The sequence below is a fragment of the Paraburkholderia panacisoli genome (assembly GCF_008369935.1).
GTDB classification, from domain to species: Bacteria; Pseudomonadota; Gammaproteobacteria; order Burkholderiales; family Burkholderiaceae; genus Paraburkholderia; species Paraburkholderia panacisoli.
On the sequence record NZ_VTUZ01000011.1, the window covers coordinates 1 to 57,671 of the forward strand.

51 protein-coding genes and 1 pseudogene (1 of these 52 running past the window's edge) are annotated in these 57,671 nt (G+C 64.3%); 26 read left to right on the forward strand and 26 right to left on the reverse strand.

What is annotated here, in order from left to right; translation table 11 throughout:
• From FVF58_RS17695 to FVF58_RS17710, 4 genes are all read right to left on the reverse strand, one after another.
• The coding region (locus FVF58_RS17695; protein ID WP_149671177.1) for an acetaldehyde dehydrogenase (acetylating) at window positions 1–696 on the reverse strand (696 nt) is incomplete at its 3' end.
• A gap of 24 nt (window positions 697–720) precedes the next feature.
• Window positions 721–1,530, reverse strand: a complete 810-nt coding sequence (locus FVF58_RS17700) for a fumarylacetoacetate hydrolase family protein (RefSeq protein ID WP_149671178.1) — start codon at window positions 1,528–1,530, stop codon at window positions 721–723.
• An 18-nt stretch (window positions 1,531–1,548) separates the two neighbouring features.
• Complete coding sequence (locus FVF58_RS17705) at window positions 1,549–2,499, reverse strand: 3-carboxyethylcatechol 2,3-dioxygenase (protein ID WP_149671179.1); 951 nt, start codon at window positions 2,497–2,499, stop codon at window positions 1,549–1,551.
• A 1-nt stretch (window position 2,500) separates the two neighbouring features.
• Window positions 2,501–4,360 carry a bifunctional 3-(3-hydroxy-phenyl)propionate/3-hydroxycinnamic acid hydroxylase gene (locus FVF58_RS17710; RefSeq protein ID WP_149671180.1) on the reverse strand — a complete coding sequence of 620 codons (1,860 nt, stop codon included), beginning with the start codon at window positions 4,358–4,360 and terminating at the stop codon, window positions 2,501–2,503.
• 248 nt (window positions 4,361–4,608) lie between these two features.
• Between FVF58_RS17710 and FVF58_RS17715 the strand changes: the two genes are divergently transcribed.
• Window positions 4,609–5,451, forward strand: a complete 843-nt coding sequence (locus FVF58_RS17715) for a DNA-binding transcriptional regulator (RefSeq protein WP_149671181.1) — start codon at window positions 4,609–4,611, stop codon at window positions 5,449–5,451.
• A gap of 30 nt (window positions 5,452–5,481) precedes the next feature.
• Here FVF58_RS17715 and FVF58_RS17720 read toward each other — a convergent pair whose 3' ends face one another.
• Together FVF58_RS17720 and FVF58_RS17725 are read right to left on the reverse strand one after the other, a co-directional pair.
• Complete coding sequence (locus FVF58_RS17720) at window positions 5,482–6,876, reverse strand: sensor histidine kinase (protein WP_149671182.1); 1,395 nt, start codon at window positions 6,874–6,876, stop codon at window positions 5,482–5,484.
• Entirely contained in the window at window positions 6,866–7,543 is a 678-nt protein-coding gene (locus tag FVF58_RS17725) for a response regulator (protein WP_149671183.1), read from the reverse strand. The genes FVF58_RS17720 and FVF58_RS17725 overlap by 11 nt, the downstream gene beginning before the upstream one ends.
• A 247-nt stretch (window positions 7,544–7,790) precedes the next feature.
• On the opposite strand from FVF58_RS17725, the gene FVF58_RS17730 reads away from it, so the two are divergent.
• From FVF58_RS17730 to FVF58_RS17765, 8 genes are all read left to right on the forward strand, one after another.
• Complete coding sequence (locus FVF58_RS17730; RefSeq protein ID WP_149671184.1) at window positions 7,791–8,810, forward strand: ABC transporter substrate-binding protein; 1,020 nt, start codon at window positions 7,791–7,793, stop codon at window positions 8,808–8,810.
• A 39-nt stretch (window positions 8,811–8,849) separates the two neighbouring features.
• Window positions 8,850–9,644: an ABC transporter ATP-binding protein gene (locus FVF58_RS17735; protein ID WP_064265228.1), complete on the forward strand. Its 795-nt coding sequence runs from the start codon at window positions 8,850–8,852 to the stop codon at window positions 9,642–9,644.
• Between the two features lie 16 nt (window positions 9,645–9,660).
• Entirely contained in the window at window positions 9,661–10,524 is an 864-nt protein-coding gene (locus FVF58_RS17740) for an ABC transporter permease (RefSeq protein WP_149671185.1), read from the forward strand.
• Between the two features lie 397 nt (window positions 10,525–10,921).
• On the forward strand, window positions 10,922–12,382 hold the full coding sequence (locus FVF58_RS17745) for a tetratricopeptide repeat protein (RefSeq protein WP_149671186.1): 1,461 nt from the start codon (window positions 10,922–10,924) through the stop codon (window positions 12,380–12,382).
• Between the two features lie 55 nt (window positions 12,383–12,437).
• Window positions 12,438–12,920, forward strand: a complete 483-nt coding sequence (locus FVF58_RS17750) for a glycoside hydrolase family 108 protein (protein ID WP_149671187.1) — start codon at window positions 12,438–12,440, stop codon at window positions 12,918–12,920.
• Window positions 12,920–13,612: a hypothetical protein gene (locus FVF58_RS17755; RefSeq protein WP_149671188.1), complete on the forward strand. Its 693-nt coding sequence runs from the start codon at window positions 12,920–12,922 to the stop codon at window positions 13,610–13,612. The genes FVF58_RS17750 and FVF58_RS17755 overlap by 1 nt, the downstream gene beginning before the upstream one ends.
• Before the next feature lie 213 nt (window positions 13,613–13,825).
• The gene (locus FVF58_RS17760) at window positions 13,826–15,349 is read left to right on the forward strand and encodes an alkaline phosphatase family protein (RefSeq protein ID WP_149671189.1); all 1,524 of its coding nucleotides are present in this window, start codon (window positions 13,826–13,828) and stop codon (window positions 15,347–15,349) included.
• Window positions 15,350–15,558: 209 nt separating this feature from the next.
• Window positions 15,559–15,876, forward strand: a complete 318-nt coding sequence (locus FVF58_RS17765; RefSeq protein ID WP_149671190.1) for a DUF4148 domain-containing protein — start codon at window positions 15,559–15,561, stop codon at window positions 15,874–15,876.
• A 301-nt stretch (window positions 15,877–16,177) separates the two neighbouring features.
• Here the strand turns inward: FVF58_RS17765 and FVF58_RS17770 are convergent, their stop codons facing one another.
• From FVF58_RS17770 to FVF58_RS17795, 6 genes are all read right to left on the reverse strand, one after another.
• Window positions 16,178–16,426 carry a hypothetical protein gene (locus FVF58_RS17770; RefSeq protein WP_149671191.1) on the reverse strand — a complete coding sequence of 83 codons (249 nt, stop codon included), beginning with the start codon at window positions 16,424–16,426 and terminating at the stop codon, window positions 16,178–16,180.
• Between the two features lie 180 nt (window positions 16,427–16,606).
• Entirely contained in the window at window positions 16,607–17,653 is a 1,047-nt protein-coding gene (locus FVF58_RS17775; protein WP_149671192.1) for a phytoene/squalene synthase family protein, read from the reverse strand.
• Window positions 17,654–17,815: 162 nt separating this feature from the next.
• Window positions 17,816–18,700, reverse strand: coding sequence for an amidohydrolase family protein (locus tag FVF58_RS17780; protein ID WP_149671193.1), 885 nt, complete (start codon window positions 18,698–18,700; stop codon window positions 17,816–17,818).
• 63 nt (window positions 18,701–18,763) lie between these two features.
• Window positions 18,764–20,665: a feruloyl-CoA synthase gene (locus tag FVF58_RS17785; RefSeq protein WP_246217100.1), complete on the reverse strand. Its 1,902-nt coding sequence runs from the start codon at window positions 20,663–20,665 to the stop codon at window positions 18,764–18,766.
• 132 nt (window positions 20,666–20,797) lie between these two features.
• On the reverse strand, window positions 20,798–22,249 hold the full coding sequence (locus FVF58_RS17790) for an aldehyde dehydrogenase (protein ID WP_149671194.1): 1,452 nt from the start codon (window positions 22,247–22,249) through the stop codon (window positions 20,798–20,800).
• A 52-nt stretch (window positions 22,250–22,301) separates the two neighbouring features.
• Window positions 22,302–23,129, reverse strand: a complete 828-nt coding sequence (locus FVF58_RS17795; RefSeq protein ID WP_149671195.1) for a p-hydroxycinnamoyl CoA hydratase/lyase — start codon at window positions 23,127–23,129, stop codon at window positions 22,302–22,304.
• A 137-nt stretch (window positions 23,130–23,266) separates the two neighbouring features.
• On the opposite strand from FVF58_RS17795, the gene FVF58_RS17800 reads away from it, so the two are divergent.
• From FVF58_RS17800 to FVF58_RS17830, 7 genes and pseudogenes are all read left to right on the forward strand, one after another.
• Entirely contained in the window at window positions 23,267–23,767 is a 501-nt protein-coding gene (locus FVF58_RS17800; protein WP_149671196.1) for a MarR family winged helix-turn-helix transcriptional regulator, read from the forward strand.
• A gap of 358 nt (window positions 23,768–24,125) precedes the next feature.
• On the forward strand, window positions 24,126–25,352 hold the full coding sequence (gene mhpT / locus FVF58_RS17805) for a 3-(3-hydroxy-phenyl)propionate transporter MhpT (RefSeq protein WP_149671413.1): 1,227 nt from the start codon (window positions 24,126–24,128) through the stop codon (window positions 25,350–25,352).
• 84 nt (window positions 25,353–25,436) lie between these two features.
• Window positions 25,437–26,576 (forward strand): porin, encoded by a 1,140-nt coding sequence (locus tag FVF58_RS17810; RefSeq protein WP_149671197.1) that lies wholly within the window; start codon window positions 25,437–25,439, stop codon window positions 26,574–26,576.
• A 16-nt stretch (window positions 26,577–26,592) separates the two neighbouring features.
• Window positions 26,593–28,320: a tannase/feruloyl esterase family alpha/beta hydrolase gene (locus FVF58_RS17815; protein WP_188130858.1), complete on the forward strand. Its 1,728-nt coding sequence runs from the start codon at window positions 26,593–26,595 to the stop codon at window positions 28,318–28,320.
• A gap of 403 nt (window positions 28,321–28,723) precedes the next feature.
• Window positions 28,724–30,214 carry an ATPase domain-containing protein gene (locus FVF58_RS17820; protein ID WP_149671199.1) on the forward strand — a complete coding sequence of 497 codons (1,491 nt, stop codon included), beginning with the start codon at window positions 28,724–28,726 and terminating at the stop codon, window positions 30,212–30,214.
• A 6-nt stretch (window positions 30,215–30,220) separates the two neighbouring features.
• Window positions 30,221–30,577, forward strand: a complete 357-nt coding sequence (locus FVF58_RS17825) for a response regulator (protein ID WP_149671200.1) — start codon at window positions 30,221–30,223, stop codon at window positions 30,575–30,577.
• Window positions 30,578–30,679: 102 nt separating this feature from the next.
• Window positions 30,680–30,841: pseudogene (locus FVF58_RS17830) on the forward strand (SLAC1 family transporter); the annotation flags it as partial.
• Window positions 30,842–30,850: 9 nt separating this feature from the next.
• Here FVF58_RS17830 and FVF58_RS17835 read toward each other — a convergent pair.
• Both FVF58_RS17835 and bla read right to left on the reverse strand, forming a co-directional pair.
• Window positions 30,851–31,342: a DUF4126 family protein gene (locus FVF58_RS17835; RefSeq protein WP_149671201.1), complete on the reverse strand. Its 492-nt coding sequence runs from the start codon at window positions 31,340–31,342 to the stop codon at window positions 30,851–30,853.
• Window positions 31,343–31,617: 275 nt separating this feature from the next.
• On the reverse strand, window positions 31,618–32,565 hold the full coding sequence (bla, locus tag FVF58_RS17840; protein WP_149671202.1) for a class A beta-lactamase: 948 nt from the start codon (window positions 32,563–32,565) through the stop codon (window positions 31,618–31,620).
• A 99-nt stretch (window positions 32,566–32,664) separates the two neighbouring features.
• Here bla and FVF58_RS17845 point away from each other — a divergent pair, with 99 nt between their 5' ends.
• Complete coding sequence (locus FVF58_RS17845; RefSeq protein ID WP_149671203.1) at window positions 32,665–33,543, forward strand: LysR family transcriptional regulator; 879 nt, start codon at window positions 32,665–32,667, stop codon at window positions 33,541–33,543.
• On the opposite strand, the gene FVF58_RS17850 is transcribed toward FVF58_RS17845, so the two are convergent.
• Both FVF58_RS17850 and FVF58_RS17855 read right to left on the reverse strand, forming a co-directional pair.
• On the reverse strand, window positions 33,540–33,791 hold the full coding sequence (locus FVF58_RS17850) for a hypothetical protein (protein ID WP_149671204.1): 252 nt from the start codon (window positions 33,789–33,791) through the stop codon (window positions 33,540–33,542). The two genes, FVF58_RS17845 and FVF58_RS17850, sit on opposite strands and share 4 nt — an antisense overlap.
• A gap of 68 nt (window positions 33,792–33,859) precedes the next feature.
• On the reverse strand, window positions 33,860–34,363 hold the full coding sequence (locus FVF58_RS17855; RefSeq protein WP_149671205.1) for a lecithin retinol acyltransferase family protein: 504 nt from the start codon (window positions 34,361–34,363) through the stop codon (window positions 33,860–33,862).
• A 474-nt stretch (window positions 34,364–34,837) separates the two neighbouring features.
• Here FVF58_RS17855 and FVF58_RS17860 point away from each other — a divergent pair, with 474 nt between their 5' ends.
• Together FVF58_RS17860 and FVF58_RS17865 are read left to right on the forward strand one after the other, a co-directional pair.
• Complete coding sequence (locus FVF58_RS17860; protein WP_149671206.1) at window positions 34,838–35,125, forward strand: hypothetical protein; 288 nt, start codon at window positions 34,838–34,840, stop codon at window positions 35,123–35,125.
• A gap of 5 nt (window positions 35,126–35,130) precedes the next feature.
• The gene (locus FVF58_RS17865) at window positions 35,131–35,901 is read left to right on the forward strand and encodes a PP2C family protein-serine/threonine phosphatase (RefSeq protein WP_149671207.1); all 771 of its coding nucleotides are present in this window, start codon (window positions 35,131–35,133) and stop codon (window positions 35,899–35,901) included.
• A gap of 50 nt (window positions 35,902–35,951) precedes the next feature.
• Here the strand turns inward: FVF58_RS17865 and FVF58_RS17870 are convergent, their stop codons facing one another.
• From FVF58_RS17870 to FVF58_RS17910, 9 genes are all read right to left on the reverse strand, one after another.
• A complete protein-coding gene (locus tag FVF58_RS17870; RefSeq protein ID WP_149671208.1) occupies window positions 35,952–37,307 on the reverse strand; it encodes a sigma-54 interaction domain-containing protein in 1,356 nt (451 codons plus the stop codon).
• A 2-nt stretch (window positions 37,308–37,309) separates the two neighbouring features.
• Complete coding sequence (locus tag FVF58_RS17875; protein WP_149671209.1) at window positions 37,310–40,366, reverse strand: peptidase domain-containing ABC transporter; 3,057 nt, start codon at window positions 40,364–40,366, stop codon at window positions 37,310–37,312.
• A gap of 84 nt (window positions 40,367–40,450) precedes the next feature.
• Complete coding sequence (locus FVF58_RS17880) at window positions 40,451–41,203, reverse strand: peptidylprolyl isomerase (RefSeq protein WP_149671210.1); 753 nt, start codon at window positions 41,201–41,203, stop codon at window positions 40,451–40,453.
• A 37-nt stretch (window positions 41,204–41,240) separates the two neighbouring features.
• Window positions 41,241–42,614 carry a beta-barrel domain-containing protein gene (locus FVF58_RS17885; RefSeq protein ID WP_149671211.1) on the reverse strand — a complete coding sequence of 458 codons (1,374 nt, stop codon included), beginning with the start codon at window positions 42,612–42,614 and terminating at the stop codon, window positions 41,241–41,243.
• Window positions 42,592–45,219: an FHA domain-containing protein gene (locus tag FVF58_RS17890; protein ID WP_149671212.1), complete on the reverse strand. Its 2,628-nt coding sequence runs from the start codon at window positions 45,217–45,219 to the stop codon at window positions 42,592–42,594. Before FVF58_RS17890 ends, FVF58_RS17885 begins: the two co-directional genes overlap by 23 nt.
• A gap of 251 nt (window positions 45,220–45,470) precedes the next feature.
• Window positions 45,471–46,991 (reverse strand): efflux transporter outer membrane subunit, encoded by a 1,521-nt coding sequence (locus FVF58_RS17895; protein WP_425468951.1) that lies wholly within the window; start codon window positions 46,989–46,991, stop codon window positions 45,471–45,473.
• 226 nt (window positions 46,992–47,217) lie between these two features.
• The gene (locus FVF58_RS17900) at window positions 47,218–47,502 is read right to left on the reverse strand and encodes a hypothetical protein (protein ID WP_149671213.1); all 285 of its coding nucleotides are present in this window, start codon (window positions 47,500–47,502) and stop codon (window positions 47,218–47,220) included.
• A 279-nt stretch (window positions 47,503–47,781) separates the two neighbouring features.
• Window positions 47,782–48,216 (reverse strand): DUF4399 domain-containing protein, encoded by a 435-nt coding sequence (locus FVF58_RS17905; protein ID WP_149671214.1) that lies wholly within the window; start codon window positions 48,214–48,216, stop codon window positions 47,782–47,784.
• A 46-nt stretch (window positions 48,217–48,262) separates the two neighbouring features.
• Window positions 48,263–48,733 (reverse strand): DUF4399 domain-containing protein, encoded by a 471-nt coding sequence (locus tag FVF58_RS17910; protein WP_425468953.1) that lies wholly within the window; start codon window positions 48,731–48,733, stop codon window positions 48,263–48,265.
• A gap of 397 nt (window positions 48,734–49,130) precedes the next feature.
• Here FVF58_RS17910 and FVF58_RS17915 point away from each other — a divergent pair, with 397 nt between their 5' ends.
• A complete protein-coding gene (locus tag FVF58_RS17915) occupies window positions 49,131–51,143 on the forward strand; it encodes an SUMF1/EgtB/PvdO family nonheme iron enzyme (RefSeq protein WP_149671216.1) in 2,013 nt (670 codons plus the stop codon).
• An 84-nt stretch (window positions 51,144–51,227) separates the two neighbouring features.
• Here the strand turns inward: FVF58_RS17915 and FVF58_RS17920 are convergent, their stop codons facing one another.
• Entirely contained in the window at window positions 51,228–53,456 is a 2,229-nt protein-coding gene (locus tag FVF58_RS17920; protein ID WP_149671217.1) for a serine/threonine protein kinase, read from the reverse strand.
• A gap of 424 nt (window positions 53,457–53,880) precedes the next feature.
• Between FVF58_RS17920 and FVF58_RS17925 the strand changes: the two genes are divergently transcribed.
• The 6 genes from FVF58_RS17925 to FVF58_RS17950 form a co-directional block, all read left to right on the forward strand.
• Window positions 53,881–54,153 (forward strand): hypothetical protein, encoded by a 273-nt coding sequence (locus tag FVF58_RS17925; RefSeq protein WP_149671218.1) that lies wholly within the window; start codon window positions 53,881–53,883, stop codon window positions 54,151–54,153.
• An 88-nt stretch (window positions 54,154–54,241) separates the two neighbouring features.
• Entirely contained in the window at window positions 54,242–54,535 is a 294-nt protein-coding gene (locus FVF58_RS17930) for a hypothetical protein (RefSeq protein ID WP_149671219.1), read from the forward strand.
• Window positions 54,536–54,727: 192 nt separating this feature from the next.
• Entirely contained in the window at window positions 54,728–54,946 is a 219-nt protein-coding gene (locus FVF58_RS17935; protein ID WP_149671220.1) for a hypothetical protein, read from the forward strand.
• Window positions 54,947–55,256: 310 nt separating this feature from the next.
• Window positions 55,257–55,463, forward strand: coding sequence for a hypothetical protein (locus tag FVF58_RS17940; protein WP_149671221.1), 207 nt, complete (start codon window positions 55,257–55,259; stop codon window positions 55,461–55,463).
• Between the two features lie 313 nt (window positions 55,464–55,776).
• Window positions 55,777–56,067: a DUF3303 domain-containing protein gene (locus FVF58_RS17945; protein ID WP_149671222.1), complete on the forward strand. Its 291-nt coding sequence runs from the start codon at window positions 55,777–55,779 to the stop codon at window positions 56,065–56,067.
• Window positions 56,068–56,106: 39 nt separating this feature from the next.
• On the forward strand, window positions 56,107–57,671 hold the 5' portion of the coding sequence (locus FVF58_RS17950) for an MFS transporter (RefSeq protein WP_149671223.1). 82 nt of this gene lie beyond the right edge of the window; the window shows 1,565 of its 1,647 coding nt (coding positions 1–1,565); the start codon lies at window positions 56,107–56,109; its stop codon lies off the right edge, out of view.

Sequence of the window (57,671 nt, forward strand, 5' to 3'; positions counted from 1 at the left end):
GGCCATCGCTTCGATCGACGCTTCCACCTGCGCCCGGTCGGCGGCTTCCGACAGCACGTAGACGGTGTCGCGCATCATCACCGGCGGCTCGGCCGGATTGAGCACGATGATCGCCTTGCCCTTGGCCGCGCCGCCCACCACTTCAATCGCCTTCGAGGTGGTCTCGGTGAATTCGTCGATGTTCGCGCGCGTGCCCGGACCCGCCGACTTGCTGCTGATCGCCGCGACGATCTCCGCGTAATGCACCTTCGCCACGCGCGACACGGCCGCCACCATCGGAATCGTCGCCTGGCCGCCGCACGTGACCATGTTCACGTTGAGCGCGTCGAGCTGGTCGTCGAGATTGACGACCGGTACGCAGTACGGACCGATCGCCGCGGGCGTCAGGTCGATCAGGCGGATGCCCGGCTTCAGTGCGCGCAGGAACGCGTCGTTCCTAACGTGCGCGCCGGCCGAGGTGGCGTCGAACACGAAGTCGATCTCGTCGAACACCGGCAGACGCGTCAGCCCTTCGACGCCTTCGTGCGTGGTCGCCACGCCGAGGCGCGCGGCGCGCGCGAGGCCGTCGGAGGCCGCGTCGATGCCGACCATCGCCGCCACTTCCAGATGCTTGCCGTGACGCAGGATCTTGATCATCAGATCGGTGCCGATGTTGCCCGAGCCGATGATCGCGGCCTTGAGTTTTTCGCTTGCCATTTCAGTCCTCAATCGAGTGCATGCTTATGCGGAAAAAGTCGCGCGGACGCTGCCGAGACCGTCGATCTGCGCGCTGAAGGTGCCGGGTTGCGTCACCGTGACCATCGGACCGAGTGCGCCGGTCATCAGGACATCACCGGCGCGCAACGGCGTGCCGAGTTGAACCATGCGGTCCGCGAGCCATACGGCGGCGTTCAGCGGATTGCCGAGACACGCCGAGCCGTTGCCGCGCGACAGCACTTCGGTGTCGTTCGAAAGCGTCATCGCGCAGGCCGCGAGATCCGCGTCGCGCAGCAACACCGGACGGCTGCCGAGCACGAAGCGCGCGCTCGACGCGTTGTCGGCCACCGTATCGACGAAGCGGATATTCCAGCCTTCGATGCGGCTGTCCACCACTTCGATCGCCGCGACCGCGTAGGCTGTCGCGCGGATCAGATCGGCGTAGGTGTGGCGCTCGTGCGTGAGGTCGTGTTCCAGCACCAGCGCGATCTCGGCTTCGACCTTCGGCTGAATCAGTTCGCCGAGCGGAATCGGCTGGTTGTCGCCGTAGGCCATCGACGCGAACAGCGCGCCGAAGTCCGGTTGATCGACGCCGAGCTGGCGCTGCACCGCCGGCGAGGTCAGCCCGATCTTGCGGCCGACGATGCGCTCGCCCGCCGCGACGCGCGCCGCCACGTTGACCTGTTGCACCGCGTAGGCGAGCTGGGCGGCATCGGCGGCGTCGTTCAATTCGGAGAAGCGCGCGTCGTCGCGCAACGGCGCGATGGTCCGACGCGTGCGTTCGGATTCGCGCAGTTGCAGGGCCAGCGCTTCGGCATGGTTGAGAGTGTTCATAGCGATTTCCTTGTTCGGTTAGGCGTTGGCGGCGAGGGGACGCGCGTGCATGGCGCCGAAGCCCGCAATCCACTCGGGGATCGGCCGGTAGTAGTCGAGCGTCGCCTGATACGGCCCGCATGCGTTCAACGCGCCGAACGCCGCGACCCACGTGCGAATCTCGTGAGCGGACTTGCCGGCGGCGCGCGTGATCGCGTTATCGGTCAGGCCGTCGAGCGCCGTCAGCTCGCCGTCTTCGAGCAGCTTCAGGAACGCTCGGTCCCACTCGGGATTGAGCGCATGCAGATGGCTGTCGCCCGCGGCGAATGCGCGCGCCGCCGCGACCGTGCGCGCCTGGCGCGCCGCCCGCGATTCGGCGGAGGGATTGCGGCCGGCAATCAGCCGCTCCGCGACCTCTTCGCTCGCGCCGGCCAGTTCCGGCACGGGCGGCTCGTGCGAGATGCCGCCCGAACCGATCACCAGCACACGTTTGTTCAGACGCGCGAGCGCACGGCCCAGAGCGTCGCCGAGCAGGCGCGCACGGCGGCACGAGGCCATCGGCGGCGCGACCGAGTTGATGAACACGGGAACGACCGGATAACGGTCGAGGCTGCCCGTGAGAAGCTCCAGCGCCTGCGCACAACCGTGATCGACCTGCATGCGATATGACACCGCCACGTCGACGTCGCTCGCCAGCACGGCTTCGGCGAGTGCGAGCGCGGTGTCGGCGGGCACGTCGAGCGGGCCGGCCAGGCTCTTGAAGTCGCCGATCGCGCTGGCCGACGCGCCGATGCAGAACGGCGGCATCACGTCGTAGAAGAAGCCGTTGTAGTGGTCCGGCGCGAACACCACCACCAGTTCGGGATCGAACTCGGCGACGCGAGCGCGCGCCGCTGCGTGCAGCCGCTCGACTTCCGCGACGACTTCCGGTGCCGGGTCGTAATAGCCGGCGAGCGGCGTGTGCGACAGGCATTCAAGTAGCATCGGCATATCAGGCTCCTGTTGCAACGGCGGCGACGGCCGCGACGCGGTCGCGCGCCGCGACCGGTTCGTTGATATTGGCGGCGACGTCCTGCCGGACCGCCGTGTTGAGATTCAGCTTCGCGGCCAGTTCGGTGATCTGCGAAGAGACCTGCTGAGGCGTGCACATGCCCGCGACGAAGCGATCGGGCCGCAGCAGCACGACGGATTCCGGCACTCGCGAGAACCAGTCCTTCATGCGGCCGTTCACGTCGCCGACGGCGATCACGTCGGCAGGCACGTCGTCATGGAAAGAGAGCTGCGTATCCGGTTTCGCGATCACGAAACAGCCGCCCAGCCGCTGCCAGATTTCACGTGCCGCCGGCGACAGGCCGAAGGTCGGATCGGAGCCCCAGCCGAGGATCGCAAAGCGGTTGCCGAGCACATCGTCGAGACGCAATACTTCGCCCTTCACCGTGCGCACGCGCGGCTGAATGAACATGCGGCCCACCGGCGAATGGCAGTGCGGATCGCGGCCATACACGAGACGGCCGAGGCGCGACTCGCGCTTCTCGCTCATCAAGCCGAGCAGGCGTCCCGGCGCCGAATGACCCGAGCGTTCGAGCAGGCGCGCGAGCCAGCCATGCTTGCGCTCGCTGCGCGCGAGCAGCACCACGCCGGTTTCGTAGCGCGGCATCGGCTTGAAGCGCATTTCGACGAAGTAACGCTTGACCGCCGGAAGCAGATTGAACGTGCGCACGAACGCGTCACGGAATTTGATGCCGAAGCGGCTCGTCGGCGCGAAGATGTCGCCGGCCACTTCGGAGAGGTGAATCATCGAGCGGGCGTGCGCGCGGCGCTCCGCGGTGTACGTATCGAGCAGCGCGTCGCCGGCGAGACCCTTGACCACCATCGCCAGCTTCCAGCCGAGGTTGCTCGCGTCGCGAATGCCGCTGTTGTAACCCTGACCCTGCCACACCGGCATGATGTGCGCGGCGTCGCCGGCCAGCAGCACGCGCTCCACGCGGAAGCTGCTGGCAAGCCGCGCATTGTGCGTATAGACGCGCTTGCGGATGTAGTCGACCTTCTCCGGATCGGCGACGACCTTGCGGATCAGCGCCGCCAGGTTCTCCGGCTTCGACAACTCCTCTTCGGTCTCGCCCGGCATCACCATGAATTCGAAGCGGCGGATGCCGTGCGGCAGCGCAGCCGACACATACGGCCGCTTCGGATCGCAATGCATGTACACGTGCGGCGAGCCGATCGGATCGTTGCGCACATCGACGACGATCCATTGATTCGGTTTCGTGCGTCCTTCGAACGGCACGTCGAGCATGCGCCGCACGAAGCTGTTGCCGCCGTCGGCGCCGACCATGTACGACGCGCGAATCGTGCGGCAGCCGCCTTTGTGGTCCTGCGTTTCGATCGTGACGCCCGTCCGGTCCTGCGTGAATGCGCTGACACTGTTGCCGAACAACACCTCGACATGCGGGAAGCGGCGCAGACCTTCGTACAGCACGCGGTCGGCGAGCGGTTGAATGAACGCGTTGCGGCGCGACCAGCCGAATTCGTCGGTGCGCGGTTCGATCGACGCGAAGCAATGGCCGGTGTGCGTGACGAAACGCATCCAGTGATCGGGGGTGGTGTGGGGCAACAGCGCGTCGACGAGGCCGACCGACTGGAACACGCGCAATGCTTCGTCGTCGAGACCGATGGCGCGCGGATAGTCGATAATCTGTTCGAGTTTCTCCACCAGCACGACGCGCACGCCCTGCAAGCCGAGATAGTTGGCGATCATCAAACCAACCGGGCCGGCGCCGATAATCGCCACATCGGCGGATACGGTCCCGCTGTGACCTTGGGCGGCCACCGGATCAACGGAGGGGGGCATGCTGTCTCCTTTCTCGCGCGCGGCGCAAGCCGCCGTCGCTTCAGATAACGAACTGGGTCGAAATGATCAGGGAGCGCGGCAAGCGGGAACCGCTTACGGCCGCGGCGAAGAACTCGCACACGGACAATGGCTTGCGTCTCCATGAATCGTTTGATTTGTTCGCAGTCTAGGACCGCCACCCTGCTCGCTCAACAAATTGTGAAAAATGTGCATAGAATGCACATAACTGATTTAAAAGGGATTTTCTGGTGACCAAATACGCCAGTGTCAGAGGTTTGTCGCGTGGACTGGAGGTGTTGCAGGCGCTCAATTCGATGGACAGCGGGCGTGCCACGAGCCAGCAGATCAGCGAACTGACGGGGCTGCATCGAACCACCGCCAGACGGCTGCTCGAAACGCTGATGGAGGAAGGTTTCGTGCGGCGCAGCGCGTCGGACGACAGCTTTCGACTGACGCTCAAGGTGCGTGCGTTGAGCGAAGGCTTTACGGATGACGAACGAATCGCGACGATCGCGCCGCCGATCATGGGACGGCTGCTGCAGCGCGTTGCATGGCCTTCGGATCTGACCACACCGGACGGCGACGCGATGATCATCCGCGAGACGACGCATCGCTTCAGCACGTTGTCGTTTCATCGTTCGATGGTCGGCCGCCGCCTGCCGATTCTGCTCACCGCCGCGGGACGCGCGTACTTCGCGATGTGTTCCGACGGCGAACGCGAGGACATTCTCGATCTGCTGCGCTCGGGCGCGGGCGGCGAAGAACAGAAGGCGCTCGCGTCGAACGACGCGCTCGTCCGCAGTATCGTGCGGCGCGTCCGGGCGGACGGCTTCGGCTCCAATCACGGCGACTGGGCCGCGCAGAGCAAGATCGGTGCGGTGGCCGTGGCGATCGTGTATGAGCAGCGCGTGCTGGCGAGTTTGAACGTGGTGTTTCTGTCGCGCGCGGTCACGCTTGCGGAAGCCAAACGGCGGTTCGTGCCGGAGCTTCAGACTGCGGCGCGGGAAATGGTCGAGGGGCTGGAGGCGGAAGCGTCTTCGGGTAGCGCGGGGAAAAAAGCGAAAGGGCGCGCGAGCGACGATGGGGAGTGAATCGGGCTGAAGGAGTGAGTCGGGTGGCCCTCACATCACCGCGGCCCGCTCGTCAAAAGCGCGCGGAAACGCCACGCTGATATCCACGCCCTTGCCGCCCGCGCCCGGCTTGAGCGTGATCTCGCCGTGATGCGTGTCCGCTATTTCACGCACGATCGCAAGGCCCAGGCCGGTCCCTTCGGTATCCGCCGACGCCCGGAAGAACGGTTCGAACACGCGGCTGCGCGACTCGGCTGGAATGCCCGGGCCGTCGTCGAGCACGCTCACGGTGACTTTATCGGCGCTGGCATGCACGGCGACCGTGACGTGGCCGCCGCTACCCGTGTAGCGAATCGCGTTCTCCGCGAGGTTGGCGATCAGCGCCTGAAGCAGGCCGCGATGTCCGGCCACCCGTGCGGCGCCGGTCAATTCGGCGCCCAGGTCGATATTGCGAGCCTGCGCGAGCAGTGCGAAGTCTTCCACGACTTCCATCGCGAGCGGCACCAGGTCGACGATTTCGGCCGCGAGCTGCGTGTTGTCCGCGGCCTCGGCTTGCGCCAGCAACAGCAGCTTGTTGGTGAGCCCCACCATCGAACGATTGCTCCGATGCATCGCCGCAAGGGCTTCGTCGAGCGCGGGATTGATGCCGTCCTGCTGACGCGCGAACTGCAACTGCGTGCCGAGCAGCGTGAGCGGCGTGCGCAACTGATGCGCGGCATCGGCGATGAAGCGCCGTTGCGCGGCCACCTGCACGCCGAGCCGCGCGATGCACTGATTGATCGCTTCGACGATCGGCCGCAACTCGGTGTGCAGACGTTCCACGCGAATCGGCTCGAGCTGCATCGGATCGCGGTCGGCGACCTCCTCTTTCACTTTCATCAGCGGCCGCAATTCGAACGTGAGTCCGATGCACACCAGCGCCACCGCCAGCACGATCATCGTGATCTGCCTGACGAGTTGCGGCTGCCACAATTGCCGGGCCATCGCGTCGCGTGAACGCATGGTTTTGCCGACCGTGATGCGCACGCGGCGCGTCGCGCCGTTGTCGTACATCAACCGCACGATGCCGGCCGCGCGCACCCGCTGACCGTGCAGCTGGGTGTCGTAGTGGTCGGGCGTGTCGGCAGCTTGCGGCGCACGCGCCGGGAAATCCGGCGTGCCCGCGAGCAGCCGCCCATCGTCGACGCGCACGCTGTAGAACACCTGATCGCGATAGGGCGACACGAATACTTCGAGCGCGGCGGGCGGCACATCGACGCGCAAAAAGCCGTCCACCCACTCCACTTCGCCCGCGATCATCCGCGCCGACGAGATCAGCTGATTGTCCTGCACCAGATCCGCCGTGCGCCGCACGTTGTCGTATTCGGCCTTGCCGGTGACGAACACATACAACGCGAGCGGCACCAGCAGCCACCACAACAGGCGCATCCGCAAGCTATTGGTCATCGTCTTTCTTGCGCAGCAGATAGCCCAGCCCGCGCAGCGTGACGATCGCCGCCGAGCTGCCGTCGAGCTTTTTGCGCAAACGTGAAATGTAGATCTCGACCGCGTCCTCGCTCGGCTCGTCAGCGAGCGTGAAGATCGCGTCGACCAGCGCCGGCTTCGTCACCGTCTTGCCGAGCCGCAGGATCAGCGCTTCGAGCACCGAGCGCTCGCGCGGCGTGACGTTCAGCGGCGCGCCCTTCAGCGTGAACTGGCGCGTGTCGATGTCGAACGCAAGATCGCCGCACACCACTTCACTCGCCTTCGACGGCGACTGACGGCGAATAGCCACCTTGATCCGCGCGACCAGCTCGCGCACTTCGAATGGCTTGACGAGGTAGTCGTCCGCGCCGGCGCCGAGCAGTTCCACCTTTTCGTCGATCGAGCCGCTCGCGGTCAGAATCAGCACCGGCGTCGCGTCGCCGCGCTGGCGCAACCGGCGCAGCACGTTCTTGCCCGACAGCTTCGGCAGATTCAGGTCGAGCAGGATCACGTCGTAGTGATTGGTGCGCAGCAGTTGATCGGCCGCGTCGCCGTCCTGCACCGCGTCGAGTGCGAACGCCTCCTGCTCCAGCATCTTCGCGAGCCAGTGGGACAGCGTGGGGTTGTCTTCGATGAGCAGCAGCTTCATGGCGGGCACGGCAAGAGTCAGGCCGTCGATTGTGCCGCAAAACAAAGGGTTTGCGCGCTTCCCGTGTGGTTTGCGGCATACGCTCGCGCGTGCAGCGGGGATTTCCACGGAGTCTCGGGTTAACACCCATGATTTGCCCGTGCCCCCGAAAGCTAGCAGAAGGTTTCCAATTTTTATAATCGCCGTCATTCATCCAGAAAGCGCCGCGCGCCCTACACGCGGCGACCAAACCTAAGGAGACTGCTTCATGCGTACCTTGCGCCAGATTGCCGCTGTGTCAGGTGTTGCGTTCACCCTTGCCGCCGCCTCGGCCGCCGCTCATGCCGAAAAGCTGACGATCATGGTCGGCGGCGCCACCAAGATCATCTATCTGCCGGCCAAGCTGACCGAACAGCTCGGCTACTTCAAGGACGAAGGCCTCGATGTCGAGATCCTCTCCCAGCCGGCCGGCGTCGACGCGGAAAACGAACTGCTCGCGGGCGCGGTGCAAGGCGTGGTGGGCTTCTACGATCACACGATCGACCTGCAAAGCAAGGGCAAGGAAGTTCAGGCGCTGGTGATCTTCGGCCAGGTGCCGGGTGAAGTGGAAATGGTGTCGACCAAGGCGGCCGACACGTTCAAGAGCATGGCCGACTCGAAGGGCAAAACCCTCGGCGTGACCGGGCTAGGCTCCTCGACGAGTTTCCTCACGCAATACCTCGCGCAGCGTGCGAGCGTGCCGTCCACGCAATACACGCTGCTGCCGGTGGGCGCGGACAACAGCTTCATCGCGGCGATCAAGCAAAACCGCATCGACGCCGGCATGACGACCGAGCCGACCGTCTCGCAACTGCTGAAGACCGGCGACGCCAAGGTGCTGGTCGACATGCGCACGCTGGAAGGCACGCGCGCCGCGCTGGGCGGCACTTATCCGGCTTCGAGCTTCTACGTGCAGCGCGCGTGGGCCGAGTCGCACAAGGACGACGCCGCGAAGCTCTCGCACGCGTTCGCCCGCACGCTGAACTTCATCTCGACGCATAGCGCGGAAGAGATCGCCGCGAAGATGCCGAAAGACTACTACGGCAACAACAAGGACCTGTACGTGGGCGCGCTGAAAGCGTCGCTGCCGATGTTCACGAAGGACGGCAAGATGCCCGCCGACGGCCCGGATACGGTGCTGAAGGTGCTGTCGGCATTCAATCCTTCGGTGAAGGGCAAGCACATCGACCTCGCCAAGACGTACAGCAACGACTACCTGTCGGCGCCGGTCAAGACCGCGGCGCAGTAACGCGCTTTCAACATTAAGAGAACCGAGAGGCACCAGCTGATGAATCAACCCATGTCACGCGATACGCCAGCCATCGAGATGCGCAACGTGTCGTGCCGTTTCATTTCTCCGGACGGCAAGGCGACGATCGCGTTGCGCGACTTCAGCATGTCGGTGGCGCGCGGCGAATTCGTCGCGGTGGTCGGCCCGACCGGTTGCGGCAAGTCCACCACGCTCAGCATGATCACCGGACTGCTGAAGCCCACCACCGGCGAAGTGCGCGTGATGGGCGCGCCGGTGGACGGCATCGACCCGCGCATCGGCTTCGTCTTCCAGGCGGACGCCGTGTTCCCGTGGCGCTCGGTGCTCGACAACGTGGCCGCCGGTCCGCTGTATCGCGGCCGTTCGAAGTCGGCCGCGTACGACGAAGCCAACGAATGGCTGCGCCGCGTGGGACTCGACAAGTTCGGCAAGCATTATCCGCATCAGCTGTCCGGCGGCATGCGCAAGCGCGTCGCGCTCGCGCAGACCTTCATCAACAAGCCGGAAATCCTGTTGATGGACGAGCCCTTCTCGGCGCTCGACATGCAAACGCGCACGCTGATGCAGGACGAGCTGCTGCAATTGTGGGCGGGCGTCGGCTCGGTGGTGTTCGTCACGCACGATCTTGAAGAAGCGATTGCGCTTGCCGACCGCGTGTTCGTGCTGACCGCACGCCCGGCGACGCTGAAGAAGGTGTACGAAATCGATCTGCCGCGTCCGCGCGTCACGTCGGAGGTTCGCTACGACCCGCGTTTCATCGAAATCTCGCGCGACATCTGGCACGACCTGCGCGAAGAAGTGCAGATCGGTTAATCAAGGAACGGCAAACATGTCTACTACCTCTCAACAGATGATGCCGTCAGGCATCGATGCCGCGTCGCTCGCCCAGGTGGAACGCGTCGCGCAAAAACGTATCCGGCAGCGTCATGCGCTGGTGATCACGCTGCGCGTCCTCGTGCTGGTGGTCGTGCTCGGCGGATGGGAACTGTCCGCGCGCCTCAAGTGGATCGACCCGTTCTTCTTCTCGATGCCGAGCGCGATCTTCGAGCAGATCGTCGACTGGTTGGTGAACGGCACGTCGCAGGGGCCGCTGCTTACGCAGGTGTGGGTCACGCTCGAAGAAACCGGACTCGGCTTCATTATCGGTTCGGTGGCGGGCATTTTCTGCGGCATCGTGCTCGGCCGCAACAAACTGCTGTCCGATGTGTTCAGCCTCTACATCAAGATCGCCAACTCGATTCCGCGCGTGGTGCTCGGCTCGGTGTTCGTGATTGCGCTCGGTCTCGGCATGGCGTCGAAGGTGGCGCTGGCGGTGGTGATGGTGTTCTTCGTCGTGTTCGCCAATGCGTTCCAGGGCGTGCGTGAAGCGGACCGCTACATGATTGCGAATGCGCAGATTCTCGGCGCGTCGCGCCGCCAGGTGACGACGTCGGTGGTGATTCCGTCGGCGCTCAGCTGGATTCTCGCCAGCTTGCACGTGAGCTTCGGCTTTGCGCTGGTCGGTGCGGTGGTCGGCGAGTTTCTCGGCTCGAAGCAAGGCATCGGCCTGTTGATCTCCACCGCGCAGGGCGCGTTCAATGCGAGCGGCGTGTTCGCGGCGATGATCGTGCTGGCCGTGGTCGCGTTGGCCGCCGACTATCTGTTGACCGCAATCGAGCACCGTCTGCTGAAGTGGCGGCCTCAAGCGGTTTAAGTGAGCCGTATCTGGCCGTGCAGCTCCCGGCCTCGTAGTTCAATGCCGTTCAGTCCGGGACTGAACGGCATTTTTTTTAGACTGCTCCGTCGCTTGAATAACGCAGCACCTGTTTCGTTCTCACATCAGGAAGCGAATGCGGCGTCTAATCCAGGCCGCTCTTCCTGATCGCGCGTGTTGCTGTCTTCACGGCACTTTGCTCCACGCAGTGTCACCTGTCAGCCAACTTCCGGCCGCCATGCGTTGGCCGGCGCGCAACACTTTTCCCCGCTCTCCCCCTCCCCGTTACCCCCTGAACGCCCCTCGCACAAGGGCCGGCGCCTAATGGCACGGTCGATGCGTAACTGCGACCACCCAAGTCGCGTCGTTACCAACAACACTTGCAACGAGGTGCGCCATGTCGAGTACCCACAGTCAACGCCGCCCAATGAACTGGCGAAGTCGGTCGTTCCGTCCGGGCGGGGCCGCGCGGCGTCACAACAGCCGACGCTTCGCGGGATTCCTGCCGCTCGGGTTGCGCGCCGCGTGGCTCATCGGTCGGGGGCCGAAGGACATATGGCCGTACATCGTGTCGTGGCTATTGCTGCTGCTGACGATCGGCTCCATCTGTCTCGTCGTGCGCGGCGTGCTAACCCGCCAATTGCTGGTGCCGCCCGTTGAAACGCCGCAAACGCTCACCGAGCGCGGCTACACGCCGGGCTTTCTCGCAGAGCGGATCATGTCGTCGATGCGGGATATCGCTCAGGACTCCGGGTCCATCCCTCACGACACGATGACCGACACCGACGCGCAACCCGACATTCAGATTCCGGGCCCGGAGATGTCGTATGCGTCGACGGTCCGCTTCATCAAGGGGGTCATCAAGCGCACGGACGTGGTCGTTCACGTCGGCGTCACGGAAGTAAAGGGCAGCAAGGACACTTACATTGCCCATGTGCAGATAGAAGGCGGCCCGTTCAACTCCCGCGAGAGCATCGTTCCGTTCGAAGGGCACGACCTGGAAAAGTTCGTGCAAGAGATCGCAGTCAAGGCGATGCGGCTCGCCGAGCCGAACATCCTCGCCAGTCATCTTTATTCGGAGGTCCGGAAAACCAGGTGTTCGCTGGCGAACTGCGACTACAACGAGATCGTCGCGATCTATGACGAAGTACTCGCACTGCCCGCGTCCGAGCAAGGCGAATGGGCGCTCGCGGGCAAAGCGTGGCTGCTCGCCGATCAGGGGGAGTCGAAAGCGAAAGAGGCGGAACGGCAAACGCGCGACGCGCTGACCGTCTACCAACATTCGGCGGTTCTGCACGCGAGTCTCGGCCGTGCGCTGGCACAACAAAACCGACTCGACGATGCGCTCGACGCATTGCGTGCCGGCGCGAGCGAGAAATCGAAGACAGCGGAAAACCTGCGCCTTCTCGGTGACGTGCTGTTGCATGCGCATCGCAATGCCGAAGCACTCGACGCGTTCAAGCAGGCTGACAAAATGAACCCGGACTCCGTCGACAATCTGCACGACTGGGGCGAAGCGCTCAACAGCGTCGGCAGATACGACGACGCGATCGAGAAGCTCTCCCGCGCCGTCAGGCTGCGCCCCGATCTTGCGCCGTCCTACGCGGAATTGGGCCGCGCACTCGATCACAAAGGGGATCTGCGCCGCGCCTCGCGTAACTATGCAGAAGCGCTGAAACGCGACGCGGGCAGCTTGTCCGCACACGAGACCCAACTAGCGCAACTCGCCAACACCGTAGAAGACGGCGGCGCACCGAACACGCCGACGCCCGGCGCTCGAACCCGACCCGTTTCGAATCCACGCCCAGCACTTTCGTTGCAAGCGTCAGTTGACGCACCGCGCAATGCCGAAGCGTAACCGCAGAAGCACCCCGTGTCTTTGTCGTACTCACAGCAGAAGAGGAGAGATGTCGATGGACAACTTTGAAGACGCATTCAAGGCTCTGATCGGAAACGAAGGTGGTTATTCGTTCAATCCGGCCGATCCTGGTGGCGAGACGATGTGGGGCGTGACGGCGCGCGTCGCACGCAATCACGGCTACACCGGCGCGATGAAGGATCTTCCGCTGGAGACCGCTCAGCAGATTGCCAAGCAGAAGTACTGGGACCCCTTGCACCTCGACGAACTCGACCCCCGCGTGGCCTTCCAGATCTTCGACGCGAACTATAACGGCGGCCTCATCGTGTTGTGGATGCAAAAAGCGTCAGGGGCGAAGGAAGACGGCAAGTTCGGCCCGGACACCCTGGATGCGGTCAAAGGCGCTGACCCGATGAAGTTCGTGATGCGCTTCGCCGCCTATCGCCTGCGGTATCTCCGCAACCTTCATACGTGGCCTAACTTCAGCCGTGGCTGGACCGAACGGATGGCCGCCAATCTTCTTCTTGGAGCAGCATGATGGACTGGTCAAAAGTAGCGTCGAACATTGGCACCACCGCCCCGCTTCTCGCCGGGCTCGTAGGCGGTCCGGTCGGACTGGGCGTGACGGCTGCCGCGGCGATCATCTCGCATGCGCTCGGCACGCCGAGCGATCCGTCCTTCGTCGAACCGGCGTTGAACGACCCCGGTGCGCTCGAAAAAATCCGCCAGGCCGAGAGTGCGAACTCGCTGCAATTGCAGCAACTGGTCGTCACCGCGGCTCAGGCGAGGCTTGCGCATGAAACCGATATGGCGCGCATCCAGGCGGACGATGTGGCCAACGCGCGCGCCATGGGGACCACCAATCGCGACTGGGTCCCCAAGGTACTCGCGATGGCAGTCACGACGGGGTTCTTCGGCATTCTCCTGCTGATGGCGTTCCAGCCTTTGCCGGGCGCCAACAAGGATCTCGTCAACGTGATCGTCGGCGCGCTGGGCACTGCGTGGATCAGCATCATCGGCTACTACTTCGGCACCTCGGTTGGATCGATGCGCAAAACCGAACTGCTCGCCAAGCCCAGCGTGCCGATTACGGCGGATACCGCGCTCACTCTGCGTGAACCTGCGACGCCGTCGGCAGCGCGTGCGCAAGCCGCGCCGGCCCATCCCGGGCATGAGGTCCTCCAGCCGTTCACGCCGGGCGGACAGGGGCCGATCTACTCGGGCAGTTGACACACCGTTCGTCATTCACGCGAAGCAGCGGCGGCGGGACTGCAGCTTGCCGGCGCCTACTTCGCGGTTTTGTAGGCTAGCAGGTCCGGCAGCAAGGCTCTTTCGCCGCCGCGCGTTTTGCGCTACGTTGGCAACGCCCGCCAGTTCAAGAGGCGTGGCCAACACGGCGGTACGCAGACGGAATCCATCCAGTCCACCCTTGGAGCGACGAAGATGAGTGACGTGCACGACGGCGCACAGAAGGATCCGATCGACCATGTAGTCCTGCTGCTGATGGAGAACCACTCCTTCGATCAAATGCTCGGCTGTCTGGACGCCGTGCATGCAGGACTGGACGGCGTGCGCAACGCAGCGTCCAATTCCAACGACGACGGCAAAGGGCATACGTTCTTCGTCCACGAGACGCGTGAGCGGCAAATGCAACTCGATCCGAATCATGGGCATCGCGCGGTGCTGGATCAGATCGCGGGAGGCAACAGCGGCTTCGTGCGCTCCTTCACGCACGACTACCCGAACAGCAGTCAGGCCGAGCGGCAAGACATCATGGGTTACTACCCGCTCGGTTACCTTCCCGCGCTGCACACACTGGGCTCGCAATTCACCGTGTGCGACCGGTGGTTTGCGCCGATGCCGGGCCCCACGTGGCCGAACCGCTATTTCGCGCTCACGGGTACGTCGAAGGGAGAGATCGGCATGCCTTCGGGACTCGATGCTCTGAATCCTGCGTGGTACACCGGCCAGGACCAGGACACAATCTTCGACCGTCTGAACGCCGCGCGCAAGACGTGGAAGATCTACTTCTACGATTTTCCGGCCTCGCTGTTATTGAAGAATCAGCGTCGGCCGGAGAACCTCGCCAACTATCACAAGTTCGACACGTTCTTCCACGACGCAGCCGGTCCCGCCGACGCTTTCCCGCAGTTCGTGCTCATCGAGCCGAAGTACTTCGGCGAAGCGCAGAACGACGACCATCCGCCACACAACATCATGAAGGCGCAGAAGCTGATTGCGGATACCTACAATGCGCTGCGCTCGAACCAGGCGTTGTGGGAGCGAACATTGTTAGTGATCCTTTACGACGAGCACGGCGGCTTTTACGATCATGTGGTGCCGCCATCCAACGCTGTCGCACCCGATGAGCACACCAGCAGCTTCAGCTTCACCCAGCTCGGCGTACGCGTACCCGCCGTTCTGGTCTCGCCATGGTGCGATGCCGGCGTGTGTCACGCGCAATTCGATCACTGCAGCGTGCTGAAGTATCTCTGCGACAAGTGGCAGCTCCCGCCGCTCGGCAATCGCACGCGGGCCGCGGCCAGCATCGGTCTGGCGGTTCGCTGCACGGGCGAGGCCCGCACCGATACGCCGGCGTTTATCCGCGTGACCAATCAATCGCTGATCGCGCAGCATGTGGAGTTGGAGAAGAAATCGTCGAACGGCAATCAGCACGGGCTGCACCATTTCGCCGACTATCTGCATGCGGAGCTGGATCGATTGGCGTCGGAAGTCGTCGAAGCAGCCGCCGATTTCGCCCGCGCGGAGAACGCGTGGGTTCGCTTCAAGAGCGCGTTGGGTTCCGTGTTGATGAGTGTCGGACAGTGGCTCAGCCGGGACTTCTATCAAGCGAAAAACCAGCGGGATGCGCGTACGGGTCAGGCGTTCACACGGTTGTCGCAAGCCGTGGACGGCGCAGCGGGCACGCCGCAAAAGGACGCCGCCGCGCCGACGCGGCGAGGTTAGCAGGCGGACAGTGCGGCATCTTCAGCAAAGCGCCGCGTCAGCGCACAAGCCGCCGTGCCGGGAAGTTCCCCGCTTTTATCTCAAAACTCGCAACAAACCTTACCTGAATCGGCCATTACTCTCTCCGGATCGCAAAACTACAATGTAATCACTGACTACGAACGAGGACGTTCGCAGCAAGACAAAAACCGAACTGGAGGTAGTTCATCATGAAATCGCTCATTCAAGCTGTTGTTATCGCCGCTGTGCTGGCCGCTCCTGTCGCTTCGTTTGCGCAGTCCAACCAGCCCGTGACCCGCGCCCAGGTGCGCGCCGAACTGGTTCAACTGGAAAAGGCAGGCTACCAACCGGGTCACGCCGATCCGCACTACCCGGCTGACATTCAGGCCGCACAAGCTCGCGTCGATGCGCAAAACGGCACTGCACAATCGGCAGCAAGCGGCTTTGGCGGTGCGGTAAGCAGCTCGTCGCAATCGGGCCATACGGCTCCGGTCACGGGTCCGAAGTCGATCTACTTCGGCCAGTAAGCAGCCATCAAGCGGTGGTGCGTTGCTAGCGAGTTGCGCGGCGACATGACCCACAGGCGCGATGTCTTACGCTGATCCGCCGCCCAGCGCGTCCATGAGGCGCGCATCCTGACTCAAACGAACTGGCCCGCGACCGAATGACTGCGATCGCGGGCCAGTTCTGTATTCGACACCTCCGTCATCGGGCTCCCGATGACTTCGCCCGGGCCTTCACGGTCTGGGCGCTTTTTCCCGGCGCTGTCCGCGCGCCGTTGGGGTTCGGCTAGACACGTGTTTCAGTTGTCAGGCCCGGCGATCGCGATCAATCGCGCGCAATCAGATCGCCCACTTGACCACGGCCGGTTACGAGACAGCTCGACAGGAAATTTTCCCCCTGGCTGCTGGCCCCGGCGTCTCCAAAGCCTTTCTTCAACGCGTTCGATTTGACCAGTTGCGCGCCCTGGTGGCACGTGATGGTGCCTATCTCTCCGGCTTGCGCACGCATCAACGCCCTATCCGCCATCAGATAGCCGAGCAGCAGGACCACGGCAATATTGAACGCTTGTCTCATGCTTTGCCTCCTTTTGGAAGAGACTAACGCGATCAAGCGATGCACGGTCCTAGGGCTTTCCCGATTCAGCGCTATTCAATGATGCACATTAAATCAAGAGGCGTTGCACTTCCGGCGCGACGATAAAGCACACCTCACCCGGCTTCGTGAAGCATGGCAAACCCCGACACAGCACTACGTTCAGAGGCGCGCTTCGATCTGCCCGATCCGCTTTTCGATCGCATTACGCACCAGCGCGTTCGACGGCACCAGCAGCAGCGACGACGCGATGATCCGGTACACCGTGTTGCGCCGGACCTTGGAAACCTTCTGCGGATCGAGCCACGCATCGTTATCCACCAGCAACAGCAGCGTTTCCAGGCCGATCAGAATCGGCCATAAACAGGCGAGCCGCAAGCGCACCGAAAATGCCGGAATCGCCAGCGTGTACGCCAGAGCATCGCGGAAGTGATCGAGCGTCTTGCGCAACAGCTCGACCAGCAGCGGCCGCGCGCGCAGCGAGTTGGCCGGCAGCAGCAGGTCCTGCGCGCTCAACCCATGCCGATCCAGCATGCTCTGCGGCAGATAGCAGCGGCCGATCCGCAAATCCTTGCCGCAATCGCGCAGCACATTGGTCATCTGCAGCGCCTTGCCGAACCGCACGCCCCGGCGCGCCATCGTGTCGGGCCGCTCCCTCAGCGTGCCGGGCATGTGCGCGTAGGTCATCGTGGTCCAGAACTCGCCGACGCAGCCCGCCACCAGATACGTGTAGCGGTCGAGATCGTCGTATTCGCGCAGCGCCGCGATCTGGCCGGACCGTTCATCGGGGAAGGTGCGCAGATCGAACTCCATACCCTCGGTCAGCGTCGATACGATGCCGCGCACGGCCTTGCGATCCGCTTCGCTCAGTTGCGAGAGCACGTCGAGCGCGGGGCCCAACGATTCGAGCAACACCTTCTCGTCCGACTGGATCTGCTGGCCCGCCACTTCGTGGGCCATGCGCCGTAACAGCGAGCCGTCGTCGCTTGCGCCGTTCACCTGATCGCGCAGCGACAGCAGCAACGCGAGCCGTTGCTCGGGAGAGATCAGCGAGGTGTCGGCAATCGTGTCGGCTGCGCGCGCGAGCAGATAGGCGAGGCCGATCGGATCGCGCATGCCCGCGGGCAGCACGCGCAGCGTGAGATAAAAGGAGCGTGAAACGCCTTTCAGGAGCGGGCCGAGAAGGAAGGCCCGGGTCGGATTCGGCATGGATGGAAGCGGGTCGGTATAGGGAAGAAGCAGGCAAATATCAGGCGCTGCCGAATTGTATACGGCGAAGCGTCTTGCCATGCATCAGCGACCCTGCCCGGCCGCGCATCGACCGTGTTTCAGCCTGGTGGGCTCTACGCCCCCGGCGACGCTCAGTAGCGTTCAGCGTCCCTCGCCCAGCCCCAGCAGGCCGATTGCGTTCTGCTTGAGAATCAGCGGCTGCACCTCTTCCCTGAAGCCGACCTGCTTGAAATCCTCCAGCCAGCGGTGCGGCTGGATCAGCGGAAAGTCGGAGCCGAACAGCATTTTTCGCTTCAGCAGCGTATTGGCGTGGCGGATCAACTCCGGCGAAAAATACTTCGGCGACCAGCCGGACAGGTCGATATAGACATTGGGCTTATGCAGCGCAATCGATAACGCCTGTTCCTGCCATGGCCACGACGGATGCGCGATCACGATGTTCATATCGGGGAAATCCGCGGCGACATCGTCGAGATGGATCGGCTCCGAGTACTTCAGCCGCAAACCGCCGCCGCCCCGCATGCCCGAGCCCATGCCGGAATGGCCGCTGTGAAAGACGACGGTGAGCCGGTGTTCCGCAATCAGTTCGTACAGCGGATAAGCGAGACGGTCGTTGGCGAAAAACGCCTGCATCGTCGGATGAAACTTGAAGCCGCGCACGCCGTATTCCTCGATCAGCTTGCGCGCCTCGCGCACGCCCATCTTGCCCTTGTGCGGGTCGATGCTCGCGAAGGCAATCATGATGTCGCTGTTGTTCTGCGCGAATTCGGCGATCTCTTCGTTCGGAATGCGCCGGCGCCCGAGGTTCGCTTCGCAGTCGACGGTGAACATCACGAAGCCGATCTTGCGCTCGCGATAATGTTCGATGGTTTCGGGAATCGTCGGCCGCCGGCCGAGCTTCAGCACGGTGCCGAAGTACTTGTCGGCGGCGTCGTCGAACTCCTTGCCGAACAGGTCCGGCGGCTGGCAGCATGAGACTTCCGCGTGCACGTGGGTGTCGATTGCGACGAGTTGGTCGAGGTTCATCTAGAGGTTCCTGTTGGCGCTCAAGCCGGGGCTCGAACCCGGATCAGGTTCGAGCCAAGCGCGTTACGTCGCGCCGCACGCGCTCGCGACGATTACCGCGGGATCGCGCTGCGCCGCGTCGTACATCGCTTCGACGAGCGTTGCCCGATGCGTCAACACCGCGCGCTGATTGATGGAGCCCTTGTCGGTGATCTCGCCGAGGTCGAGCGAGGGCGCGACGTCCATCAGCCGCAAGCGCGCGATGGTGGTCGCGCCGCCGGTCGCGCTGCGATTGAGCCTGTCGAGCAGCGCGGCGAAATGCGCGCGCACGGCGGGTGCATCGATCACCTGGCGCGCGCTCGCCGAAGCGGGCAAGCATGCGAGCCGCCTGCAATCATCGAGCCGTGGAAACACCAGCAGACCGACATCGTCGCGATTCATCCCGGCGACCACCACGTCCTGCACGTAAGGCGCGCCTTCGGAAATCACACCGGCCCGCATCGGCCCGACGCTCACGAAGGTGCCCGAACTCAGCTTGAAATCTTCGGCGATGCGGCCGTCGAACAGCAGCCCCAACTCGGGCCGTGCCGCATCGACGAAACGCAGTGCGTCACCGCTGCGAAAATAACCTTCCTCATCGAACGCGTTCTCGTGCTCCTCCGCGTTCGCGCGCCAATAGCCCGGCATCACGTGCGGACCGCGATAGCGCGCCTCGAGCTTGTCGCCGACCGGCGCGAGCTTGACTTCGCAGCCATGCGCGGGCAGGCCTACATAGCCCGCGCGCATGATCGGCCCAGTGGTGAACAGGCACGACGGCGAGGTCTCCGTCATCCCGAGTCCCGCCATGATGCGGATGCGCTCGCCGCAGTACTTTTCGGTGACGCGTTCGAGCCGGTCCCACGCCGCTTGCGACAGTCCCGCACCCGAGAAGAAATACACCTTCACACGCGAGAAAAACGTCTCGCGCAACTGGGCGTCCTGCTCCAGCGCGAGCGTCAGTTCTTCCCAGCCCTTCGGCACGTTGAAGTAAATGGTGGGAGCGACTTCGCGCAGATTGCGCAGCGTCTCGCCGAACTTGCCGTTGACCGGCTTGCCGTCGTCGATATACAGCGTGCCGCCGTTGTAGAGCGCGATGCCCACGTTATGGCTGCCGCCGAACGTATGGTTCCAGGGCAGCCAGTCGACCAGCACCGGCGGCTCCTTCGCGAATCCAGGAAACGTTTCGAGCAGCATCTGCTGGTTGCTGCACAGCATGCGGTGGGTGGTCGGCACTGCCTTCGGCAGCCTGGTCGAACCGGACGTGAACAGAAACTTGGCGATCGCGTCCGGGCTCACCGCCGCGTGAACGGCGTCGACCGTGGTAGGCGTGGTGCGCAACAACTCGCTGAGCGCAGTCACGCGGCGCGCGCTTGGCGGCTCGTGCGGCAACGTGGCGGTGACGATTTCGACATCGGCTGGCACGACTGCGGCGATCGCCTTGGCGAACGTGTCGTAGCAGCTCGCGAAAACCAGACCCGGCGTCAGCATGTCGATCGTATGGCGCAGCTTGCCGTAATCGCCGGAGGCCAATGCATAGGCCGGAGAAATCGCCGCATACGGAATGCCCGCCCACATCGCACCCAGCGCGAGTTGCAGATGGTCGAGATCGTTGCCCGACAGAATCGCGACGGGCCGTTCGGCGGACAGCCCGCGCGCGAGCAATGCCTGGCCGATCGCGCGCGCGCTTTGCAACGCGCTCGCATAGCTCAGGCCGATCCATTGACCATCACCGCCGCGACGCGCGGCGAGCCAGCGCTCGGGATGGTGTTGCGCGCCGCTCTCGAGCCGCTGCGTCATACGCTGCGGATGCTCGCCGAGCGCTTCGCACGCTTGCAGGTACCACGTGTCGCCCTGCCGCCGCGTGCGCAACGACGAAGCGCCGATCGTGGCCGCCCGATACTGCATCGGCGCGGCGGGGGTGTTCGATTGTGTCGGCTCGGAATGCAAAGCCTGTCTCCTTGGAAAGGTGCCTGCGCGCCACCTTGCGGCGGCGTCGGACGCTCCGCTCTGCGCGGCGGAACAACCTTCTCTACTGCACTGAACTGGCGCGAGGCACGAGGCGCTAACCACCCCGCACAGTCAGATCGGATAGTGACGCGGTCCGGTCTGAATCGTGATCCAGCGCAGATCGGTAAACTCGGCAATCGACGCCTTGCTGCCGAAGCGCCCATAGCCGCTCTTCTTCACGCCGCCGAACGGCATCTGCGCTTCGTCGTGCACGGTCGGACCGTTGATATGGCAGATGCCCGACTCGATGCGCTTCGCCACGTTCAACGCACGCGACACGTCGCGGCTGAACACGGCGGCAGACAACCCGTACTCGCTATCGTTAGCAACCCGAAGCGCTTCTTCATCGCCGTCCACGCGCTGCACCGTGACCACCGGGCCGAAGGATTCGTCCGCATACAGCTTCATTTCAGGCGTGATGCCGTCGACGATCACCGGCTGCATCACCGCGCCCTCGACCGTGCAGCCGACCGGCAAGCGCGCGCCCTTGTTACGGGCGTCGTCGACCAGCGCCTTGATGCGGCGCGCCGACGCCTCGCTTTCGAGCACGCCGAGCACCGAGCCCGCGGCGGCCGGGTCGCCCGCCTTCAAGGTGCGCGCCTTCGCCGCGAGCTTCTCCACCAGCGCGTCGGCAATCTTGCGGTCGACGATCACCCGCTCCGTCGACATGCAGATTTGCCCCTGGTTGAAGAACGCGCCGAACGCGATGCCGGCCACGGCCGCATCCAGATCCGCGTCGTCGAGCACGAGCACCGGAGCCTTGCCGCCGAGTTCGAGCAATGCCGGCTTCAGGTGCTGCGCCGCGTGTTGCGCGACGATGCGGCCGACGCGCGTCGAACCGGTGAAGTTGACGCGCCGCACCGCCGGATGCGCGATCAACCGTTCGACGATCGCCGGCGCGTCTTCAGCGGCATGCGTGATGACGTTCACCACGCCGTCGCCGAGACCGGCTTCGTGCAACACGCTGCCAATCAGCCGATGCACGCCCGGACAAGCTTCGGATGCCTTGAACACGACCGTGTTGCCGCACGCGAGCGGCATCGCGAGCGCCCGTGTGCCGAGGATCACCGGCGCGTTCCACGGCGCAATGCCGAGCACCACGCCGCACGGCTGGCGCACCGCCATCGCGAGACTGCCTGGCACGTCGGACGGGATCACGTCGCCGTCGATCTGCGTGGTCATCGCGGCGGCTTCGCGCAGCATGTTGGCCGCAAGCATCACGTTGAAGCCGTACCAGTTCGGCATCGCGCCGGTTTCGGCCATGCCGGTTTCGATGAACTGCGCGGTGCGCGCATCCATCAGGTCGGCCGCTGCCAGCAGACGCTTGCGGCGCTCGGTGGGCGCCAGCGCCGACCATGCCGGAAACGCGCGCGCCGCGGCTTCGACTGCCGCGTCGGCATCGGCCAGCGTCGCGGCGGCCGCGCGCGAAGCGGCCTGGCCGTTCGCCGGATTGATCCGCTCGAAGGTCTTGCCATCCGACGCGCCGCGGCTCTCGCCGCCGATCAACAAAGTCACTTCATGCATGTCTGTCGTCTCCCGCCTGTCTGTATCGTTCTTACCTGGGTTGCGCGACGGCTCAGCGCTTGTAGGTTTGCAGACCCGGCTTGATCGCCTTGTCGTCGAGGAACTGCTTCAGGCCCTGTTCGCGGCCATGCTCGGGATCGCGCAGCTGCGCCTGGTCGAGCTTCGCGTACAGATAGTCTTCGTTCTGGTCCCACGTCAATTCGCGCGACCGCTTGAAGCCATGCTTGGCGGCGCGCAACACTACCGGGTTCTTCTCCAGCAGCTTGCCGGCGAGCGCGCGCGTCACTTCGCGCAACTCGGCGCGTGGCACGCTCTTATTGACGAGGCCCATTTGCGCCGCTTCCTGCCCCGTGAAGGTCTCGCCCGTCATGATGTAGTACAGCGCCTGACGATGCCCGACCGTGTCGGCCATCGCCTTGCTCACCAGGTTGCCCGGCGGAATGCCCCAGTTGATTTCGGAGAGCCCGAACACCGCCTCGTCCGCGGCGATCGCGAGATCGCACGCCACCAGCGGCGAGAAGCCGCCGCCGAAGCACCAGCCGTTGACCATCGCGATGGTCGGCTTCGCATACATGCGCAGCAATTGCCATTGCCAGCGCGACGCGTCGCGGCGAATCTTTTCCTGCAGGATTTCCGGGCCCGCGTCCACTTCGCGGAAGTACTCCTTCAGGTCCATGCCCGCGGTCCACGCATCGCCCTCGCCGGTCAGCACGAGAACCTGCGCTTCGGCGTCGAGCTCGACCGCTTCGAGCACCTCGATCATTTCCTTGTTCAGCGTTGGGCTCATCGCGTTGCGCTTCTCGGGACGATTCAACGTGACCCACGCGATTCCTTCGACGACATCGACCTTGACGGTTTTCCAACGACCTTCGTAACTCATCTGCTTTCTCCGTGAACGTCGACCGCGGCAGCGGCCTGATGGACTTATTTAATATCAGGTTGCCTGATATGTAAAGCGGAAATCCGCAGGCTCGGTGCAAACCCCTAGCGGCGATACTGAACGCGCGGCGCGCTAAGATGCGGGATAGACCGAATCTCCTGTCCATCATGAGCAAAAATCAAAAACCAGCCGCCGAGCCCACTGCCGCACGCACCCGCCGTTCCAGCCTGCGCCTGACCTATGTGATCGGCAGCCTCGATCGCATCCTGCGGCGCCGCATGAGCGAAGCGCTCGCGCCGCTCGGTCTCACGCTCGCGCAATTCACCGCGCTCTCCGTGCTCGAAGCGAAGGGCCAGGCGTCGAATGCGCAAGTCGCCGAACGCTCGTTCATCACGCCGCAATCGGCCAATGAGGTGATGAACGCGATGGCGAGCCGCAACTGGGTCAGCCGCGAACCTGACCCGACCCACGGCCGCATCGTGCTGCTGCAATTGACGGACGAAGGACGTGCGGTGCTGCGCGAGTGCGAGCTGGCCGTCAAGACCATCGAGAAGCAGATGATGGAAGGCATCGAACTCGATGCGGCCAGCGCGCTGCAGGCTCACCTCGAAACCTTCGTGCGGAATCTGCGCGGCTAACTTCTCCGCGCCGCCGTGCGATTGCTAGGTGTTTTCACCGAAGCATTTGCGCTTGTGTTATCAGCCTACCTGATATTAAATCCGCTCCACGATGCGGCGTGTGGAGAGACGCCGCGTTGCTTCGAGGCACACGCGCAATCACGCCTACATCGACCCGATGTGCCGCGCGCTGCGGTGTTGGCGGACGTCGCGTCACGACCCTGATGCCGATCTGAATCCCGCTCTGCCGAGACCGTCCGTCACCGGACGGTCCGGGCCAGCACGTGCGTTCGCGCCGCGCCGGCATCTGCCGTTCCTCATCGAAACCGGAAAGCCACGCATTTTAATAAGGATCACTAACGTGAAAAGAACCGGAACATTGACCCCACCTCAAAGCGCCGCCCCGACGGCATCCGGCAGCACGGGCGCCGCCGTCACCCTCGGATTGTGTTTTGCGATCGCCCTGCTCGAAGGGCTCGACCTGCAGTCGGTCGGGGTGGCCGCGCCGCGCATGGCGCGCGAGTTCGGCCTGTCGGTCGGACAGATGGGCCTTGCGTTCAGCGCCGGCACCTTCGGCCTGCTGCCCGGCGCGATGTTTGGCGGACGGCTCGCCGACCGGATCGGCCGCAAGCGCGTGCTGGTGATTTCCGCGTGCCTGTTCGGCCTGCTCTCGATCATGACGGCGCTGGCGAGCGACTTTCACACGCTGGTGATCGTGCGCATCCTGACCGGCATCGGTCTCGGCGGCGCACTGCCGAACCTGATCGCGTTGTCGTCGGAAGCAGTCGAGCCGCGCTCGCGCAGCAGCGCCGTCAGCGTGATGTATTGCGGCATTCCGTTCGGCGGCGTGATCGCGTCGGTGATCGGCGTGATGAGCGCGGGCGACGCCGAGTGGCGTCACATCTTCTACGTCGGCGGCGCGGGGCCGCTGCTGCTGGTGCCGCTGCTGCTCGTGTTCCTCGCGGATTCGAAAGCGTTCACGAAGGCTTCGCGCGACGGGCAGGCGAGGCCCGCACCGGTCGGCGAAATCCTGTTCGGCGGCACGCGCGGGCTCTCCACGTTGCAGATCTGGGTCAGCTACTTCTGCACGCTGATCGTCCTCTACTTCCTGCTCAACTGGCTGCCTTCGCTGATGGCCGCAAGCGGTCTGTCGCGCGCACAGGTTGGCTATGTGCAGATCTTCTTCAACGTGGGCGGCGGGATCGGCGCGTTGTGCATCGGCACGTTGATGGATCGCATGCGCTCGGGCGTCGTGGTGGCCGGCATGTACGTCGGCATCATCGCGTCGCTCGCGGCGCTCTCGATGGCGCCCGGCTTCGGGGCGCTCGCGGCCGCCGCGTTCTTTGCGGGGATGTTCGTGATCGGCGGTCAATCGGTGCTGTATGCGCTATCCGCCGCGTTCTATCCGACCGCGATGCGCGGCACCGGCGTCGGCGCGGCGGTGGCCGTGGGACGCATCGGCTCGGTGGTGGGTCCGCTGGCCGCCGGTCAATTGCTGGCGATGGGGCGCAGTTCGTCGACCGTGATCGGCGCAAGCATCCCCGTCACCGTGATCGCCGCCGTGGCCGCCTTGCTGTTGCTGCGCCGCCCGCGCGCCGACGACTGAGCGCCTGCAGACAAGACGGCCCGACAACAACGACAACAACGACAACAACAGACACATTCAATCAACGGTTTGGAGAAACCTTTAATGCAAGCTTCCGCACGCCTTCTACTCTGCGGCGCACTGTGCGCCCTCAGCGGCGCAGCAGCAGCGCAATCGAGCGTGACACTGTACGGCATCGTCGATACCGGCATCGAATACGTTTCGCACGCGAACGCAGCGGGCAAGAGCGTATTCCGCATGCCTGCCGTCACCGGCGAACTGCCCTCGCGCTGGGGACTGCGCGGCAATGAAGATCTCGGCGGCGGCTATAGCGCGGTCTTTACGCTGGAAAGCGGCTTCAACGTGCGCGCCGGCGATCTCGGCCAGGGCGGCCGGCTGTTCGGGCGCCAGGCATTCGTCGGCATCAAAAGCCCCTATGGCGCGCTCACGTTCGGCCGTCAGTACACGATGACCTACCTCGCGCTGATGGGCGCGGACCTGATCGGTCCGGACATCTACGGGCTGGGCTCGCTCGACGCGTATGTGCCGAACGCGCGCGCCGACAACTCCGTGACCTACCTGGGCAACTATGCGGGCGTGACGCTAGGCGCGAACTACTCGTTCGGCCGCGACGCGGCGGGCACCGGGAATTCGCCGGGCCAGGGCACCTGCACCGGCTCCGTGCCGGGTCACGCCACGGAATGCCGCGAATGGTCGGTGATGCTGAAGTACGACGCGCCGTTGTTCGGCGTCGCGGCTTCCTACGAGGAACAGCGCGGCGGCAGCACCGCGGCGGCGAACTTCTTCGACGGCGTGGCGCCGACGCCGCTCATCAACGCTGCCGACAAGGACATTCGCACGCACGTGAGCGCCTACGCGAACCTCGGCAAGGCCAAGCTCGGCGTGGGCTGGTTGAACCGCCGTGTGGACCCGTCATCCCCCGCGCTCGCCGACGTGCGCTCGAATCTGTTCTTCATCGCCGCGTCGTACTACGTGACGCCGGCTTTCATCGTCGACGGCGAGGTCTATCACATCACCAATAGCGACCACGACACACGTGCCACGATGGGCACGCTGCGCACCACCTATCTGCTGTCCAAGCGCACCGCCGTCTACGCGCAAGGCTCCTATCTCGGCAACAGCGCGAAGGCGCGCTACTCGGTCAGCGCGGGCGGCGGCGGCACGACACCCTCGGCAGGCACCGGCCAGACCGGCGTGATGGTCGGCATCCGTCATTCGTTCTAGGAGACATCGCATGAACATGAAGTGCACCTCTATCGCGCTCGCAGCGGCTGCCGCGCTGACCCTCGCCGCATGCGGCGGCAATGACGTGGACAGTGCGAGCAAAACAAGCGCTAACACGTTGCCGCAACTGGGCGTGGCCACGCCCGGCACGCTCGCGGGCAACTGCGCGGCGCTCGCCGCGAAGCTCACGTTCGCCAACACCGTATTCACCACGGTGACGGACGTGGCGGCCGGCACGCTGAAAGTGGCCGGCAAGCCGATCGCCGAACACTGCCTGATCCAGGGCAATATGAACCAGCGCGTGAGCGGCGTCGACGGCAAGACCTACGCGATCGGCTTCGAGATGCGTTTGCCGCTGGCGTGGAACGGCCGCTTCTTCTACCAGGCCAATGGCGGCCTGGACGGCAATGTCGTGACGGCCACCGGCGAGATCGGCGGCGGCGGTCCGACCAACGACGCACTCAACATGGGCTTCGCGGTCATCAGCTCGGACGCGGGGCATAGCTCGTCGCAGAACCCGCTGTTCGGGCTCGACCCGCAGGCGCGCATCGACTACGGCTACAACGCGGTCGCCACGCTCACGCCGATGGCCAAGCAGGTGATCAAGCTCGCCTACGGCAAGGCGCCGGACCGTAGTTATTTCGACGGCTGCTCGAACGGCGGCCGCCATGCAATGGTCGCGGCGGCGCGCTCGTCGGCCGAATACGACGGCATCATTGCAGGCGACCCCGGCTCCCATCTGCCGAAGGCGGCGATCGGCGAGATGTGGGGCGCGCAACAGTTCGCGAAGGTTGCCACCGCGACCACGGCCAACGGCCTGCCCGATATCACGACCGGCTTCACCGCCGCCGAACGTCAGATGGTCGCGTCGAAGATACTCGCCAAATGCGATGCGCTCGACGGCGCGAGCGACGGTCTCATCCAGGATATCAAGGCATGCCAGGCAAATTTCAGCCTGGCCAACGACGTCCCCACCTGCACGAGCAACGTACGTGACGGCAGCTGTTTGACGAGCGCGCAGAAAGACGCGATCGGCAACGTGTTCTCCGGCGCGCGCAACGGCGCGGGCACCGCGCTGTACGCGAGCTTCCCGTACGACGCGGGTCTCGGCCAGGGCTGGTCGGCGTGGAAGCAGGCGAACTCGATCACGCTCGACCCTGCCGCGGCGGCCTTCACGTTCACCACGCCGCCGCAAAGCGCGGCTGTGTTGAGCCAGTTGTCCGCCTACGCGCTGAACTTCAGCATGGACACCGACGCGCCGAAGATCTTCGCGACCAGTGGCGCGTACAGCGAGTCGTCCTGGTCGTTCATGACGCCGCCCGACGAAACCAACCTGAGCGCGTTGAAACAACGCGGCGCGAAGCTGATGGTCTATCACGGCACGAGCGACCCGGTGTTCTCATCGAACGACACGACCGACTGGTATCAGCGCCTGAGTGCGGCCAACGGCGGCGACGCGTCGAACTTCGCGCGCCTTTACACCATTGCCGGCATGAACCATTGCAGCGGCGGCCCGAGCACCGACCAGTTCGACATGCTCACGCCGATGATCGCGTGGGTCGAGCAAGGCAAGGCGCCCGACAGCGTGGTCGCGAGCGCGCGCGACGCGAGCAACGTGGCGCCGAATGCGGACGTGCCCGCCGGCTGGGGCGCGGGACGCACACGGCCGCTGTGCGCGTATCCGAAAGTGGCCCGCTATCACGGTGGCGACGTGAACGCGGCCAGCAGCTTCGTGTGTAGCTGAGCCGGACGCGACTCATCGCATGGACGCGGCGGGGCTTCGCAAGTCTCGCCGCCGACGGGTGCGTCGGCCATGCATCCGGCGCGCGCATCCCATGTCCTTGCTTGCATGCGCGAGGCGGCACCCTGCCGCCTTTATTACATCGGGTTGAAAAGAAACTAGTCCACGTCGTGGCTGGCCTCGCGCGCACAACCTCTCCCCATCCCGCCCCCCACACCTCCAGCGCGCCGTCCGAGCGCCATTCGTTCGCCAAGCGCCGCGTGGCCGGATAGAATCCGGGACACTCAAATCCGATGCGTGTCACCCCTCGCCAGCGGGAACGCCGATTGCTGGCGAAGTTAGTTTGAGCATCGGACGGTTCAAGCACGCGCCGTCGCTTCTCCGCACTTTGGATGACAGATTGACAATGACTACCCCCGCATCTCAACCATCCTCCGGGTCTAGCGCGACCCGTGCCAACGTCGAAACCGGCGTCCCCGGTTTCGACGAGATCCTGGGCGGCGGGCTGGTCCGTGGCGGCGTTTATTTGCTCGAGGGCATGGCCGGCGCCGGCAAGACGATCCTGTCGAGCCAGATCGGTTTTCATCGCGTAAGCCAGGGCGAGAAGGTGCTGTACATGACCTTGATCGCCGAATCGCATGACAAGCTGCTAGGGCACCTCAAAGGCCTGAGCTTCTTCGACGAGACCGCGGTCGCGCAGCAAATGCTGTTCGTGTCCGGCTATCACGAGCTGATGCAGGACGGTCTCGATGGCTTCCTCAAGCTGATTGCGTCGAGCATTTACGACTACCGGCCGAGCCTGATGATCATCGACGGCTTTCGCAGCGCGCGCGAATTCAGCGAGACCGAGTTGGCGCTGTCGAAGTTCATACACGAGCTGAACGCGCTGGTCGCCGCCATGGAGTGCACCACCTTGCTGCTCGCGCCGCTCTCGGGCAACGAACCGCATCCCGAGCACACGCTGGTCGACGGTCTGATCGAACTGAACCGCTACAACGACGGCATGCGCCGCGCCCGCGAGATCGAAGTCCACAAGATGCGCGCGCGCAATCATCTGATGGGCAAGCATTTCTTCCGCATCGCCGAAAGCGGGCTGCTGATGTTCCCGCGGCTCGAAGCGCAATGCGCGGCGCCGCCGGGTCCGGTGGATCTGAAGACGCGCCTCGGTTTCGGCTTGCCTCATCTGGACGGACTGCTCGGTGGCGGCTTCGCGCAAGGCTCCACGACCACGCTGATCGGACCGTCCGGGGTCGGCAAGACCATGCTTTGCCTGCAGTTTCTCGCGGCCGGCGTGGCGCGCGGCGAACGCTGCCTGTACCTGGGCTTTTACGAAGGGCCGCAACGGCTGATCGGCAAAGCCGAGGCGGTGTCGATCGGGCTCACCGAAGCGTATCAGGACGGCCGCCTCGTCGTTCAATGGCAACCGGCGATCGAACTCGCGGTCGACGAACTCGCGGCCGGCGCGCTCGCCACGGTCAGGAAGATCGGCGCGTCGCGCATCGTGATCGACGGTGTGGAGGGGTTCCGCGACTCGGCGTTGCGCACCGGGCGCTTCGGCCTGTTCCTGAACGCAATGCTGCATCAGCTGCGCGAAGCCGGCGTCACCACGCTGGTGACCGAAGAACTGCCGCTTTACGCCGATCCCGGTTACGCGAAGAGCGTGCGGGTCTCGGCGCTGACCGAGAACCTTGTGCTGCTGCGCTACGCCGAGACGGACACCGGTCTGCGGCGGATGATCTCCGTGGTCAAGCAGCGCGAGAGTGCGCACGACACCTCGCTGCGCGAACTGGTGATTTCGTCTCAAGGCCTCGACGTGATCGACGCTCCGCTGGATGTCGCCGGCACGCAGGCGGCGCCGGGGCTGTCGGCGACGCTGCAGCCGCGGCGAAACACGTAGCCGCTCATGAAAACCATTCTGGTCGTGGACGACGAGTTCGACATTCTCACAGTCTGGCGGCTGCTGCTGGAGCGGCACGGCTACCCGGTGATGACGGCGTCGAACGGGGCCGTCGCGCTTGAACAGATCCGCACGCGGCGGCCCGACATCATCGTGTCGGACTGCATGATGCCTGTCATGTCGGGATTCCAGTTGTGCGCTGCACTGAACGCCGACCCCGCGCTGCGCTCGATTCCGATCCTTCTGTGCAGCGCGGCCGCCGACATTCCGGTGCAGCCGAATCCCATCATCGCCTACGCGCGCAAGCCGCTGTCATTCGACACGTTGCTCACGATGCTGGAACGCTTGTCATCATCGGCTTGACGAGACGGCGGGCGGAGGGCCCTGTCGACGCCCGTCCGGCGCTCGGCGCCCAAGCGCGCCCCGGCCGCACGGCGAGTCCGCGCGCAACTTCCGCCGATTTCTCCGCTGTTTTTCGGGGCCGGCGTGCTGTCGTGGCTCGCGCTCGAATCGCTGATCCTGCATCGCGCCGCCGTCCATGAACCGCTGCCCGAAGGGCTGCGGCCGACCCTCGGCGTGCAACTCGCGCCGCCGGTCGTGGGAGGCGTCACGTACCTGAGTTTGAGCTTCTGGGCCTCAGAATCCGTGCAGCGACACCACGATCAACGCAGCGCCCACGACCGCCACCACGTCTTCGATCAGCGCCGCCGGCGCATCCCGTCCGAAGGTTCGCGCCATTGCGCTGCGCGCTTTCGCCCCGCCCAGTGTGCCGAGCACCGCGCCCACCGCGCCGACCACCGCTCCGAGCGCGCCGACGATCCAGCCGCCCGCCAAACCGCCGTGCGCACCGCTGATCGCCGCGCCGCTCAACGCGCCCAGCACGATGCGCGCGCCGAATTGCATCGGCACCTTGCGGCTGGGCGTTTCGGGAAGCTGGTCGGTAATCAGTTCGATGACCGCCAGCACGGTGAAGATATACGGCGTGGCAGTGAAGCCGAGAAAGGCCAACGGCGTGCCCTGCAGCGGCAACCATCCGAGATGCGCCGCCCAGCTGACGGCGGCGGGAGCGGTCATCGCGCGAAGGCCGGCGATGACGCCGATTAGCAATGCGAGGACGTACACGGACATAGCGGACTCCGGATCGAGGGCAATGATGCACGGTTGGACAAGCCGACGGATTACCGGGACGAACGTCGGCAGAGCATGTCGAGCATTTCACCTGGACAGTCAACTTCTCACCGTATCCATCGAGGCGGTCCGCCAGCGCCTGCGCAGCTGCCCCCTTTCGGTGTGGCCCTAGTGTCGCACAATTCGACTGGTGAAATATGGGCGAAAGTCGCTGAACGCATCGGCTCCGGCTCCATGGTTCCACTCACGCGCGGACGTCGCGCCAATGCAGACGCCTACGCTGAGGTTGCCGTTGCGCCCACCACCAGCGCCGCAACGCTCGCAATCGCCGCGTTGCTGCGCGCCGCGTCGCCGTCCGTTCCGGTCAGATAGACCGTCACGAGCACCGGCCCGCGTCCCGGCGGCCACAGAATCGCGATGTCGTTGGCGGTGCCGTGTTCGCCGGTGCCGGTTTTATCGCCGACGCCCCAGTCCTGCGGCAGCTTCGCGCGCAGCCGCGCACCGCCGGTCTCGTTGGCCGCGAGCCAGGCCAGCAACTGCGCTCGCGACGAGCGCGACAGATGCTCGCCCAGCGCCAGCTCGCGCAGATTGCCGAGCATCGCGTTGGGCGTGGTGGTGTCACGCGGGTCGCCGGGCGTCGCATCGTTGAGCATCGGCTCGATGCGGTCCAGCCGCGTGATGCCGTCGCCGAGGCTGCGCGCGAACGCGGTCACCGCCGCCGGACCGCCGAAGCTCGCGAGCAGCAGATTGGCCGCCGTGTTGTCGCTGAGCGTGAGCGCCGCCTTGCATAACTCGGCGATGCTCATGCCCGCGTCGCCGGTGAGTTCGCGAGTATGCCGGCGGGTGCCCGGCGAATTCGGCACGAGGTCGCGTTCGGAAAACACGACGCGCCGCTGCAAGTCCTCCTCGCCGCGATCCACGCGCGTCAGAACGGCGCCCGCCGCCAGCAGCTTGAAGGTGCTGCACATCGGAAAGCGCTCGTCCGAGCGCAAGCCGGCGTGCAAGCTGGACGTCGTATCGACGATCGACACGCCCAGCCGCCCGCCGCTTCCCGCCTCGATCCGCGCGAGCTGCTCACGGATCGCGTCCGCGCGGGCCAGCTCGCGCCCGCGAGCCGGCGTGCCCGCCTGCACCGCTTTCCCCAATGCACCGGTACTGCCAAGCGCAACCCCAGCTATTGAAGCGCCCAGCATCCCAGCCCCGAATTTCCGTCTCGTGATCATTGCTGCTCCTTGTGTGAAGCCGCAACTATCGGTTTTTCGCCTGCCGCTGACAAACGATGATAAGTTAGACGACTCACAAGAAAATCTTATGCCTTCGCCATGAGACCACATCTTCCGCTGAACGCATTGCGCGCGTTCGAATCGTCCGCGAGACATCTGAGCTTCACGCGCGCCGCCCTCGAACTGAACGTCACCCAAGCCGCCGTCAGCCAGCAGGTCCGCACGCTGGAGGAGCGGCTGGGCACCGCGCTTTTCAAGCGTCTGCCGCGCGGCCTTGCGATGACCGACGAAGGTCTCGCGCTGCGCCCGGTTCTGAGCGACGCGTTCGATCGTATCGAAGCCGTGCTCAAGCAATTCGAAGGCGGCCACTTTCACGAGGTGCTGACAGTCGGCGTGGTCGGCACGTTCGCGGTGGGCTGGTTGATGCCGCGCCTCAAGTCGTTTCGCGACGCGCATCCGTTCGTCGAACTGCGGCTCCTGACCAACAACAACCTGGTCGATCTCGCCACCGAAGGTCTCGACTTCGCAATCCGCTTCGGCGACGGCACATGGCCGGGTTTGCTCGCCACCCGGCTGCTCGAGGCGCCGCTCGCGTTGCTGTGCACGCCGGAGATCGCCGCGCGTCTATCGACGCCCGACGACCTCGCCGGCGAAACCCTGCTGCGCTCCTATCGCGCCGACGACTGGATGAACTGGTTCCGCGCCGCCGGCATTCCACCGCGTCCGGTTCGCGGGCCGGTGTTCGATTCGTCGCGTCTGATGGTGGAAGCTGCGATGCAGGGCGCGGGTATCGCGCTTGCGCCCGCGCTGATGTTCGATCGCGAGATCAACGAGGCGCGCCTGGTGCGCCCGTTCAATGTGGAAGTTCACGCCGGTAGTTACTGGCTGACCTGCCTGAAGGGCAAGCCGATGACGCCGGCGATGCTGCTGTTCAGTCAATGGATCATCAAGGAAGCGGCACAGCACGCGCCCGGCTAGCAAAGCGCGGTGCGGCGATGGCCGTTCATCGCGGGCCGCTCGGCTTGCGGCGGGAATACGTTCCACGAACCGTCGTCATGGCGAAAGAAGAAGATCGACAACAGGCCGCCTGGCCGCAGCGCTTCAACGCAGACATAACGCTGATGCGAAGCGCGATGGCAAAACGCCACGACGCGCGCGGGCATCGACGGGGTGGGCGCGAGCCATTTGTCGACGGCCCAGTGCAAATTCTTTTCGGTGGCAGCCATGATGTTCTCCTTGAATCCTTGCTTGCTTGAATCCCTGAAATCCGGTCTCGTTCGGCTCGCGCCGAGGTTCACGCCAATTGCGCGGCACCGTGAGCGCCCTTCGTACTGCTTTCGACGAAAGCCTTCACCAGGCACACCAGTGCAAGCACGCCGGCGCGCGGATGGCGCAAGCAGCAGTGCACTTGTTCGCTGCGGCTTTCGCCGAGCAGGCACCATGCGCAGAAGTGTTCGCAGTTGTTGGTCAAGAGGCGGTAGTGGTTTTCGCCGAGACGGGAGCGGGCGCGGCGCACGGCTTCTTCGCCGACATAACGCGCGCAAGGCGTTGAGCGGACCGACAGCGGATGGCCGGCGGCGAAGCGGCTCAACTCCACTTCCTCGACCGGGCCGCGATGCGCGGAACCCGCGAAACCTGCGTAGTGGACCACGCGGCCATTGCCGACGTAGATGCCGTGATGTTCGTAACCGGGCCGTTGCGTGACGAGATGCGCGCCGATCGGCAGGTCGATGGTGGACGTTGCGGCCTCGTGGGAATCGCGGCCTTCGCTGTTCGTCTGAAGAGGGTTGGTGTTCATGGCTCGCCTCGCTTCGATTTCCAACACTGTTGCGAGAGCTTTTGCATCATCCGGGCCATGTGCGGCAAAGCCTTTATCTACAAGGCTTTCGGGTCTGACGAAGGGAGTTTGAACGAAGCGGGTGTCAGCCATGAACCGACAGAATTTGCGCCGATATGTTGGCACGTGACACACATTGCGGCTCGTTGAGGATCACTGCAAGCGCCGGTTGTCAGCACAGACAAGCGCGTCGGGAAGCCGCTCGAATGTGTTGGGTCGCACACCGTTCCGAGAGCGGGGTTGTTGGCTGCAAGCCGACCTATACGAGTGCGCGCGTTCCGCCGCCGCCTGGGGCAAGCACGCGGAATCGCCGAGCAATCAATGCGTTACGACAAACCCGCCGTGGGCGGCCGCACATTGGCATAGCACTTGCACCATACCGTGCGGATCCTTTTAAACCGCGCGTTGCCTGCGCGGCCAAAACCGGAGAACGTCATGGCTTGCATCACAGTAAACGACCTCACGCTGAACCTCGCGCTCGACCGCAAAGCGATGGCGGCAATTCGCGGCGGCGGCGGTGCGCCGTGGGTGTACGGCTGGATTCAGCCGTATGTGCCCGAAACGCCGAGCTTTGGACCTGTCGTCAACCTGTACGAGGTGTCCAACAACTTCTATGCTAACCAGATGATCAACCAGTTCCAGTCGGTCGATGTCCGCAACACCGGCGCGAACTCGAACATTAGTGTCTCCCCCGACGCCCGCAGTAAAAACGATACGGTGTAACCGTTGTGACCTGTGCGAGCCAATTTCGCTGGACGTCGTCCGCGCGTTCCGACGCGGGACGCGTGCGCGAAATCAACGAAGACGCCTGCCTCGACCAACCCGATCCGGGACGCTGGGCCGTCGCTGACGGCATGGGCGGCCACGCGGTCGGCGATCTGGCGAGCCGTCTCGTGATCGACGCGCTGAGCCGGCTCTCGTCGCCGGTCAGCCTGAAAACGCTGATCGCCGACGCGCGCGCGCGCCTGCAAGCCGCGAACGGTCAACTGCGCGACGAAGCCGCGCGCCGTCAGGTGCAACGCATTGGCAGCACGGTCGTCGTGCTACTGGCTTGCGACCGCTTCTGCGGCTATCTGTGGGCGGGCGACAGCCGCATCTATCTGTACCGCGACGGACAGTTGCGGCAACTCACACGTGATCACAGCCAGGTGGAGCAGCTTAAATCGCTCGGGGTTATTACCGATGAAGAGGCGCGGCATCATCCGGCGCAGCACATGATCACGCGCGCGGTGGGCGCAACGGACAAGCTCGAACTCGACGACGACGCGATCGAAGTCGCCGACGGCGACGTCTTCCTGCTATGCAGCGACGGCCTGAGCAACGAACTGACCGATGCCGAAATCGTGTCGGTGCTGACCTCGACGGAGCGCGCGAACGCGTGCGAGGAACTGGTCGAGCTGGCGCTCGCGCGGGGCGGCCGCGACAACATCACGGCGGTGGTCGTGCAGGCGGAAGATCCGGATTCATCCGACAAGACCTTGTTGAATCCGTCGCCTTGAACCCGTGTGCGGGTTGAAGCTGCTTCGATACGGCCCAGGCTCCACGAGCCTCACACCTCCTCTTCCTCGTCACTCTTGTTCTCGTTGCCTCCGTTCCTGCTCGCGGCCGGCGCATTGCGGTTGCGGAAATCCTTCGAATGCAGACCGTGCTTCTTCAGCAGCATCTGCAGATGCGAGCGGTTCATGTCGATACGCCGCGCGAGTTCGGCAACCGTGCCGCTCACTTCGCGAAGGCCGCGCTCCAGAAAGGCCTTCTCGGCGTCGTCGCTGGCGGCGCGCTTCGCGTCGCTCAGCGACATCAGATTCGCGACGCTGATCGGCTCCCCGCCACTCGCGCCCGCATCACTCGACACCATCGCCGAACCCGGCGCCGCCGGCCGCATATCCAGCGGCAGATGATCGACGTCCGCCATGTCGCCCGCCAGACACGATATGCGATACATCACGTTGCGCAACTCGCGGATATTGCCCGGATACGCGTAGTTCAGCAGAAAGTCCCGCAAACGCGGAGTCAGCCTGACGGGTCTGCGCTTTAACGTGCCGGCCGCTTCGTCGCCGAACCATGCGATCAGCAGCGGTATTTCATCGCGGCGCTCGCGCAGCGGCGGCAGCGTCACGTGAATCACGCTCAAGCGGTAGAACAGGTCCTCGCGAAACTTGCCCTCTTCGCTGAGTTGCCGCAGATTGCGATTGGTCGCCGCGACAATCCGCGTGTCGACCGCGATCGTTTCGTCGGAGCCCACGCGTTGAATCTCGTGCGCCTCCAGCACCCGCAGCAGTTTCACCTGGCCCGCGAGGGGCAACTCGCCGATCTCGTCGAGAAAGATCGTACCTGTGTGCGCGCTTTCGAATTTCCCCTTGCGATCATTCGACGCCCCGGTGAACGCGCCCTTGCGATGCCCGAACAATTCCGACTCCAGCAGATTCTCCGGAATCGCGCCGCAATTCACGGAGATGAACGGCTTGTCCGCGCGCGAGCCGTTTGCGTGAATCACCTTCGCCATCAGCTCCTTGCCGGTGCCGCTTTCACCGTCGATCAGCACCGGCAAGTCGGTCGGCGCCGCCTTCTCGGCGATTTCGAGCGACTCCAGCAAACGCGGATTGTCGCCGAACGTCCCCTCGAATATGAAGCTGCGCTCGAGCAACGCCTTCCTGCGCGCGCCGCGCGACTGGTCGGATGGCGCCTGCGCCTCGGCGGCCACGGCCGCCTGCACGAAGCGCTCCTTGTGCGAAAGCTGCATCACCTCGTCTCGCAACGAGGTGGCTTGCCTGAGCAGCTTGTCGATATCCGCGCGCTCCAGCCGCGACGACCAGCGCAACGTCGAGCGCAAGATCTCGATGCGCTCGATCAAACCCGCATAGGAAATCGCCGGGCTGGTCTCTTCAATCTGGTCGAGTATCTTCATCGTCATGCACTCAACTGTTTCTGGACCAGTTGGTAATACATCCCGCCACGCTGAATCAGTTCATCGTGACGGCCCTGTTCGACAATCGCCCCTTCGTACAGCACGAGAATCTTGTCCGCCCGCATGATCGTGCTGAGCCGATGCGCGATGATCACCGCCGTGCGGCCCTTCAGAATGTCATGCATGTTGCCGAGAATATTGCTTTCCGATTGCGAATCGAGCGCCGAGGTCGCTTCGTCGAAAACGAGCAGACGCGGGTCGTGATACAGCGCGCGCGCGATGCACAAGCGCTGGATTTGTCCGCCCGACAAACCGATTCCGCGTTCGCCGACAATCTGTTCATAGCCGAGCGGCATCTTGCTGATAAACGCGTGCGCGTCGGCCATTTTCGCGACTTCTTCGATCCGGCGCCGGTCCGGCGAGTCGTCACCGCTCGCGATGTTCTCCGCGATCGTGCCGGAGAACAGCAGATTGCTCTGCATCACGTAGCCAATCTGCGCGCGGTAATACGCTTTATCGACCACGCCGAGGTCGTAGCCGTCGATGCTCATCTTCCCTTCGGTCGGCGTGTAGAAGCCGACCAGCAACTTTGCGAGCGTGGTCTTGCCCGAGCCGCTGCGCCCCACTATCGCCACCAGCTCGCCGGGCTTGATGTCGAAGCTGATGTTTTCGAGCACATAGGCCGAGTCGTTCTCGCCATAACGGAAATAGACGCCGCTGAGGCTGATTTCGCCTTGCAGCTCCGGCAGCATCACGCGCGACGGCAAATCCTGCGGCCTCTGTTCCGGCTCGATGTCGAGCACGTCGCCCAGGCGCTCCATCGCGACGCCCGCGTCGTTCAGCATGCTCCACAAGCCGACGAGCCCCATCAGCGGACCCAGCACGCTGCCCATGAACGCGTTGAACGCGATCAACTGGCCGATCGTCATTTCGCGCGCCAGCACCAGATTCGCGCCGACCCATAGAATCGCAATCGTCGTCGCGGCATTCAGCAGCTGACTGCCGAAGCTGACGAGAATGTTGAACGCATGCGCGCGATACTGCACTTCGAGCGCCTTCGCATACTTCTTCTCCCAGCGCAGGCGCACCGGCCGCTCGATGCCCATCCCCTTGACGGTCTCGACGCCCGCGAGCGCCTCCATCAGAAACGACTTCGATTCGGTCGCCGAGGTGAAGACTTCGCGCGCGTAGGCCTTGATCTTCGGCGTGGCCAGCACGGTCAGCGCCATGATCGGAATGACGAACGCGATCAACACCAGGGTCATCTTCACGTTGTAGATGAACATGATCGTGAAGTAGATGAACACCATCAGCAGGTTCAACGCGGTGGTGACGGTGGACTCGGTGAGGAACGCGCGGATCGTCTGGTTCTCCTGGAAGCGCGCGAAGATGTCGCCGGTCTTGCGCTTCGCGAAGAACGAGAACGGCAGCGACATGGTGTGCTTGAAGAACTGCGACATCATCGCGAAGTCCATGTTGCGCACCATGAAGTTGGCGAGATACGCGCGGATCGTCGACATCAATTGCGAAAACACGTTGGCGATGATCAGCCCGCCTATCAGCAGATGCAGCAGGCTGACGTTCTGATGCACGATCACGCCGTCGAGAATGTTCTGGATGATCAGCGGTGGAATCACCCCCAACACCTGTATCACGAAGGTCGCGAGAAACAGATGGCCGAGTATCTTCTTGTACGGCTTCAGATAGCCGACAAAGCGGATCCACGGCGAGCGCGCCGCCGAGATCTGCAACAGATGCGGGCCGCCGGTGAACAGCAGACACGTGCCGCTCCAGCCGCGCTCGAAGTCCTCGACCGCCAATTTCCTGAAGCCGAGCGCCGGGTCCGCCACCCACACATAGTCCTTCGAGAGCCCGTACACCACGACGTAGTGGTAGCCCTCCCAATGCACGATGAACGGCAGGTCGAAGCCGCGCAGCGAATCGAACGTGCATTGCACGCCGCGCGCCGTGAAGCCGAGCGACTCGCCCGCTCGCGCAAGGCTGTCGAGCGTCGCGCCCTGGGTCGTGACGTTGGCGAGTTCGCGCAATTTGCCGAGCGTCATCGGGATGCTGTAGTGGCGGCATATCATCGCAAGACACGCGGCGCCGCAATCCATTTCCTCGGCCTGTTCAACCAGCGCGAAGCGCTTGATGATTTTCTCGCCGAACTCGGGTTTGCTCTGCAAGTCGAGCATCAGCGGCAGCTTGCGGCGCTGTTCGAGCCGCTTTTGCCGCTGCAATTCGCGGTCGCCGTAACGGATGCGCTCGTCGAGCACTTCGCGCAGTTTCGGATTGCGTTCGAGAATGAAATGAACCGTGCGCTCCGGAATCACAAGCAGCCGCGCGTCGGTCGTCGCCACGACCGACGCCATCTGCTCCTGACGCATCAAGCACGCTTTCTCGCCGAAGATCTCGCCTTCACCGAACGTCGCGAGCGTGTAGTCGTGGCCCTCCTCGTGCCGGACGATGCGCACTTCGCCCTGCCGCACCACGTAGAGCCGCCGGTCGTCGCGTCCGTCCTGCTTGAGAATCTCCTTGCCGGCGGCGACCCGCTTCACGCCGACGCTGCGCACATACTCTTCCAGCTCCGCCTTGTTCAGCTTGCCGCGCAGATCGAACAACTGCGCGACGAAGCCGCCCGCCGAACTGATCGCCACATAGCTCGCGACGAACGCCAACGCGGCCTGGTTGCCGGCCATCACCGGCTCGATCGCGGCACGCGGGATGAACAGCAACTCGGTCTTCGCCGACGCCCGCACCGACGCTTCGTGAACATACGTGCGCAACATCGCGATGTCGGCGAAGATCTCGCCCGACTTGCGCACGCCCATGCTGGTTTCCTTGCCGTGCTCCTCCGTGAAGATACGCACCGAGCCCGTGCGCACTACGTAAAGACCGTCGGCCACCTCGCCCGCGGAGCAGACCGTTTCGCCGAACGAATAGAAGCGGGCTTGCGCGTAGTCGGCAAGACGCTCGATCTCATCGCGCGAGAACGGCGAGAGAATTTCGACCGAGGCGAGAAACTCGGCGGCGGAAGGCGCGGTCTGGGGGGCGTCCATGTGCTTGCGGACCTCGGTTCGGCTGATTTCGTTGCGTTGAGTCTTGCGGCGCGGTTTCGCTATCGGGCGAATAGCGCATGCCGGTTAGCGCGCTTCGATCACATGCTCCTGCGCGCGCGCGATCAGCCAGCTCTCGCGCAAGAGCCGCCTGACTTCGGAGGCCACGTCCGCGTCGAGCGTCGCCGGATATTTGGCCGTCACCGCGAAAATCTCGAAGCACGAGCGATCCGCCGACGGAAACGGCCCGAGCAGATCGCCCACCGCCGCATTGAAGATCTTCGCTTCGATGTCCGGCTTCAACGAACCGCGCAGCACCTTGCCGATCACGCCACCCGCTTCGCGCGTGTCCGCGATCGAATGCTCGCGCGCCATGTCCGCGAAACTGTCGGGATCGTCGCTCAGATACGAAATCATTTCCTTCGCCTTACCCTCGCTGTCGAGCACGATATGGCTCACCTCGATCGAGTCGAACTTCGGCGAATTCAGCGCGAAATAATCGCGGATCGCGGCTTCGTTGCCGACCTGGTCGAGCATCTTCTCCTGATACAGACCGTCGGTGATGAACGCCTCGAACTCGTCGAGACTCACGTGCAGCACGTCGAGGTACTGGTTCATATCGGTCGCGCGATGCAGGCCGCGCACGCGGCGGAACTGATCGGCGCGTTGCTGGATCTCGTCGGCGCTCACGGTAATGCCCTGCTTCTTCGCCGCGTGCACCGTGAGCTTGTCGCGCACGATCTGCTCGATCAGGCTTTCGAACTGGCCGGTCAGTTTCAGAAGACGAATGAACTCGGACACGTCCACGACTTCATCATCGATACGCACTATCGCGGTCATTTCATTCGCTCCTTTAATTGAAGTGTAGTCAGCGTGTTCAACCGGCCACCTGTCTGAACGGATCGAGACCCAGATCGATCAGACGCCGCTCGCGCACCACGATCTCGGCGCTCGCCGTCATGCCGTAGCGCAATGGGTAACGGGTGTCCGCTATCTGGTAGTAGTTCTTGTCGAGCGTGACGCGGCCCTCGTAGACCGGCTGCTTGTCCTGCGCCGACGGCTTGGTGGCCGGTGAAATATAGGCAAGCGTGCCGCTGATCAGGCCATAGCGCTGGTACGGAAACGCGTTGAACTTCAGCTTGACCGGCAGGCCCTCGTGCAGAAAAGCGCGGTCGTGTTCGGCGATTTCGATCTTCAGCACAGGCCGCGCGTCTTTCGGTGCGATGCCGCCGAGCGGCGCGTTCGCCTGAATCTTGTCGCCGCGTTGGGTCGACGTGACGTCGGTGATGACGCCTGAGACCGGCGCGAGAATCAGCAGGAAATTGTCTTTGTCGATGTTCTCGAAGCGAATTCGGGCGGCGGCTTCGGACACGAGTCGCGCGCTCTGCAATTGCAGGCGCACCTTGTCTTCCGCGTCGGTGATATCGCGCACCGCGGAATCATATTGCAGTTGGAGATCCGTAGTCTGCTGGCCGCTGGTTTCGAGTTGCGCATTCGCCTGCGCGTATTCGTGACTCAGGCGGAAGTCCAGTTCCGCGAGCTTCGATTGCGCGACACGGTAGGCGTTGTCCGCTTCCAGCGAGGCGGTCCGCTTCTGCTCGACCTGCAATTCGGCGATCCCGCCGCCGCCCGGCTGCGCGAACAGCTTCGAATAGCGATCCAGTTCCTGCCGCGCGGCCTCGCGGGTGCGGCGCGCGTTGTCGAGCGCGCTGCGCGCTTCGTCGAGTTCGGCCTTCTGCCCTTCGGCGAGCTTGGTGGTGCCTTCCGACACGCGGTTTTCGTGCAGACGCGCCTCGACTTCCATCTGCGCCTTCAATGCGGCGGCCTTGCGCTCCATCAGCGCCTTCTTTTCCGGGAACTGCTTCCAGTCACGCTCGGCGTCTTCGAGTTTGAGTTGCGCTTGCAGCGCGTTGCTGGCTGCTTCGATCGCGCCGCGCGCGTTCAGCCGCGCCAGCACGTCGCCTTTCGACACCGGCTGCCCCTCGGCAATGTAGAGGTCGGCCAGTTCGCCGTCGATTGGAGCATAGATGCGGCGCACTTCCGATTCCGGCGACAGCGTCCCTTGCGCGCTGACGATTACATCCGCGCGGCCGATGAACGACCACAGCAGGCCGGTCACCACCAGCGCGACCATCGCCCAGATCAACATGCGCGCGATACGCACCGGCTCGGCGGCAAGAATCGCGATGCCTTCGACGCTGTGGTCCCCCAGCGCCTCCGACAACGGCTTAGGGTGATTGTCGCGCTTCACTCTGGTCGCCTCCGATCAATGCCAGCTTCGCCTTCAGCAGTCCCGGGTCCAGCACCATGCGCAGTTCCGTCAGCGAGCGGCGCTGCAAATCGGCTTCGGCCTCGATGTCCGCGAGCAGGCGGTCGAAGTCCGCGGGATGATCGGCCTTCAGTTGCGTGTAGATACGCATGCCCTGTTGCGCGGCCGATTGCGCGTCGGACAGCAAACGCGCCTCGCTGCGAAAGCCGGGCGAGATGCCCGCTTCGAGCCGTTGCGTGCCGCCGATCGAACCATTCGAACGATATTCCTTCCACAGGCTCTGCGCGCGCAGCATGAGGTCTTGCGCGCGGGCCAGCGCTTTGTCGTGCAGCGCGGCGACATCCTTCTGGATCGATTGCACGAACCACGCATCGGTCTGCGGATCGAGACTCGCGTAGAACGACAGCAGGCGCTGGTCGTAATCCTTGCCGCCGCGCGTCTTCTGCAAATCACTGTACTGGTCGAGCAACGCTTTCTTGTGCGCCGCTTCCGCCGCGAGCACGTCGGACCATGGGCCCGCAGGCATCGCCTGCAAACCGGCCAGTGCCTGCTGCGCGTCGCCGCGCTGCCACGCAGCGTTCACTGCGTCATGACGCTCGATCACGTCCGTGGACGGCAAACGGCTCGCCGCGAGTTGCTGGAACTGCGCCTGAAAAGGCGGCGTGCTGAAATGCACCGACTTCAGCATCGCGAGCAACGGCGTCAATTGACGGCTCAGCGCGGCATTCAGCAAAGCGGTGTACTGCCGCAAATCCTCACGCACCCGGTCGAGGCCCGCGAGACGCGGATAGCGCTGTGCGTAATCGTCGAGCACGGGCGGCAGCGCGTCGGGTTTGTCGCGCGCGAGCTCGGTGCGGATCACGCCGTTCAGCCGGTCGATCGCCGCGACATACACCGAGTCGTCGCTTTCCAGCTTGCGCAGGTGACTGAGCGCCTGCGCGTATGGCTCGGCGAACACCGGCACGTACGCAGCGATCCGGTCGAGCGCGCGCTGATGGGTCTTCGCATCGTCGTCCCAGCGTTGCAGCAGCGTGTTGATCGTGGACTCGTCCGCATACATGCGGATCGGCGCATCCACGCCGCCGCGCGTCGCCACGAAGCGCTCCAGGTCGCCCACCCACTGCAATTCGCCGACCAGCGACGCAGCGTCCGCGTTATTCGCACTCAACGATTGCATCTCCTTGAGCAGCGCGTCGGCCTGTTCGAACTGCCCCTTCTGCAACGCGTTCAGCCAGCCCGGCAGTTTCGCCTTCAGCAGCGCTTCGCTGGCGAGCGCGCTCACCTTCGTGTCCGCCGGATGACTCGCCAGATAGCTCTTTGCCGCCGTGACCGCGCTCGTGTAATCGCCGCTCGCCAGCAGGTTCTTCAACTCGCGCTCCGACGAGCCGTGCAGGTAAAGCGCAACGGCAAACGCCGCCACCGCGACGACGCCCGCGCCGCCCCAGCCCGCGATGCGTTTGACGTTGGTGCGCTCGCCGTCCGCGAACGCCTTGCCGAGTTCGCCCGCAAGCAGACGCCAGCGCCGCCGCTTGCCCTTTACGGGCGCCGCGGCGCCGGGTTTATTCACACCAGGCGCGCCGTTCGCCCGGTTCGCCGCATTCGCGGCGCTTGCGCCCTTCGCGCCATGGCCGACGGCCGGCGCCCGCGCGGCCCCGCCCGGCGTGTCGCGTTTAGCCTGTGCCGAGACGGACGCTCCCGCTTCGTTGACTTCGTCTTCGCGTTGTAGCGCCGGGTCGACGCAAAAGATATCGAGGAACGAATGCGCGGCGCCTACGAACGTGGTCTTGTCGGTATCGACCGCCTCCTCGACGGCCGGGTTGAGTGATAGCTGGGTCACGGTGGGCTCGACTTCATGGGGCTTCTGCAGCGACACCCTGTAGACGAAGTGGTCCCCGCCAAATGCAACGACGTCGCCGTCCACCAGCGGCAGCGCGCATTCGTCCAGGCGCTTTCCGCCAACGTAGGTGCCGTTGGTGCTGCCGAGGTCCTCGACGTAAAGTTCGCCGCCCTTCAGAAAGATGTGCGCGTGACGCCGCGAGATGTAATTGACCTGATGCGGATAGCGGTCCTTGTAGCGCGCAAAAACGTCATCCGCCTTGCTGACGAGAAACGGGAACGCCTGCAGCTCGATCGGCTGCAAGCCGAGGTCGTTGCGCTGCGGCACCAGCATCAGGCCCGGCGCGGGCGCGGCATTCGCGCCTGCCACAATGCGTGCGCGCGGCTCGATGCTCACCCGGTAGCACAGTTCGCCGCCGAAGCACAGTTCGTCGCCCGCCCGCACGTGCGCCGGCGTCTGGCGCACCGCGGCGCCGTTCAGCATGGTGCCGTTCTTGCTGCCGAGGTCGGCGACATACACCGCGCCGTGCTCAATGAAAATGCGCGCATGACGACGCGAGAGCCGTGCGATGCGCTCTGACGGGTAGTCGGTGAACGGGGCCTCGCTGCGGCCGACTGCGAACAGGTTGTCGACGATCCGGATCGCGTCGAGCGCCGGACGTTGCGAAGACGCAACCGGTGACAGCACCACGTCGAAGGCGGCGTCCACTGTCGCGCGCATCTCAGCAATCGGAGCTTCGCCGGCGGCCATTTTATCTGGATCACTAAGCGTTTACCCGCTGCGACGAGAGCGCAGCGGAAACGAGACGAAGGACAACAGCGGAACAGTATTGTTGTAATGAGCCGCGCAAAATAAGGCGGCTTAACAATTGTAAGTCACGCATGGCGAGTGTTCAATTTTCAGATCGTTGATGGAAAAGGCAGACAACGCGTGATCCGCCGCCGGACTTTCTGCATTGCACGCGGCCTGGCGGATTAGCTCAGTGCTCCTTTACTTGGCTGTCAATTTGCCTTGACTTGCGCCTGCACGTCATCCACGCTCGGCCAGCCGCCGCCGAGCGCTTTATAAAGCAGCACCGTGTCGGACAGAATCAGTTGATGGTTGGCGAGCAGGTTCTGCTGCGCTTCGAGCAAGGTCCGTTCGGTTTCGAAAACTTCCAGTTGCGATATCACGCCAAGGCGCAGTTGCGACTGAATCTGATCGGCGACGATTTGCAGGCGCGACACCTCCTGTTCCAATTCCACGCGCTGCGCCTTGTGCGAACTCAGATTGACCAGCGCGTTCTCCACTTCCTCGAACGCGCCCATCACGGCCACGCGATACTGCTGCTCGGCCACGGTCGATTGCGCCTGGGTCACCTTCACGTGAGCCCGCACGCCGGGATCGAGTATGGGAATGTTGATGCTCGGCATCAACCCGAACGTGAACGATTTCAGCAGGTTGTTCAGCGCGAAACTCGCCGTCCCGCCATGCGCCGTAAGACCAATGGTCGGCAATTGAGCGAGCTTGGCCTGGCCGACGAGGTCGTAGGCCTCCAGCACCCTGAACTCCGCCGCCACCACGTCGGGCCGCCGCGCAAGCAGTTGCGCGGGCAAGCCTTCCGGCACCGCCGGCAGTTGCACGCGTTCCTGCAAATGGCCTTGCGGCAATTGAAACTCGCCTGCCGGCACGCCGATCAGCGTGCACAGCGCGTTGTTGGCGAGCGCGCGCGAGCGGCGCAGTTCGAGCAGCTCGTTCGTCAGCCGGTTGATCTCCGCCTGCTGGCGCAATACCTGGGTTTGCGGGATGAGGCCGCTGCGGCGCTGGCCGTCGTAGATCGCCAGAATCTGCCTGTTCGTGGCCAGCGTTTTCTGCTGCTGATCGATCTGGTCATCGAACTGCAGAATCTGAAAGTAGGTGCTCGCGACGTTCGCCACCAGTTCGAGATAACCTGCGCGCCAATCCGCCTCGGTGGCGTGGAATTCGGCCTTTTGCGCCTGCACGCCTTTTTCGACTTTGCCCCAGATATCAATGTCCCAGTTCACCTGCGCCGCGAGGTTGTACTGCTTGGTCAAGGGCCGGCCCGTGATCTTTTCGAAATCGGCGCCGGCGCCGAGATCCATGGTCGGCAGCGCACCTGCTTTGGCTTCGTTGATCTGCGTGCCGGCGACGTCGATACGCGCGGCCAGCACCTTGATGTCGAAGTTGCCCCCAATCGCTTTGGCGATCAGCGTATCCAGATACGGATCGTGGAAGCCCTTCCACCAATCGATCACGATGGTCGCGGCAGCCGACACAGGTGCGCCCTTCTGATCCGACCACGACGCTTTGGCGGGCGTGTCCGGGCGCTTGTAGTCGGGCATGCGGACATCCACGCACGCAGACAGCGACAGCGCGCATGCCGTTGCCGCGCAGATGCCGCGCAACGCGGCGCCGACACGAGCCCGGCTGCGCACACGCGGCGGCCGAACTGCGCAGTCACGTTGCGCCGATGTCGTGAAGCAGAAGCGCTGACAGCCCAATGAATCAAGCAACGCTGACACGATAGTCTCCGATGACGCCCGCTTCGCTGCACGAAAAGAACGCCGCTTTCGGACAAAGCCTCTCCTGCGCGGCTTCTTCATCGAAGCGGGCTAGCAGGTCGGCGGGGGAGCGGGCGGTACGCGAGGGGTGCGTGGAAAGGACGATTTAACGAGCTGTTTTTTTAGCAGGCGCCGATGCGGGAGGAGTCACGCGCAGGCTGGCGGGCCCGCGCGTGGTCCGCGCCGCTCAGTACACGTTGATGTTGTTGCTCGATTCAACAGTCGGATTGATGTTGGTCGTGATGCCCGAGACGAGCGCCGCGTTGTTGCCGTTCGCGTTCTGGATATACGTCGCCGTGCTGATCATTTGGGTGGCGTTGACGGTCTTGCTGTTGTTCGGCGCATACACCGGCGAGAAGTTGAAGTACGAGGACGACGGATAGCCATATCCCGTGCCACCGCGCACGGCGCTCATGGCCTTGCTGTCGAGTTGTTCGGTGATGGACAGGTCTTTGATCATCAGCGTGTTCATGGTAAATCTCCTGGGAAGGGAAAAGCGCAGTGCTGGGTTCGGGTTCGAGCAACTTGTCTGCTCGGATGCCATTAACGCATGGGCTGTGCCAGCATTGCTTTCCGATCCTGAGAAATCTGCAGAAGGGCTGTAGATAAAGGGCTTGGCCGGTGCGCCGTCAGGTCGTTCACGGCAGTAGCGCGAGGACGGCCGGGATGGGATGGTGGATCGCGGCCAACAAATCCTGAGAAGCTGTTGGCCGCTGCGCGACGGTAGGCGAAAGAAGCGCTGCGCTCCGACTCAGCGCGCGATCACCGTGATCTTCTTCGAATACACCGGCGGATTGTGCGGCACATGCATGTCGTCGCCCATCAACAGCTGCAACGTATGCTTGCCGGGTGGAAGCTGGATCATGGTTTCCGTTTCACCCGCGCCGAAATGCAGATGGTTGCGGTCCGACGGAATTTCCTGGTCCATTGGCGGCAAGTCGGTGTCGATCAGCAGATGATGGTGGCCGGTGTTCGGATACTTGACGCCTTTCGGCGCGACGCCCATGAAGCGCAAGCCGAACCATACCTTGAAGGGCTTGTTGGCGGGCACCACCTGGCCATCGTTGGGATAGCCAATATACTCGTGGGCGCCGGGCGGGGCCGGCGTCGTGCCGGCCGCCGCGAATTCCGGCGCGGCCCATGCCACCGATGCCACAAGCGCCGCGACCGCGATGATCTTGTACATGAGGTCTCTCCGTGTTGGCGAAGCCGTTATGAAGAAACGGATCGCGCTAGTCTTTTTGCACGGTGATGGTGATCTTCTTCGAATACACGGGCGGCACGTGCGGCACGTGGTTGTGATCGCCGAGAATCAGTTGCAACGTGTGCTTGCCCGGCGGCAACTCGATGCGCGCGTCCGTCTCACCCGCGCCGAAGTGCAGGTGATTGCGATCCGAGGGAATCTCCTGGTCGAGCGGCGGCAGGTCGGTGTCGATCAGTAGGTGGTGATGGCCGGTGTTTGGAAACACGACGCCCTTCGGGCACACGCCCATGTTGCGCAAGCCCATGCGCACCCACAGCTTGCCGCCATGAATCACAGCCCCATCCGGCGGCCAGATGATGTACTCCTCCGCGCCGGGCGGCGACGCGGTCTGCTCCGCCCGCGCGGAGCGCCATGGCGCCACGCTGCCGAGCGCCGCGAGGAGCGCCGCGCCCACGGCGGCACGCAACGCATCCCGACGCGCCTGCGCTGGACGGCTCATGTCGAAAGTAACGGGGGTGAGGATTCTTCTTCGCATAGCGCACTCTCCCGAAGAGGGGTCGTGGCCGCCTCGGCTGCGCAAAGGCGGGACACGCGTTCCGGCTGAATGTTGCGGGCGCGAGTGACCGAACGGCCGCGTAGTTAAAACGAGTGTGCGGCTTTACTTTGTGAATTAGCTTAGGACGTAACTTGCCAAAAAGATACGCCACACTCGTTAACCGTATGACGCGTCGAGGCACGCGACGGTTGTGACGCGCAAAGCGCGTGCTATCGTTATTAACAGGTCGCAGATGGACGGTCGGTGGCGTGGATGCTTCGCCCGAAGAACTCCAGCGAATGCTGCGAGCAGCGCGGTCAGCTAATGCCTAAGTTCTGTCCGGTACAAACAGGATGTGAAGATGTGGCGAATATTCCTGCTGGTGTGCATGGCTGGAGCAATGCAGGCGCAATGGGGCAATGCTTGCGCCGCCGCGCCGCAACACGACCACGCGCAGTGGACCGCGACCGATGCAGCGACCGGGGCCGGTGTGGCTGTGACGGATACGGCGGTCTCGCCGATCACGCCAATCACGCCGTTCACGCCATCGCGCGGCAATGCGCAGTCTCCACGTGTCGCGCTGGTGATCGGCAACGGCGCGTATGGCGATCTCGCAGACCCGCTCCTGCACAATGCGCCGCGCGACGCCGAAGCCATGCGCGACACGCTTCGTGCGCTCGGTTTCGACGTCGTCACGCTGACGAATGCCACGCCGCAATCAATGCGGCAAGCGATCGACGAATTCCGTGAGCGCTTGCGGACAGGCGGTGTGGGTCTCTTCTATTTCGGCGGGCACGGCATGCAAATTGGCCGGCGGACTCTGCTCATGTCCGCCGGAGTCGATGCGCGCGTGCCGGCTTCGCTAGCGAGCCACAGCATCGAGTTGCAAAGCGTATTGGAGGCGATGCAGTCGCCGCGCGCCGGCCGGCTCAATCTCGTGATTCTCGACACCTGCCTGAACAACCCGTTCGCCCGCGACACAACCGGCGACCCGCAAGCGCCGCCAGCCGACACGCTGATCGCCTATGCAACCGCGCCCGGCGGCTTCGCAGCGGATGGCGCGCGGCACGGCGTCTATACGAACGCCTTGCTGCGTGCGCTGAACAGCGGATCGCCGCAAACGCTGGGTAGCCTGTTTCAACACGTCGCCGCGCAAGTTCAGGTTGCGACCGGCGACCAGCAAAGACCGTGGATTGCTGCGGCGCTTCCTCTATCGCTTCAACTGAGCGGTGCCGCTCGGCGCGACGCCAGCGCGCTGCTCGCGCGAGCCGATCAGGATGATCCCGTCGTCACGCTGCACAGCAGAGGCATTTTGCCGAAAGACAGTGGCGAGCAATACGAAATCACGTTCTGGAATTCGATCAAGGACAGCAACTACCCGGCCGATTACGAAGCCTATCTGAAGGCCTATCCGAACGGCCGCTTTGCGACGCTCGCTCATGCGCGCATCGACCGACTGCGGGCGGCGGCGAGCGCCGCGCCGCCTGCCGCGCCTGCGGCTGCACCGGCGCCGCAAACGGTACGGCCCGCAGCGCCTGCCAATGCGCCTGGCAACGCCCCGGCGCCAGAGCACGCGCACCCGGCGCCCGCCCCGACACCCGCCGCGCCGCCCGCCGCCGCAGTCGCGCAAAAACCCGCTCCCACGCATCCACTGAGCGCCGGCGAAAGTCGCGACTGCGCCACCTGCCCGGTTATGGTCCCCGTGCCCGCAGGTTCGTTCGCGATGGGTAGCAGCACCGACGATCCATCCGAAAAGCCGGTCCATCACGTGAGCATCGGCGCGCCGTTCGCGATCGGCAAATACGAGGTGACGGTCGAGCAATGGAACGCCTGTGTGGCCGCCAATGCGTGTCAGAAGCTCACGCCCGAGAGCAATACCAACAAGGCGTCGCCGGCGCGCGACCTCAGTTGGGACGACGCGCAGCAGTACGTGAAATGGCTCAGCAAAGTCACGGGTAAATCCTATCGCCTGCCCACCGAGGCGGAATGGGAATACGCTGACCGGGCCGGCACCACCACCGCCTACTGGTGGGGCGATCAGATGCGCAAAGGCAGCGCCAACTGCAAGGACTGTGGCGATCCGTGGCACAAGGAGGGACCGGAGCCGGTCGGGTCGTTCGCGCCGAATCCGCTCGGCCTGTACGACATGAACGGCAGCGTCTGGGAATGGACCGCCGACTGCTGGCACAACAACTACCAGGGCGCGCCCGTCGACGGCCACGCGTGGGACAGCCCCGGCTGCGAAATGCGCGTGATTCGCGGCGGCTCATGGCGCGAAGGCGCCGGCTACATGCTCACCGCCACGCGCTTCAAGTACAGCGCCGGGGTGCGTCAATCGCAGGATGGCTTCCGGGTCGTCAAAGATCTCAAGTGACGCATACGGTTCGCAGCGACGGCGCCGCAATGGATGCCTGCGGCTGCGATCAATCCAAGGTCTCGTCGGTTTCGCTCAAGGCGCTCAAGGCGTGTGAGGCTTCGTCGTGATCGGCGCGAAATCGGCGACGATATGGTCCTGCCCATATTTGCCGCCGATTTGCGTGAGCCGCGTGTCGAGCGCACGCAGGTAATCGGCGCGCGGTTCGCTTTCCGGACGCGGCTTGTCGAATAGCGGCGCCGGCGTAATCAGCAGCACCACCATCTCCGCCCCGAACGGCTTCGAAATGATCCAGTCGCCCGCGCTGCCGATCGTGGCCGCATAGTGCGGCGGCGCCTGATTGTCCTTCGCGCGCGGGCTCGGCACCATATGCACGACGCTGCCGTCGAGCTGGTAGTAGTCGAGATTCACATACGAGTCGAAGCCCGGCGTGGTCACGTCGACCACCAACGGGTCGCCCTCGTGCAACAGACCGCCGGCCGGCCGCACGTGCAAAGCCGCAACGCGGCCCGCTTGCCAGTTGCGAATCCAATACGGCGCGAGCGTCTTGACCACGTCGCATTTGTCGTCGGCTAGCGGCTCGGCTTCGAGCGCCAGCGTATCGACACCGGGCAACGCCGCCAACGTGTCCTTCAGATGCCCCGCGCCGTTGCGCTGCGAGACGAAGCCACGCACCGTCAGCGAGTGGCCCTGCACGCTGGCGGATAGCGCCGAACAAGGCACTTGTGCCAACGCGGGCGCGACAGCGGCGAGAGTCAGTGCGGGTTTGGGCGTGGGCGGCGCTGGCGGTGCTGCATTGGGCGATGTTGCGAGCGGCGCCGACGGCGATGTTGCAGGCGCCGTCGCGCTCGGCGCGGAAGGCGCCGAATCTGGCGCAACGGATGCCCCCACGGGCGGCGAAACTGTCGGCGCAACCCCCGCCGCCGAATTTGCATCCGGCGCGACATCCGCCCGATCCGCCACCACCGGCGAAGCCGCCGAATCCGCCGGCACGTTATCCTGGCGCCCCGGGCCCGAGCGCAACGCGAACACGCCGACCGCCGCCGCGCACACCACGGCAAAACTCGCGAGCCCGACCTTCGCCAATGCACCCGACTTCTCCGCGCGCGCTTCGTTGTCGAACTCCGCGATGAAGCGCACCACGCTCGGCATGCGCGTGTTGCGATCGAACGACAGCGCGGCACGCAACGCGCGCCATTGCCGCGAATCGAGGTTGGGCGGCCGCTGCGGCTTGAAGTCGGCATTGCGCGCCTGGGTCGCTGACAGCCGGTCGAACGGATGGTGGCCGGTCAGCAACTCGTAGGTGATGCAGCCGAGCGCATAGATATCGTCGCGCGGGTCCGGCTCGCGATGCTCGATCATCTCCGGGCTCGCATACGCGGGCGTCAACGCGCCCAGACTGCCCGGATCGAACACCGTCGCGTCGCTCTCCTCTTCGGGCCGCTGGAACACGCGCGCAATGCCGAAGTCGATCACTTTCACTTCGGCGTTGGTGGTCAGAAACACATTGGCGGGCTTGAAGTCGCAATGGACGAAGCCGCGCTCGTGCGCATAAGCGAGCGCGGCGCACATGCCGCGTACGATCGGCAGCGCCGCGCGCACCGGCATGCCCTGATAGCCCGGCGTGCGCAGCAACTGGCTGAGCGGCTTGCCGCTCAGATACTCCATCGTCAGATAGACGATCGGTCCGTCGCGGTCGAAGTCGTACACCGTGATGATGTTGCGATGCGCGAGCACTTGCGCCTTGCGTGCTTCACGTTGCAACGCGACGAGCGAATTCGGATTGCCGCGAAACTGGACGTTGAGCACCTTGATCGCGAGATACGGCTTGCGATCCGACGCTTCGAGCTTGCGCAGATCGAGCGCCTTGTACACCGTGCCCATGCCGCCCACGCCGAGACATTCTTCGAGGACGAAACGGTTGTTCAGCGTGTCGCCGGTGCCCTTGATCTGGTCGTGTCCCGCGGCGCCGGGCGTGTTGGCGGCGCTAGCCGAACTGCTTGCGCTGCTGGAGGCACTCGAATCGCCCGCGCTCGCGGAACGCACCGATGGAATCTCCACCGAAGTCTGAATGCCGGTTTCCTCGCCGCCCGCCGCCACGTTCGACACGCGCAACTGCTCGATACGCCGCCGCACTTCCACGTACAGATCTTCAGGCAACGGCGCCTGACGATGCGCCGCGCCGAGCATCTCCAGCAGCTGCGTGGGACCGAGTCCTCCGGTCGTCAACGTGCTGTCGAGTTGAGCGACGAACTCGTCACGGGACAGCTCGCCGGTCTGATAGTCGTGAATCACACGCGCAAGGCTAGCCATTTGTGCGAAGCGCCGCCGCTGCCGTTGGGCCGGATCGCATGCGACCGAAGCCACGCGGGCTGATAGAAAACCTGTCGTAACCAGTTACATGTGCCGCTTCGATACTAGCTCCCGGCCCGGGCTTTCGCAAACCAGGATTGGCCCGCGCCGCGCCACGAGGGCGCGGCACGCCGGTGTCGTTCGGCATCCAACAGCAAATGGCCGGGTGTCGGACATGCGCCACCGCTCGCCGGCCGGCCAGGCCCGCCGCCGCGCTGTCTCCAATCAGGCCATGAGACGCGCAAGCCTTGCGCAGCGGGGCTTCGTCAACTTTATTAGGAACCTTGAATAAAGCTGGCACAGGCCATGCGTTAGTGACACCCGAGCAGACAAAATGCTCGAACCCAGTCGCAGAACCGCGATAATTCTTTCCAGGAGACTTACCATGAAGACGCTGATGATCAAAGACCTGTCCATCACCGAAGAACTCGACAGCAAGGCCATGAGCGCCGTGCGCGGCGGCTACGGCCCGTCGGTCTCGTACTACAGCTTCGCCCCGGTCTTTGCGCCGAACAACAGCACGAAGGTCGACGCCACGCAACTGATCAGCAACGAGCTGAACCTGCAGAACGCCAACGGCAACAACGTTGCGCTCGCGACCGGCATCACCTCGAACGTCAATCCGTACACGGTATCGAGCAACAACATCAACGCGTAACGCGCGCCGAGGCGAAGCGTCCACACTTCGTGGCCGCTTCGCCTCCCGCCCACCACGCCCGTCTTTCGCGCAACTTTGGAGAATCACCATGTCATCCCTCATGATTCGCGATCTGTCCAGCACCCGCGAACTCGACCGCCGCGCCATGTTCGCGGTGAGCGGCGGCACTGGCAGCAGCGTACCCGGCCTTCCATCGGTGTCCGGCCTCAGCGGCATCGCCAACGTCAACGTCAATGTCAACGTCAACCAGGAGTTGAACCAGGCGCAGTTCGTGAGCGTCTCCGCGCTCAACGGCAACGGCTTCATCGGCGCCAACATTCTGCCGCCGTTGCAGCTGGACGTGAGCCCGGTACTGAAGGGCGGCAACTTCGCGGCCGTGTGACCACCGGCAGCAGCGCGGGAACGGGGGTTCCACGACTGCCGCCACATCATCACGGTTATGCAAGCCGCGCAAGCCGCAAACAGATTTCCTATACTGATAGTGCGACGAGACCACCGAATGCAAAACGACACACAGGAGCGGCGGCCGGACCATGACAATGGCCAGCCGCCCAATTTCTTTTCTGGAGCCGCCATGGCAAAGCTCATCATCAAGGATCTGGCCGACAGCGTCCAACTCGACCGCGAGGCGATGGCCGCGATCGTCGGCGGCGCACGCGTCGGTGCGCGCTCGAGTAGCGCCGCGCCGCTGGTGCCGGCTGCGACGCGCGTCGTCGAATATCCGCCCGGCTTTCCCGCTGCGCATCAGGCGATTGCCAACGCGGCCATGCCGCGCAACCGGCAGCGCGGCTAGCGCCGAATCCAGATCGACACTGCAACGGCACGCGTGATCCACGCGTGCCGTTTGCATTTGCGTCGTCTGAAGCTGCGCCGTGACCCAACCATTCGCGCGCGATGCGTCTGGCCGAACCAGACAGATCGACCCGGCTTCGCATCGCGCACGCGCCATGCTCAACCGGCACGCGGCACACATCCTTGCCTGCCCTCGCTTTGCCGACACCCGCGCCGTTCCCGCGCGAGCCGCACCCGCATTGGCATGTCCCTTGCAGAAACATGGCTGAGCATCGCACTGTGCTCGCCCGACCACTTCAAGGAGTATCGCCATGAAATCCACTGTCATTATCAAAGACCTGCCCCGTTGCGCGGATAGCCCCCATGACGACGCGACCCTCACCTCCGAACAGATGAAGACACTGCGCGGCGGCCGTTCCGTGGTCGTCACCGTGGACGGCGGCGCCTTGGGCCACGTCGACGATTGGGAGATCAACACCGCAATCTTCGAAGGCCGCATCAAAGGCACCTACTTGTAGGACGCGCGAGAGGTCCGCAATTGGAAACCCGGCATCCCGCTCACTTGCACGTGACCCGGGTGCCGGTTCGATTGACCTGGTGAATGTCCGCTTGCGGCGACGCCGCCCCGGTTGCACATCACCTATGATGCTTAGGACGCCACGTGGTTTATTGCGTGCGGTCCGCCCCTAGCCCACCCTCTTCCCTCGCTACCCGGACAGCCCGATGGCGCAGCAGCGCTCGCGGCAACCGGCAGTCAACGCGCCGCGCAACGCTAGCGACGATTGCGGCGCGCCACGAGCCGGCATCGCCAATCCATATTGGAGACACGCAATGAAATTCATCGTGCAATGGAAAGGTCTGCCGAGCGACGAAAATGCGGTAATCGAACGCTTCATGAAAACCGGCGGCCAGGTGCCGGACGGCGTCACGTTGCTGGGGCGTTGGCACGCCACCGGCGGATTGCAGGGCGTGGCGATCGTCGAGGCGGACGACACGCGCAATCTCGCGGCGCTGTCGCTCGCATGGGGCGACCTGCTGACGATGAGCATCTTGCCGGCGCTCACCGACGAAGACCTGGGCGCCGCGCTCGGCAAACATCAGGCGGCCGGCCAGCGATCCTGACCGACAAGCTTGCCGATTAACCTGACCACCTAACCTGTCATGCCCGCCGGGCTCGCCACGCCGGTTCCGCCCGCACCTGGCGGACAACGCTTGCCATTCCGCGAATCGCTGCTGGCGATGCTCGGCGTCGCCTTCGTCGCAATGCTGGTGGCGCTGGATCAAACCATCGTCGGCACCGCGTTGCCGCGCATCGTCGCCGATCTGCGGGGCTTCGATCTGTACGCGTGGGTCGCGACGGCGTACATGCTGGCCTCCGTCATCACGATTCCGATCTTCGGACGCCTGGGCGATCTGTTCGGCCGCAAGCCGTTTCTGATCGCGGCCATCCTGCTGTTCACCGGTGCGTCGGTGTTGTGCGGACTCGCCGGCAGCATGCTCGCGCTGGTGATTGCGCGCGGTCTGCAAGGCATCGGCGGCGGCATTCTGATCGGCACCGTGTTCGCGACCGTCGCCGATCTGTTCCCGAGTCCGAAGCTGCGGCTGCGCTGGCTGGTGTTCGTCACGTCCTCGTTCGGCGTCGCCAATATGGTAGGGCCGACGCTCGGCGGCCTGCTGACGCAATACGGCGGCTGGCGGCTGGTGTTCTTCGTCAACGTGCCCATCGGCGTCGTGTCGCTGCTCTTCGTGCTGCGCTTTTTGCCGCCGTTTCACGAGCTGCGGCGCAAGGGCCCCGTGCGGCTCGACTGGCTCGGCGCGGTCGTGCTCGCAGTCACATTCGGCGCGGTGCAGGTGCTGATCGAAGAGTTTCCGAGACGCGGCGTCGACGGCACGACCATCGCGCTGGCCGTCCTCGTGTCGACTTGCGCGTCGATCCTCTGGCTATGGGAGCGGCGTGTGGGCGATCCGATCGTGCCGGTGGACATGCTGCTGGACCGCAAGCTGAGCGCGCTGTTCGCGATGTCGGTGCTGGGCGGCTTCGCGCTGTTTTCGCTGGTGTTCTATGTGCCGCTGCTGTTTCAGGGCGGCTATGCGATGACCGCACACGACTCGGGCATGCTGATCACGCCGCTGCTGCTCGGCACGACCGTCGGCAGCGTGATCAACAATCGCATCGTCACACGAATCCGGCGCGCGAACGCGATCATGTATGCGGGCTTTGCGCTGTCCGCGCTCGCCTGTCTCAGCGTGGTCGTGCTGCGGGGCACGGAACCGCATCTGGTGTGGATGTCGTGCATGGGCATCAGCGGGCTCGGCCTCGGTCTGGTCGCCACCAATCTGACCGTGTGTTCGCAGCAGATCGCCGCGCACGGTAACGTCGGCGCGGCCACCGCGCTGCTGCAGTCGCTGCGCACGTTCGGCGGCATGCTCGGCACCGTGATGACCGGCGCGCTGCTCGGCCATCTGTACTCGCGTGGCGTGCATCGCTCGCTCGATTCGTATCAGGCGACGCAGTGGTTCAAATCGTTCGCGAGTCCCGAACTGCTGGTGGACCGCGCGGAACAGGCCGCGCTGATCAATCGTCTGGTGAGCGCAGGTCATGCCGGCGACGCGATGATGCACTCCGCGCGCGAAGCGCTCGTGCAGTCGATTCACATCGGCATTCTGGTCGCGGGGGGCGCCGCGCTGCTCGGGCTGTGCCTCGCCTGGTTCGTGCCGCCCGTGCG

Coding starts and splice junctions, on each gene's coding strand:
- FVF58_RS17765 (WP_149671190.1), top strand. CDS start 15,559: ATGAAATCGCTCATTCAAGCTGTTGTTATCGCCGCTGTGCTGGCCGCT.
- FVF58_RS17920 (WP_149671217.1), bottom strand. CDS start 53,456: ATGGCTAGCCTTGCGCGTGTGATTCACGACTATCAGACCGGCGAGCTG.
- bla (WP_149671202.1), bottom strand. CDS start 32,565: ATGATCACGAGACGGAAATTCGGGGCTGGGATGCTGGGCGCTTCAATA.
- FVF58_RS17850 (WP_149671204.1), bottom strand. CDS start 33,791: ATGGCTGCCACCGAAAAGAATTTGCACTGGGCCGTCGACAAATGGCTC.
- FVF58_RS17910 (WP_425468953.1), bottom strand. CDS start 48,733: ATGAGCCGTCCAGCGCAGGCGCGTCGGGATGCGTTGCGTGCCGCCGTG.
- FVF58_RS17935 (WP_149671220.1), top strand. CDS start 54,728: ATGGCAAAGCTCATCATCAAGGATCTGGCCGACAGCGTCCAACTCGAC.
- FVF58_RS17880 (WP_149671210.1), bottom strand. CDS start 41,203: ATGACCGCGATAGTGCGTATCGATGATGAAGTCGTGGACGTGTCCGAG.
- FVF58_RS17870 (WP_149671208.1), bottom strand. CDS start 37,307: ATGAAGATACTCGACCAGATTGAAGAGACCAGCCCGGCGATTTCCTAT.
- FVF58_RS17770 (WP_149671191.1), bottom strand. CDS start 16,426: ATGAGACAAGCGTTCAATATTGCCGTGGTCCTGCTGCTCGGCTATCTG.
- FVF58_RS17905 (WP_149671214.1), bottom strand. CDS start 48,216: ATGTACAAGATCATCGCGGTCGCGGCGCTTGTGGCATCGGTGGCATGG.
- FVF58_RS17925 (WP_149671218.1), top strand. CDS start 53,881: ATGAAGACGCTGATGATCAAAGACCTGTCCATCACCGAAGAACTCGAC.
- FVF58_RS17810 (WP_149671197.1), top strand. CDS start 25,437: ATGCAAGCTTCCGCACGCCTTCTACTCTGCGGCGCACTGTGCGCCCTC.
- FVF58_RS17845 (WP_149671203.1), top strand. CDS start 32,665: ATGAGACCACATCTTCCGCTGAACGCATTGCGCGCGTTCGAATCGTCC.
- FVF58_RS17750 (WP_149671187.1), top strand. CDS start 12,438: ATGGACAACTTTGAAGACGCATTCAAGGCTCTGATCGGAAACGAAGGT.
- FVF58_RS17945 (WP_149671222.1), top strand. CDS start 55,777: ATGAAATTCATCGTGCAATGGAAAGGTCTGCCGAGCGACGAAAATGCG.
- FVF58_RS17835 (WP_149671201.1), bottom strand. CDS start 31,342: ATGTCCGTGTACGTCCTCGCATTGCTAATCGGCGTCATCGCCGGCCTT.
- FVF58_RS17755 (WP_149671188.1), top strand. CDS start 12,920: ATGGACTGGTCAAAAGTAGCGTCGAACATTGGCACCACCGCCCCGCTT.
- FVF58_RS17780 (WP_149671193.1), bottom strand. CDS start 18,700: ATGAACCTCGACCAACTCGTCGCAATCGACACCCACGTGCACGCGGAA.
- FVF58_RS17800 (WP_149671196.1), top strand. CDS start 23,267: ATGCGGGATAGACCGAATCTCCTGTCCATCATGAGCAAAAATCAAAAA.
- FVF58_RS17760 (WP_149671189.1), top strand. CDS start 13,826: ATGAGTGACGTGCACGACGGCGCACAGAAGGATCCGATCGACCATGTA.
- FVF58_RS17735 (WP_064265228.1), top strand. CDS start 8,850: ATGAATCAACCCATGTCACGCGATACGCCAGCCATCGAGATGCGCAAC.
- FVF58_RS17825 (WP_149671200.1), top strand. CDS start 30,221: ATGAAAACCATTCTGGTCGTGGACGACGAGTTCGACATTCTCACAGTC.
- FVF58_RS17820 (WP_149671199.1), top strand. CDS start 28,724: ATGACTACCCCCGCATCTCAACCATCCTCCGGGTCTAGCGCGACCCGT.
- FVF58_RS17740 (WP_149671185.1), top strand. CDS start 9,661: ATGTCTACTACCTCTCAACAGATGATGCCGTCAGGCATCGATGCCGCG.
- FVF58_RS17900 (WP_149671213.1), bottom strand. CDS start 47,502: ATGAACACGCTGATGATCAAAGACCTGTCCATCACCGAACAACTCGAC.
- FVF58_RS17795 (WP_149671195.1), bottom strand. CDS start 23,129: ATGAGTTACGAAGGTCGTTGGAAAACCGTCAAGGTCGATGTCGTCGAA.
- FVF58_RS17855 (WP_149671205.1), bottom strand. CDS start 34,363: ATGAACACCAACCCTCTTCAGACGAACAGCGAAGGCCGCGATTCCCAC.
- FVF58_RS17860 (WP_149671206.1), top strand. CDS start 34,838: ATGGCTTGCATCACAGTAAACGACCTCACGCTGAACCTCGCGCTCGAC.
- FVF58_RS17890 (WP_149671212.1), bottom strand. CDS start 45,219: ATGGCCGCCGGCGAAGCTCCGATTGCTGAGATGCGCGCGACAGTGGAC.
- FVF58_RS17875 (WP_149671209.1), bottom strand. CDS start 40,366: ATGGACGCCCCCCAGACCGCGCCTTCCGCCGCCGAGTTTCTCGCCTCG.
- FVF58_RS17775 (WP_149671192.1), bottom strand. CDS start 17,653: ATGCCGAATCCGACCCGGGCCTTCCTTCTCGGCCCGCTCCTGAAAGGC.
- FVF58_RS17915 (WP_149671216.1), top strand. CDS start 49,131: ATGTGGCGAATATTCCTGCTGGTGTGCATGGCTGGAGCAATGCAGGCG.
- FVF58_RS17745 (WP_149671186.1), top strand. CDS start 10,922: ATGTCGAGTACCCACAGTCAACGCCGCCCAATGAACTGGCGAAGTCGG.
- FVF58_RS17700 (WP_149671178.1), bottom strand. CDS start 1,530: ATGAACACTCTCAACCATGCCGAAGCGCTGGCCCTGCAACTGCGCGAA.
- FVF58_RS17730 (WP_149671184.1), top strand. CDS start 7,791: ATGCGTACCTTGCGCCAGATTGCCGCTGTGTCAGGTGTTGCGTTCACC.
- FVF58_RS17815 (WP_188130858.1), top strand. CDS start 26,593: ATGAAGTGCACCTCTATCGCGCTCGCAGCGGCTGCCGCGCTGACCCTC.
- FVF58_RS17710 (WP_149671180.1), bottom strand. CDS start 4,360: ATGCCCCCCTCCGTTGATCCGGTGGCCGCCCAAGGTCACAGCGGGACC.
- FVF58_RS17930 (WP_149671219.1), top strand. CDS start 54,242: ATGTCATCCCTCATGATTCGCGATCTGTCCAGCACCCGCGAACTCGAC.
- FVF58_RS17705 (WP_149671179.1), bottom strand. CDS start 2,499: ATGCCGATGCTACTTGAATGCCTGTCGCACACGCCGCTCGCCGGCTAT.
- FVF58_RS17790 (WP_149671194.1), bottom strand. CDS start 22,249: ATGCATGAAGTGACTTTGTTGATCGGCGGCGAGAGCCGCGGCGCGTCG.
- FVF58_RS17720 (WP_149671182.1), bottom strand. CDS start 6,876: ATGACCAATAGCTTGCGGATGCGCCTGTTGTGGTGGCTGCTGGTGCCG.
- FVF58_RS17940 (WP_149671221.1), top strand. CDS start 55,257: ATGAAATCCACTGTCATTATCAAAGACCTGCCCCGTTGCGCGGATAGC.
- FVF58_RS17725 (WP_149671183.1), bottom strand. CDS start 7,543: ATGAAGCTGCTGCTCATCGAAGACAACCCCACGCTGTCCCACTGGCTC.